General features: G+C 37.4%; 41 protein-coding genes, 1 tRNA gene and 1 pseudogene (1 of these 43 running past the window's edge). 14 read left to right on the plus strand and 29 right to left on the minus strand.

The features are described 5' to 3' along the window. The first annotated feature begins 94 nt into the window (after positions 1 to 94). A complete protein-coding gene (locus F6K40_RS01745; RefSeq protein WP_293130493.1) occupies positions 95 to 340 on the plus strand; it encodes a hypothetical protein in 246 nt (81 codons plus the stop codon). 367 nt (positions 341 to 707) lie between these two features. Here F6K40_RS01745 and F6K40_RS01750 read toward each other — a convergent pair whose 3' ends face one another. The 7 genes from F6K40_RS01750 to F6K40_RS01780 form a co-directional block, all read right to left on the minus strand. After that, positions 708 to 1310, minus strand: coding sequence for an RNA polymerase sigma factor (locus F6K40_RS01750; RefSeq protein ID WP_293130496.1), 603 nt, complete (start codon positions 1308 to 1310; stop codon positions 708 to 710). Positions 1311 to 2360: 1050 nt separating this feature from the next. Beyond that, positions 2361 to 2945: a hypothetical protein gene (locus F6K40_RS01755; protein WP_293130499.1), complete on the minus strand. Its 585-nt coding sequence runs from the start codon at positions 2943 to 2945 to the stop codon at positions 2361 to 2363. Between the two features lie 12 nt (positions 2946 to 2957). Further along, complete coding sequence (locus F6K40_RS01760) at positions 2958 to 3362, minus strand: hypothetical protein (protein ID WP_293130502.1); 405 nt, start codon at positions 3360 to 3362, stop codon at positions 2958 to 2960. A gap of 650 nt (positions 3363 to 4012) precedes the next feature. Continuing rightward, positions 4013 to 5620: a mechanosensitive ion channel family protein gene (locus F6K40_RS01765; RefSeq protein WP_293130505.1), complete on the minus strand. Its 1608-nt coding sequence runs from the start codon at positions 5618 to 5620 to the stop codon at positions 4013 to 4015. 316 nt (positions 5621 to 5936) lie between these two features. Then, the gene (locus F6K40_RS01770) at positions 5937 to 6578 is read right to left on the minus strand and encodes a YiiX/YebB-like N1pC/P60 family cysteine hydrolase (RefSeq protein WP_293130508.1); all 642 of its coding nucleotides are present in this window, start codon (positions 6576 to 6578) and stop codon (positions 5937 to 5939) included. Positions 6579 to 6851: 273 nt separating this feature from the next. Continuing rightward, positions 6852 to 7988 carry a patatin-like phospholipase family protein gene (locus tag F6K40_RS01775; protein WP_293130511.1) on the minus strand — a complete coding sequence of 379 codons (1137 nt, stop codon included), beginning with the start codon at positions 7986 to 7988 and terminating at the stop codon, positions 6852 to 6854. A 582-nt stretch (positions 7989 to 8570) separates the two neighbouring features. Further along, on the minus strand, positions 8571 to 8861 hold the full coding sequence (locus F6K40_RS01780) for a hypothetical protein (protein ID WP_293130514.1): 291 nt from the start codon (positions 8859 to 8861) through the stop codon (positions 8571 to 8573). Positions 8862 to 9311: 450 nt separating this feature from the next. Between F6K40_RS01780 and F6K40_RS01785 the strand changes: the two genes are divergently transcribed. From F6K40_RS01785 to F6K40_RS01795, 3 genes are all read left to right on the plus strand, one after another. Continuing rightward, the gene (locus tag F6K40_RS01785) at positions 9312 to 9434 is read left to right on the plus strand and encodes a hypothetical protein (protein WP_293130517.1); all 123 of its coding nucleotides are present in this window, start codon (positions 9312 to 9314) and stop codon (positions 9432 to 9434) included. A gap of 514 nt (positions 9435 to 9948) precedes the next feature. Beyond that, the gene (locus F6K40_RS01790) at positions 9949 to 10902 is read left to right on the plus strand and encodes a hypothetical protein (protein WP_293130520.1); all 954 of its coding nucleotides are present in this window, start codon (positions 9949 to 9951) and stop codon (positions 10900 to 10902) included. Between the two features lie 496 nt (positions 10903 to 11398). Beyond that, entirely contained in the window at positions 11399 to 11869 is a 471-nt protein-coding gene (locus tag F6K40_RS01795) for a matrixin family metalloprotease (protein ID WP_293130523.1), read from the plus strand. 388 nt (positions 11870 to 12257) lie between these two features. On the opposite strand, the pseudogene F6K40_RS01800 reads toward F6K40_RS01795, so the two are convergent. The 5 genes and pseudogenes from F6K40_RS01800 to scpB all read right to left on the minus strand — a co-directional run. Then, positions 12258 to 12457: pseudogene (locus tag F6K40_RS01800) on the minus strand (transposase); the annotation flags it as partial. A gap of 134 nt (positions 12458 to 12591) precedes the next feature. Further along, positions 12592 to 13467, minus strand: a complete 876-nt coding sequence (locus tag F6K40_RS01805; RefSeq protein ID WP_293130526.1) for a fructosamine kinase family protein — start codon at positions 13465 to 13467, stop codon at positions 12592 to 12594. A 208-nt stretch (positions 13468 to 13675) separates the two neighbouring features. Further along, positions 13676 to 14215 carry a DUF2808 domain-containing protein gene (locus F6K40_RS01810; protein WP_293130529.1) on the minus strand — a complete coding sequence of 180 codons (540 nt, stop codon included), beginning with the start codon at positions 14213 to 14215 and terminating at the stop codon, positions 13676 to 13678. A 314-nt stretch (positions 14216 to 14529) separates the two neighbouring features. Next, positions 14530 to 15096: a 5-formyltetrahydrofolate cyclo-ligase gene (locus F6K40_RS01815; protein WP_293130532.1), complete on the minus strand. Its 567-nt coding sequence runs from the start codon at positions 15094 to 15096 to the stop codon at positions 14530 to 14532. Positions 15097 to 15350: 254 nt separating this feature from the next. Then, on the minus strand, positions 15351 to 15959 hold the full coding sequence (gene scpB, locus F6K40_RS01820) for an SMC-Scp complex subunit ScpB (RefSeq protein WP_293130535.1): 609 nt from the start codon (positions 15957 to 15959) through the stop codon (positions 15351 to 15353). Between the two features lie 637 nt (positions 15960 to 16596). Here scpB and F6K40_RS01825 point away from each other — a divergent pair. The 5 genes from F6K40_RS01825 to F6K40_RS01845 all read left to right on the plus strand — a co-directional run bounded on the left by F6K40_RS01825 (position 16597) and on the right by F6K40_RS01845 (position 20615). Further along, entirely contained in the window at positions 16597 to 17817 is a 1221-nt protein-coding gene (locus tag F6K40_RS01825) for an RNA-guided endonuclease InsQ/TnpB family protein (RefSeq protein WP_293130537.1), read from the plus strand. A gap of 215 nt (positions 17818 to 18032) precedes the next feature. After that, on the plus strand, positions 18033 to 18230 hold the full coding sequence (gene rpmI / locus F6K40_RS01830; protein ID WP_293130539.1) for a 50S ribosomal protein L35: 198 nt from the start codon (positions 18033 to 18035) through the stop codon (positions 18228 to 18230). A 24-nt stretch (positions 18231 to 18254) separates the two neighbouring features. Beyond that, positions 18255 to 18611 (plus strand): 50S ribosomal protein L20, encoded by a 357-nt coding sequence (gene rplT / locus F6K40_RS01835; RefSeq protein ID WP_293130541.1) that lies wholly within the window; start codon positions 18255 to 18257, stop codon positions 18609 to 18611. A 425-nt stretch (positions 18612 to 19036) separates the two neighbouring features. Further along, complete coding sequence (locus F6K40_RS01840) at positions 19037 to 19564, plus strand: tetratricopeptide repeat protein (RefSeq protein WP_293130543.1); 528 nt, start codon at positions 19037 to 19039, stop codon at positions 19562 to 19564. Between the two features lie 448 nt (positions 19565 to 20012). Continuing rightward, positions 20013 to 20615, plus strand: a complete 603-nt coding sequence (locus F6K40_RS01845) for a DUF1517 domain-containing protein (RefSeq protein WP_293130668.1) — start codon at positions 20013 to 20015, stop codon at positions 20613 to 20615. 691 nt (positions 20616 to 21306) lie between these two features. Here F6K40_RS01845 and F6K40_RS01850 read toward each other — a convergent pair. Then, positions 21307 to 21379: transfer RNA gene (locus tag F6K40_RS01850), tRNA-His, on the minus strand. Between the two features lie 96 nt (positions 21380 to 21475). Between F6K40_RS01850 and F6K40_RS01855 the strand changes: the two genes are divergently transcribed. Continuing rightward, positions 21476 to 22999, plus strand: a complete 1524-nt coding sequence (locus F6K40_RS01855; RefSeq protein ID WP_293130546.1) for a serine/threonine-protein kinase — start codon at positions 21476 to 21478, stop codon at positions 22997 to 22999. A 1244-nt stretch (positions 23000 to 24243) separates the two neighbouring features. Here the strand turns inward: F6K40_RS01855 and F6K40_RS01860 are convergent. Beyond that, entirely contained in the window at positions 24244 to 24453 is a 210-nt protein-coding gene (locus F6K40_RS01860) for a hypothetical protein (RefSeq protein WP_293130549.1), read from the minus strand. 79 nt (positions 24454 to 24532) lie between these two features. Here F6K40_RS01860 and gcvP point away from each other — a divergent pair, with 79 nt between their 5' ends. After that, complete coding sequence (gene gcvP / locus F6K40_RS01865) at positions 24533 to 27589, plus strand: aminomethyl-transferring glycine dehydrogenase (protein WP_483143760.1); 3057 nt, start codon at positions 24533 to 24535, stop codon at positions 27587 to 27589. Positions 27590 to 28021: 432 nt separating this feature from the next. Here gcvP and F6K40_RS01870 read toward each other — a convergent pair whose 3' ends face one another. The 5 genes from F6K40_RS01870 to F6K40_RS01890 all read right to left on the minus strand — a co-directional run bounded on the left by F6K40_RS01870 (position 28022) and on the right by F6K40_RS01890 (position 31995). After that, positions 28022 to 28447, minus strand: coding sequence for a putative toxin-antitoxin system toxin component, PIN family (locus tag F6K40_RS01870; RefSeq protein ID WP_293130552.1), 426 nt, complete (start codon positions 28445 to 28447; stop codon positions 28022 to 28024). Next, positions 28444 to 28680: a hypothetical protein gene (locus F6K40_RS01875; RefSeq protein ID WP_293130555.1), complete on the minus strand. Its 237-nt coding sequence runs from the start codon at positions 28678 to 28680 to the stop codon at positions 28444 to 28446. Before F6K40_RS01875 ends, F6K40_RS01870 begins: the two co-directional genes overlap by 4 nt. Positions 28681 to 29156: 476 nt before the next feature. Further along, positions 29157 to 29519 (minus strand): hypothetical protein, encoded by a 363-nt coding sequence (locus F6K40_RS01880; RefSeq protein WP_293130558.1) that lies wholly within the window; start codon positions 29517 to 29519, stop codon positions 29157 to 29159. Positions 29520 to 30282: 763 nt separating this feature from the next. Then, complete coding sequence (hrcA, locus tag F6K40_RS01885) at positions 30283 to 31401, minus strand: heat-inducible transcriptional repressor HrcA (RefSeq protein WP_293130562.1); 1119 nt, start codon at positions 31399 to 31401, stop codon at positions 30283 to 30285. Between the two features lie 231 nt (positions 31402 to 31632). Then, positions 31633 to 31995, minus strand: coding sequence for a rhodanese-like domain-containing protein (locus F6K40_RS01890; RefSeq protein WP_293130565.1), 363 nt, complete (start codon positions 31993 to 31995; stop codon positions 31633 to 31635). 145 nt (positions 31996 to 32140) lie between these two features. On the opposite strand from F6K40_RS01890, the gene F6K40_RS01895 reads away from it, so the two are divergent. After that, positions 32141 to 32848, plus strand: a complete 708-nt coding sequence (locus F6K40_RS01895) for a hypothetical protein (RefSeq protein ID WP_293130568.1) — start codon at positions 32141 to 32143, stop codon at positions 32846 to 32848. Positions 32849 to 33043: 195 nt separating this feature from the next. Here the strand turns inward: F6K40_RS01895 and F6K40_RS01900 are convergent, their stop codons facing one another. Then, positions 33044 to 36244, minus strand: coding sequence for a hybrid sensor histidine kinase/response regulator (locus tag F6K40_RS01900; RefSeq protein WP_293130571.1), 3201 nt, complete (start codon positions 36242 to 36244; stop codon positions 33044 to 33046). A 417-nt stretch (positions 36245 to 36661) separates the two neighbouring features. Between F6K40_RS01900 and F6K40_RS01905 the strand changes: the two genes are divergently transcribed. Continuing rightward, on the plus strand, positions 36662 to 36844 hold the full coding sequence (locus tag F6K40_RS01905) for a hypothetical protein (RefSeq protein WP_293130574.1): 183 nt from the start codon (positions 36662 to 36664) through the stop codon (positions 36842 to 36844). Between the two features lie 634 nt (positions 36845 to 37478). Here the strand turns inward: F6K40_RS01905 and F6K40_RS01910 are convergent. The 6 genes from F6K40_RS01910 to F6K40_RS01935 form a co-directional block, all read right to left on the minus strand. After that, entirely contained in the window at positions 37479 to 40934 is a 3456-nt protein-coding gene (locus tag F6K40_RS01910) for a DUF4347 domain-containing protein (RefSeq protein ID WP_293130577.1), read from the minus strand. A gap of 812 nt (positions 40935 to 41746) precedes the next feature. Continuing rightward, positions 41747 to 45685 (minus strand): GAF domain-containing protein, encoded by a 3939-nt coding sequence (locus F6K40_RS01915; RefSeq protein WP_293130580.1) that lies wholly within the window; start codon positions 45683 to 45685, stop codon positions 41747 to 41749. Positions 45686 to 45825: 140 nt separating this feature from the next. Continuing rightward, complete coding sequence (locus tag F6K40_RS01920) at positions 45826 to 46305, minus strand: chemotaxis protein CheW (protein ID WP_293130583.1); 480 nt, start codon at positions 46303 to 46305, stop codon at positions 45826 to 45828. A gap of 232 nt (positions 46306 to 46537) precedes the next feature. Continuing rightward, positions 46538 to 46906 (minus strand): response regulator transcription factor, encoded by a 369-nt coding sequence (locus tag F6K40_RS01925; protein ID WP_293130586.1) that lies wholly within the window; start codon positions 46904 to 46906, stop codon positions 46538 to 46540. 1044 nt (positions 46907 to 47950) lie between these two features. Beyond that, on the minus strand, positions 47951 to 49171 hold the full coding sequence (locus F6K40_RS01930) for a response regulator (RefSeq protein WP_293130589.1): 1221 nt from the start codon (positions 49169 to 49171) through the stop codon (positions 47951 to 47953). A gap of 858 nt (positions 49172 to 50029) precedes the next feature. Next, on the minus strand, positions 50030 to 50212 hold the full coding sequence (locus F6K40_RS01935) for a hypothetical protein (protein ID WP_293130592.1): 183 nt from the start codon (positions 50210 to 50212) through the stop codon (positions 50030 to 50032). 707 nt (positions 50213 to 50919) lie between these two features. Between F6K40_RS01935 and F6K40_RS01940 the strand changes: the two genes are divergently transcribed. After that, entirely contained in the window at positions 50920 to 51732 is an 813-nt protein-coding gene (locus tag F6K40_RS01940; RefSeq protein WP_293130595.1) for a PHP domain-containing protein, read from the plus strand. 477 nt (positions 51733 to 52209) lie between these two features. On the opposite strand, the gene F6K40_RS01945 is transcribed toward F6K40_RS01940, so the two are convergent. The 3 genes from F6K40_RS01945 to F6K40_RS01955 all read right to left on the minus strand — a co-directional run. After that, the gene (locus F6K40_RS01945; RefSeq protein ID WP_293130598.1) at positions 52210 to 53745 is read right to left on the minus strand and encodes a CPBP family intramembrane glutamic endopeptidase; all 1536 of its coding nucleotides are present in this window, start codon (positions 53743 to 53745) and stop codon (positions 52210 to 52212) included. Positions 53746 to 53974: 229 nt separating this feature from the next. Continuing rightward, positions 53975 to 54124 (minus strand): hypothetical protein, encoded by a 150-nt coding sequence (locus F6K40_RS01950; protein ID WP_293130601.1) that lies wholly within the window; start codon positions 54122 to 54124, stop codon positions 53975 to 53977. Positions 54125 to 55187: 1063 nt separating this feature from the next. After that, positions 55188 to 57671, minus strand: the 3' portion of a protein-coding gene (locus F6K40_RS01955) for a response regulator (protein WP_293130604.1). The gene runs 1644 nt beyond the window's last position; the window shows 2484 of its 4128 coding nt (coding positions 1645-4128); its start codon lies off the right edge, out of view; the stop codon is at positions 55188 to 55190.

Consider the following 57671-nt stretch of genomic DNA (forward strand, 5'->3'; position numbering starts at 1 on the left):
GGGATTCTTCAGCCAGGGAAGCCCTGACCGCTGTTTTGACAGAGGTGATGTCCTCCCCCTGTGTTGACTTTTACAATAACAAAATGCTCCTAGCTTGTCAAGGGCATATCAACGTTTAGCTTATGAAGGTATCCGAATCCTGGCCCTGGCTTTCATCCCGACGCTCCCCTGCGGGAGAGCGCGGGACTTCCCGCCAGGAAAATTAAATTCAGAAGAACAAATAGAGTTTATAATTGATAAGGCAGAGAAATTAGAGTTATTTCCCAAGGAAGCTACTCGCGAACAAAACCGACGTTTTATTGATGTTATAATTGGCACTTTAAACGCAAATTATACGTAAGCGTTCAGCATTCAGCTATTAGCTACAGCGCTTGCAATTGTTATAAGGTAGACTGATCGCGGGCAAGATGCCCGCATTACAATAATTTTACCATTCAAATTTGTACATTATTTGTCCCAAATATGCTGTATTAGATCATTTAACTGATAACTGATAACTGATAACTGAAAAAAACCATGCCTTACAGTAAATTTACCTTAGACGAACTCAAACAAAAATTTAACTTTCCTGGCGGGAAGTCCCGCGCTCTCCATCCCCCCTAACTCCTAACTCCTAACTCCTAACTCCTAACTCATTACTCATTACTCATTACTCATTACTCCTCCATTTTTATTTATAACTATTCAACCGGACATGATATTATTGGTTACTCCCCCTCAATAAAATATTCCCTCAGCTCGTTTCGTAATATATTTCGTGCCTGAGAAATGCGCTTGCAGACATTATCGTAGGAAATATTTTGTTGTTTAGCAATCTCTTGATGAGATAGTTGCTGATAAAAATGCAGGATAAATGTCTGATGCAATCTCGTTGGCAAATTATGAATAGCACGACGAATCATAATCCTTTTCTCTTGTATTTCTATAGCATAATCTGGCCTCTCCTCCAATGAAACCAGCTCTTGCTCCTCAGTAAATGTGTAATCTTCGATATTATCAACTCTATTCGCAGCACGAATGCGTTCTCGATGAATATCTACACAGAGGTTATAAGTCAGTTTTGTCAGCCATGCCTTAGAATTAGAAATTTTTGCTGGATTCTTTTGCTCCTTCTCCCAAGCTTTGAGCATAGCCCGACTAAGTGCGTCCTCAGCGTCAGTTCGGTTTCCGCCCATCCACTTGACACAGCAATAATAAAGATAATCTTGATATTTTAGCCATTGCTGCCAGAACTCTTGATCTGTGTTTCCAGTATAATTCGGCAGTTTCAATGTAGTAGCTGAAACTACTTTGAGAGAATTTGATAGCATAATAGTCAACCCTTAAAGAAATCTATTAGTTGGAGGAGAACTATAATTTCAAGCGAATGGGCAGGATTCTGGGGAATTGTGTATTAAAATTTATAGCAGGCAACAGGGAACAGTGGGAAAAGTGTTTCCTAGTCTAAGATTCATCATTAGTCTATATCCTAATCGCCCTGGCTGTTGCTATAACTGGATTATCTAATGATCTCTGAAAGGCTGATTTATTCCTAGATATTGCTAGCAGAAGTTAACGCAATGTGAAATATCTAGAAAAATCTAATTTCTTTAATTTATCAGGACTTACGCAGGTGAACCCAGAAACCCGGTTTCTTTGCGTAAGTCCTATTTATTTCCAGTACAAATCGTAATCTTAGCTTACATTTTTGTTTTATTACTACCAATCACCCTGAAAACAAGTATTGCGATCGCTGAATAAGTTTATTTCTATTCTACTATCTCCTGAGTAATATCAAATCCAGATGATTAGTTATTGTAAGTCCGCAGCGACTTACACTCGTCGAAGGCAGCAATCTCTAAAACCTCTGAGATTGCTGCCTATCGTCGCAATGACTAATTTTGAGCCGGATTCTATATAATATCCCAATAAATATTTTTAACGATCTTTATAGTCAGGTTGATTTAGCAGATTAGCGATCGAAGTAGACGATCGCTAATCCGCTTAATATTACTAATCTGAATCAGCTTTCATTCAATAAAGCTGCAAAGGTGAAACTATTCACTGGAAAAATCAACTAGAATTCCACGTTCTAGTTTTCCGGCTTACCATTTTGTATCATGGAATTGAGTATCGCACGCTCTATGAATAAATCTGCTACTTAATTCACGAGATATGCGATACTCACTTATTTTGACCAAAAAGTAAAGTCTCAAGCTTCCTCTTTTAAGGGGATGAAAAAAATCAACTTCAGTATTTCAAGCCTCCTAGTGAAATAGGAGGTACTGATAACTGATAACTGAAATGACTGTATTCACCCAAGTAATTGAGTACCTTTTGAGGTTCCCGTTACTTAAGCAGCATCAACAAAGCCAAAATATTTAAACATTAACTCTAGACCATCGACATTTTCTGCCAAAAGCATTGATAATCCTGTACTCATTCAACGTAGTATATTTTTCCTTTTCTCCATCGGGAAGAAACCTATAACCTTTAACTTCATATTGAGGAAGGTAAAGGTCATTATCTAAGAAATCAAGCATTTTATTCAATTCACCAGGTTGCCATAAATCCTTAGCTTGCTGACCAACAATCTTATTCATTGGTTGGTTACTGTTAGCAACAATGGCGGCTTGATTCATCCAAATAACCTCGTTAGTATTCACATCAGTGATAAACTGCGGGTTAACCTCACCATAAATATCAATTAGACTTTTACCTAGTTCTTTAATCATTACTTTTTTCCCTATGATTCTAATTCCTCGTTTTGCTCCATTCCAGATGAGGCGAACCTCACCCCACTTAGTAGCTAATAAATCAAACCAACCTTGATGTTGATTGTAGATAATAATCACGTCTTCTTTTCTATAGTAAATAGGAGCAATGAAGACGATACCCTGTTTAAATACGGCTTCAGTCCATTCATCAAGAAATAGGTGTTGATTGCCTTGGTTTTTCTTCTTCATCTGTATTCTATTCTAGGATGTTGTCTGCATAGACTTATCGGGTAGAAACTCCTGATCGTAATCAAGGTACTCGCATATGAGGCTGATATCTACATTATTTAAGGCTTGACCTGAAATTGATTTAATGATTGCCTCTCTGACAAGATTGTCCAAAGGGGGATGAGAGTTATCAATTTTGGCTTCAAGAGCTTTTATTCTTTCTTGTTGTTCTACTAAAGCCTTTTTATAGTCAAAACCTAATTGATGCAGAATATCATATTCTCTACTTCTAGCTAATCCACTCTCTATGTAAAACAGGGCTAGACTAACCAAAGTTCGTTCTTCTTGTAAAGCTCTTTCCTCTAGCTGTCTATAGGTTCCTGCGGACATAGTAACAGATATTTTTTCAGACCTTGTTTTTCTATTAATGTCTATCATTAGATGCTATTTAATCCCTATTTAGAACTAAAAAACATTATAAGTTCTAATTAGATGCTGACAGGAGTATTTTTATAAAACTTAATATTTTATTGATAATTTAATAGTTGGGACTAACATGAACTTATACCAATTACCAAAAGTAATGCTATACTTAAGCTATACTTCAACACCTCAATAGTTACTAAAATTAAAAGTATGTTTTTGACAATTAAAGGTAATTTAGTATAAATTTTTCATACATTTCCTCTTTCCACACCTCCTCGACTTTCCACATTTCCTCACCTAATTTTATGTAGCATTTGTTTTGAGAAGTGGTATTATAGAGGCCGAAAATCTTAGTATAGGGTTATGAGCAATTAGTAAGGGCAAAAGGCCGTTTCCCTGTGCTATATGAAACGCCCCTACAGGCGGTGTCTAATATCATGTTCGGTTGAATAGTTATAAATAAAAATGGAGGAGTCAGGAGCCAGGAGTCAGGAGTCAGGAGTTAGGAGTTAGGAGGGAAGAAAAGGGAATTTTAAGCTATAAAGAAGAGAAAGTTTTTTGATCACTAATTATCCGGACATAATATAATACCCTTAAATAAAGCCTGACAAAGCAAATTTCTGAATTCTGAATTCAGAATTCAGAATTCTAAATTCTAAATTCTAAATTCTGAAACTATCTGTGATATTTTTATAGTGAATTGGTATTACACTAGAAGACTCTGTTTTGTTTGATACAGCGAGTGCGAGTACCTTTGCTCCTGTGAGATAGAGAATTTTGTTAATTTTGAGCAGTACTTCCTCTTCAATTAAGATAGATTCAGCTAAATCTGTAGTTAGGATATATGCGAAAATATCAAGATTAATTATCTGATGACTCAAACTACCAATACTAATACTTTCTTCAGAAAGTTTTGGATGTTGAGCAAGCATATTTCGCAGATTTTCCATAATTTGCTCTAACTCTTCATGAACACTGTCATAGCTCAATGAAAGTGTGCGGTCAAAAAAATATTTGTCACGCTTACTATGATTAACAATTTGCGATGTGGAGACCACTGTATTAGGGACATAAATCAGCTTGCGTTCTAGCGTGCGAATCAATGTTGAGCGCAAACTAATATCTTCTACTGTACCGATGACACCACCTAATTCACAAAAATCACCAATCTTGATTGGGCGGTTCAAAAATAAGGTTAAACCACCTACTAAATTTTCTATATATGGTTTAACTCCTAACCCAATAGCAATACTGCTAATTCCAAAGCTAGCTATTATTGGTCCAAGGGCGATGCCAATTTCTTGGCTGGTGGTGTAAAAAACTATGAATCCTGCTAAAACCCCTAGCAAGCGAACTCCATTGCGAACCAGTACTGCTTCAAAGGATCTACTTTCTTGACACATATTGAACATAATAGTCGAACCAATAGCATTGAATAGCATAAAAGCGAACCAAGCAAAAACACTACCTTCCAGAATAGTTGATAATTGCAGTATATTTTGCAGGAGTGTGCCCGTGATATTAATGCCTTCATCTATAATAACTTCCCAAAAAGTAATCATCCACAGTGTGAAAGCTGGTATCAATAATTCCAACCATACTTTTTTGTAGGGGTTAGCGATATTAACATATCGTTTGAGTAAAAATCTGATCCCAAAAACGATAGCGAATGCTATGAGGGTTGTTATAGCGAGACCCAACCATTGCCAGAGAGTTTGGCCATAAAGCAATATAGTATTTTTCTCCCTTGGTAACCATCTATTCCACTTAGGAGGTAGGAGATGGCCTGGTGTAGTAATATAGAATCTGTAGAACCCAGGAGATGTTTTCCAGGGATTGAATTCGTAGTAGGGATATTCTTCGATCAATTCGTAAAATTGTTTGATCCGCTCAACTGTTTCAGGAGTGAATAGAAATTCATTGACATCAAAACCTTCCTTAACTAACTGAATTGCAATTTCACTCCCTGGAACTTCCCAGCGCGTTAGGGATTGAGATCCAACATCGTCTGTATTAGGAATCATATTAACTGGAGGTAATTGAAGGCGATCTAATATCTCCTTAAGCATTAGTGCAGACTCTGTACCAAAATCTTGACGATTAATTGGGGGAATATCTACAAGATTTAAGGCATCTATCGCCCGATCTAGAGCTAATTCTGCTTCATAGCCTTTCCTCTGCACTGTCCGAGAATGCCATAATCCCCTCTCTCTTTTTGACTCCTCTTGAGCCTCCATAATGAGTCTATATGCTTGATTCATATTGTTCATAAATCCTGAGAGGGTGGTGCGGGGACTGTTAGTGGCAGGTGGCCTTAGTGGGTTATCGGTTAGGCTAATGCTAGTAACAGCATACTGAGTTAGGAGAATTATTATTAATATAGTGAGAACTTTTAAAAGGAGTTTTTTTATTAGTCTCATCTTGATATTTATAGCAATCGGATGGGTTTCTGAATTTTTCTAATTAGCAGTGTTTTTTTCTAGGTTTTATGGATGCGACTGAATAAAGAAATATGATCAAAGGGAGCGATCGCTCCCTTTTGTTCTGGAGATGTTGGGGGTGGGCTAATTTTTACATCGTTATCCCTTAAAGCTGAAATAGACCAACAAAGTTGAAACTTGGAGATTCCCTTAAATCCTGGATCAACTGTGCAGGATTTTTATTTATATCATTAAAAAAATTTTGATTTATTGGGGATACTCCATTTTCTCGAAACGTCTCGTGTACGAAAAGCAGACAAGACATAACGAATTGTGAACAGTACATAGGAGCTGGTTGACCGTCTATAATATTGTCTAATAAATTGTTAGCAACCTGGTGATTTCCTTGAATTCTTTTGAATAGCGATGAAATAGCCCCTTTAATAGAATACGAGACATTTTGATTCTGTCCTTGTAAATCACTTACTAATTTGGCTGCTGTAGCAATACCATTCCTAACGTCTTCATTATTAGCTCTGAAAACAAAATATTTTGTTGTATCTTGCAGTAATCTGTTTTTTGCTAAACCTCCAGACTGAGCTTCAACAACATAAAATTCTTCAAAACCTTGTTGATCTTGATCTCTGATTAGCAAGCCAGCATGGACTATATTAGCATCCTCAGTGGATAGCCTGGTCAATGCCTGTGCAACATTAATAATCTTATTAATTGTTGACTTACCCTTTACTTTCAGCATGATATCACCAGCTTGAAGATCTTCAATGTTAAGTAAATGTTGTGCTTGCATAATTTTACCTCTGTACTTTGATGATTGTTCTACGTTATCTACTAATAAGACGCTCATGCTTCCCAATTTCTGAATTTTTTGAGTTAAATTTTTTTCTAAAAATTTTTTTCAAATAAAATTCATAGGCTGACAGGGAAGCTAAAAAATAGATTAGGAATAAGAATTTTATGATCTACAGAAGTTAAATTGCCTAATTTCCATAGCGTCTGAATTCTGAAAAAAATTTCTGGACTTTATTTAATTCTCATTCCTTAGAAAAAACTGTCTAAATGCTTAATGATATCCGATAAACTTTTGAAGAGCCTCTCGCACTGGAACCCTTGGCTGCTCATAATAAACTTCCCCACAGTCAAGATAACATTCAGCAGCATCGATCAGGTCTTGACAATTATCAGGATTGTCGATATCTTCATTTATTTCTTTGTAGTGGTTTCTTTTATCCCTAATATATCTGTTATGAGGCTTTTCTAGTAGCTTTCTGAGTCTACCAGGCCGTTTTTCCCTTTCTAGGCGATCGTTGAGTTCAAAATCCAAACGCAGGATATCGCCCCCTACACTATCTAGAATTTGGTTACAGATATCCTCGGAATTTTTCGCAGCAGGATTCAGAAAAATATCCGGTATGTGCTGCACCCAACCCAGTAATCCCCATTCTTTGATTTCTTCATAACTGTAAGGACAAGTTGTATTGCCAGTGCCGATAGAAAGGACCGCAATATCGCTCAATTTTAATCCATTATTTTTTTCAATCCATAAGGCATGAGCGATCGCCACCAAAACGGGATTATTTGCCGATATTCCTCCATCAATATGAGGCAGATTTTCCTCCTCATTATAAGGGAGTTTATAAGGGGGAAAAAACGTAGGAGCAGAAACTGAGGCAGTGCAGATTTTCCATAATTCGATATTGTCATACCATACTTCTGTATTGGGGGGATTATTAGTAAACCAGGTTGTATTTCGGGAATAAACGTCATAAGCAGGAATCAGAATATGAGGTTTCCCGATCTCGCTAATTTTGGCCGAACCCAACTCCTGGTGAATCAATTTTTTCTGCAAGACTTTAGCCAAACCCTGCTCTCCCTGTTCGTGGGGATATAGGGCATAATTCCCGATCATTTTTCGCAGTATAGTAGAAGACAGGAAAGAGTTTCGCTGCTGACGTACTGACTCTAAAAAGATATTTTTTCCCTCTTCTAGATAGAGATCAATCATGTCTTTAGCTTTCATCTGACAGACAACCCCCGCAGCCAGAATAGAGCCAGTAGATGTACCGGAAATTAGGTCGAAATATTCGTGTAATTCTTGTCCTTTTTTTTCTTTGACAGTTGTTTCTACCTCTTGGAGAAGTTTGGCTGATAAAACTCCCCGGATACCTCCACCATCCAGACAAAGAATCTTAAAACTCATAATTTTTTTTCTCCATATAGCTAATAGGAGAGTTGTCTAGATTTGTGCCTTCTCTAGTATGAATCAATTCTCCCAAGCTTATTAATATTTTGTCAATGCAAGGAAAAAAGACGATTTATTTTTGAATTTCAAAATAATCGCCTTTATATATCAGGACTTAGACATTTTAAATAAAAGGGGGCGATACCCCGTCAGTTTCGGACGTTAGACACCCAAAGTTTCTACCCTGTACTTGGTCGGTCCATCAACACGAGTTACTTCTAATTGGCATCGCCTTTGACCATTTATAGTAAAATAGATAATTCCCAGGCCAGTAGTTTGCTGTAGGAAGAATTCTGTCTAGTGTTATGAATCCCTGAATACCTTCATTACATTGATTATTCTGGAATCCACCTGGATTTATATTTAAGATATCTACCGGTGATACGCATCAGTACAGACATTCCCATTGCTTTGATGCCTGCTCATTTCTAGTGACATACATATACATATACTATATAACCGGATTCTATATCACCCATTAATAGAATCAATGTTAAGCACAGCAACGTTACTAACATTACTACCATTACTAGGGTTTGTTTATTTCTTTTTATTGCTCTTTTCTTTAGCATTTGTGTCTGCGTCTGTTCTTTGGTAAGCCTGAGCAATGTAGTTGTTCATACCTGCCCGAACATTAACGTTACTAAGGTTGCTAGCGTTTGTTTCTTCCTTTTTATTGCTGTTTTCTTTAGCGTTTGTGTCTGCGTCTGTTCTTGGGTAAGCCTGAGCAATGTAGTTGTTCATACCTGCCCGAGCATTATCGGTGCAAAAACCAGACCAGCTAACAATAACCAGTAGCAAAACAAGAGCCATGGGAATTACTGATTTCATTTTTGGACTTCTTCTAAATAAAGTTTGTCAATCAGAATTTTTTTGTTCTACTTATAAGACGATCTTGCTTGTCAATTTCTGAATTTTTTGAGCGAGATTTTAAGAAAAAAAATTTTATTTGATAAAATTTATAGGCTGACATGGAAGCTGAAAAATAGATATAGAAAGATTTTGAGGATAAATTGAATAAAAACTTTAATCAAAATAGTCGATTGAAAATTCAGAAATTACTGCTGGGAAACGTCATATAAGTGGAAGGTAAAAAAGACAGGAAATTTTTCTATCCAAGTCCCTTTCTTTTCAAGAAAAAAATCTAACTCAAAAAATTCAGAAAGTGAAGAGCAAAATCGTCTTATTAGTAGAAGACAGGAAAAAGAAAAATTCAACCTTGTCTCTAGTCCAAGACCAACATAAAACTTGCGGCAACTGACAAAATTATGAGGTTCAAGCATGGCAGCTACACAAACAAACATTACTGATATTTCAGGATTACCGGGACTCAAAAAACTGTGGTCTGAGACCAAAGGCGACTCCCAAATCTGTGTAGCCATTCTTGATAGTCCAGTAGACTAATCTCATCCCTGCTTTGACAGTGCTAAATGTTGGTAGGAAAAAGAGCTGCCTGTTGTCCTCGCTAATATGCTTGGAAGAGCGTTGAATTTTGACCGCTGCTGGAAGAAAGCCAGCGCTTACATCGGGAAGTATTGCCAAAATCGCTGATGGGATTTTACCAAGCAGTTACATTGGCGAGATGAAGGATTAATCAGAGCTGGTGGGTTAATTATTTAACTTCTAAAGCTGTAATCTCTGATTTAGTCTTAGAGCTTGGCTTCTATCTAATTGATGGAAGCTAAACAACCAGAAAGAAATAAAACTTTCAGTAGTTTTGGAATTGTAGTAATTTCATTTGATTTTTCACCTACTTTTATATCAGTTGTGAAGGTACTGTGTCAAAAAATGAGTTTGATAGAGTTCATCCGGTAACAAGGAGGTATGAAAGAGTGGTTAATAAATTCCGTGAAAAATTGAAGAAATTATGAATCTAAATAGCTTTGTTGAAATAATTGATGTTTAGGAGTTGCTAGTTATGGACAGTAGAGGACCACAACAAAAGAATAATCAAACAAACAAATATTCCTTTGGGAGGAACGATAGGATACATGGGTGGAACAAGGAATATCAATATACTAATCATAATCAGAAATATCAGTGTAATGATCAAGAGTATGATAGCAGTTATGCCAACCAATATATGTGTTTTGAATTTAAGCAGAATCAACTAGAAGCATTTCATAATCAACCAGTGCTAACGCCAGAAAAGGATCCTAATAACAATCAAGTGCCAGTAAAGGATTCTAATGGCCACACTCTGACAGATCATCAGGGACATATTGTGCCTCAGAGTGCTCTGAAAGAGGTACTGAATGACATTGCGAATGAAATTCTGAATGACAAACTGAAGAATCTAGATTATAATAACCTTAATAATCTAGAAAATTACGATCACAACAAACAGCAAAAAGTATACCAGGCTTTTAATGAGTTTAAAAAGCTTTTTAAAGACCAAGTTCCCATGACGTATAATATTGACAATTATATTATAAATAAACTATGTGGTTCTAGAATTGAAAAATTAATTCAACAAAAGGATGGTGCGAAGATTACTCTTGAAGACGCCATAAATGATTATCTTAGTATTATTGTCTGGAACCCTGTCAATATATGTCGTGCTCCTGAAGATAAACACCGGAATGGTTATCCCGGAGAGAAAATTGATAATGAGGTTAGGGAACGTGTAATTCAAATATACCCCAAGAATGCAAGAATCAGAGGGGCATTTGAAAAAGTTAAGTCAACACTTGATAAAGAAAAACAGGAGAAAACAAGGCAAATCAAGGAGTTTATAGGTTCGTGTAACGAGGCTCTAGGACAACAATCTCACGGTTACTATAAGTTTGATTGGCAATATCTTCTCACTAAATCGAAGGAGTTACAGTTACAACCAGTGCTTAAGATTCAAAGCAATGCGCCTAAAAGTTGAGACTAACTATCATTTCAGCCTAGTTTAGTCATTTACTTAATCTAGGCTGGTTCGCTACACCAGTGGTAACTGAAAATGTAACTATCACTTAAGTTTATCTACCACATCCTAAAATGAGTAAGGTAGAAAAAGATCAGCCGATCCTTATAAGGAGTAAATTTCCTTTGAAGACGAAAGTTTACTACAGTTTGTTATATCTCACGAAGTTTTACACGCTATAAGCTCACGGGGTGACAAACACTTCAAAACTATAGTTAGATACGGGTTTAATATCATCTCGTAATTGATATTAGCGATCGAATAAAATAATCATAATTTACGCAAACTTTTAAACAATACGCTATCCGTAGAGGGCGAATGCCATTCGCCCCTATACATAGCGGTGCGACCCCGCGTCGGCGTCAGACGCAAGGGAACGCGCACCAAGAGAAGGTGGTTCTGCGTAAGTCCTGATAATGAACAAGTACATTTACTGTAGTTGCAATCTGGAGAAAACATGGAAAACTTTGAATATGATATACTCACAAACACAAATTGGCAGACAACTAATATTTCTTATGGATTTGATGCCAACGTACCACTCAATGTCAGAAATTTATTCCAAACCGCAGCTAGCGACATTAGTCAAAACTCAAAATTATCTTTGAGTGAAATACCAGAAAATTTTCAACCAGATATTCACATTAGTTTTGCCGACACTCAAGGATTCCTAGCTTTAGCTTACTTTCCTGGAGAACATTCCATCAGTGGTGACATTCTGTTGTCCCAAGAATTTCTTAATCAACCAGAACAATATCAAAATTTCATTGTCTGGCACGAATTCGGGCACGCTCTAGGACTAGGACATGAAGATGAGAGAAAGGATTCGGTGATGAATGACAATTTAGAAAGTGGAGTTGATTCACTGCCTCAGAGATTTACTCCTTATGATTTTTGGGCATTAGATACCACTTATTATTTATTATAATGTGGAGTAACTTTCGAGTACCCTATAGAACCCCTAAGCGTATCTTTTGCAAGGTTATACTAAATAGCGATCGCCCTTAATTCTTTGGTAGTGCATCAGCCAAGTGTGGGATAAGTAATTAGATCATTCTAGTACGAAGGGGCGATACTGCTGACGCAACGCGAGCGACATAAAACGCGGAGCGTTAACGTTTGCGGAGCATTCCGTCAGGAAAGTTGTGCGGAACGCTAAACGCTAACCCAGCTCTTTGTGCCGCAGTATTTTTCCTTCGACTGTGAATCCAAATCCAATTCCTCTTACAGTGCTTTTCAGTTGAGTAGACTACAGTAGGGACCTTCCATGGAACGTCCCTACTGGGTTTTGGTTGTGACGATGTGGTTCATCAATTTGAAAAGCGCTGTAAACTACTGCCCTCGACATTAGCTTGTAACCCACATTCCGCATTTGTTCAGGTTGAATTTGTCTACGATAGTATAGAGTCTCGAAAGTGTCACTGAAAGTTTGCAAGCATTCGGGACAATAATATCGCTGACTTCCTTTGCTAGTTTTTCGATGCTTATGAGTCTTGTGATAGCCACATAGAGGACATTACATCAGAATTCAAAGTATTAACGGGACAATAGTTATATTACCATTCCCACACTTTCTTGATGCACAACCGAACATCCCTAGAGGGTTTTGGTTGTTACTAAAAAATACTGATAACTGATAACTGATAACTGTTAACTGATAACTGATAAAAGTTGCTGTATCATCCTTTCTGCTTGAGAAGCATAACCACTACCAAATAGATTAAAATGATTCAAGATATGATACAAATTATAAAGAATTTTCCGCTGCTTGTAGCCATCATCTAAAGGCCAAGCTTCATTGTAACCATGATAAAAACCAGCAGGAAAACCACCAAATAATTCTGTCATTGCTATATCGACTTCGCGATCGCCCCAATAAGTCGCCGGATCAAAAATCACTGGTTCCCCATCCGCAGTAACTGAAGCATTTCCCCCCCATAAGTCTCCGTGAACTAAAGAAGGTTGGGGTTGATGACCTGCTAATAATTCTGGAATAACTTTCAGTAGGCGATCGCCCTGACTAAAACTACCACCGCGACGCTTTGCTAATTTTAACTGATAACCAATACGGTGTTCTACCCAAAATTCTGCCCAGTCTGCTACCCAAGTATTAATCTGAGGTGTCGAACCGATAGTATTATTAATATCCCAACCAAATTCACTTTTTCCTTGATAGCGATGTAAAGCAGCTAAGTTACGCCCCATCTCTTCCCAAGATTTATCGTTACCGCGACCGCCTAAGTCTAACCATTCCAAGACTATATAACAATTATTTCCTTCTGTTCTATAACATAAAGGTTTAGGAACCCGAATAGTCTGAGTTTCGCACATTTGCTTTAACCCTAATGCTTCTGCTCGAAACATTTCCACCAGAGAAGCTTGATTAATTTTGACGAAATAGCTACGAGTGCCATCAGTCAGTTGATAACCATTGTTGATGCAACCTCCTCCAACTGAACGATGTTCACTGACTTCAAATTTTTCGGCGGTTACTTGGGTGATATGTTCGGCGATTTTTTTCCACATAATATATAGGTGTTGATTTTAATAAAAAACTGATTGATTTTAAGCTGATGTCGGCGTTGGTGAAACACGGTATGATTTCTTGTCCGGATAGCAAGCGCAAACAAAAAACTTTCTCCGTCTACTATTCTTTCTTCTTCTTTCTTTCCTCCTGACTCCTGACTCCTGACTCCTGACTCCTACCCCTACCAAAAGAATTTTTCAGCAAACCCTAATTATAACTATCAGAACCATCATAAAAATGAAGTCTACCATAGCCAAGAAAATAACCATAAGGTTTTTCTCCTACAGGAAAAGCAGTCACTCCAAATAAATATACTCCCCCATATCTGGGAGTCCGCACTGGACGCAAACCAATTGTAAAAGTTTTGCCTGGAGGTACTGGAGGATTGAAAATTACTGAGATGGTATTAGTTTTTTTGTCGATCGCTACTTCCTCAACTGTTAATTGTTCACCTTTATTCCGATGGGTTCCTTCAAAAGCGATAATTTTCTCTGGGTTATATCGAATATTATCAGGACCAGTAGTTTTACTAATTGTCACCTGTTTTAGTGGTACTCCAGCATCAGGCAATAAGTTGAGAGTAAAATAATAGGTAGCGCTCCAGACATAAGTCTCGCTTCGGGTAGTTACTGCTTTAACTAGACGAGGTGGTTGAGCAAAATAAACCGTACCATCTTTTGTCTGAATTCCTAAAGTAGGAGTGACAAATAATAAAAAAGGCAAAAGCAAGAAAGAAAATTTTTTCATAATAAGAAAATGAGATTAAAGATTTCCTCTAAAGTCTTTTTATCACCCTTACTATTCGTAACATTCTTTTTTCAAACTGGTATTATACCCCAGTAAAAATGGGATTTGGAAACCAAACCCCTACATTTTCAGGACTTAGGCAAAATATAGAGTTATACACCATCTGTAGGGGCGAATGGCATTCGCCCTTACTAGATATGACGGTTCTGCGTAAGTCCTGATTTTGTTTCACAAATCATTTCATATTCCTAGATCAATTGTTCTTCCTCATTTAAAAGTAACAAAGCTGATAGCTGACTGCTGACTGCTGACTGCTATTTTATACCATTTTCTGTACAAACAAAATCAAGAGGTTTATCCCAGGAATCTATAGGTAAATCTTGTAAATAAGCAAACTCAAACACAATGCCAATAGTAGGTTTTGATGCCCATTCTTGACTACTTAGCATCCGGTCATAAAAACCGCCACCATAACCTAAACGATAACCATTTACATTACAAGCAACAGCAGGAACTAAAATTAAATCTACTTCTGATGACTGTAATAATGGTGCATTTAAGTCTGGTTCTAGAATACCATAAGCACCTTTTTGTAAAGAATTTCCTGGTTGCCAAATATGCCAAATTAGAGACTTTTCTACACATCTTGGAAAACCCCAAGTTTCAGGAGAAAATGTTTTTTTTTCTCCAATATTTGTAAATAATAAACTCAGGTCTGGTTCCTGACGAAAACTAAAATAAGCTAAAACAGTTTTAGCTGTTTGGAATAGAGAGAAATTTTGTAAGTTACGGCACAGGCGATCGCTCTTTTCTCTCCATTCTTTCTCAGGCATAGATCGACGTTTTTTTAATAATGAGCTTCTTAATTCTTTTTTAAGCATTAACCTGTTAAAATAACAATTTAGAAAAGTAAATTGGGTAAATTCTGACTTATCCAGAATCATACTCAAATTTTTCTTATTTAACCATGAAATAAAGTATTGAACTTCTCCTTTGAAGGGTATGAAAAAGAAAAATTCTTATTTTCAAGCCTCCTTATTCCAGGAGGTATTGATAACTGAAATTGCCGTCCCAAAAATGGATTATTAAACTTCTCCAAAAATCGAAAATAAAATCAATTATTATTCATAAATTATCAATTACTCCCCTCCTGGGAGGGGTAGGGGTGGGTTTCCCCTCTTCCCTCTTCCCTGTTCCCTGTTTCCTCTTTTTCAGAGATATCTATATCTTCTTCATTTTCATCACTATTAGATAGAGACAGTAAATCCAAAGATAATTGTTGAGGCAGTTTATCGAGTTGGAAATATTGATGAAATTTATCAGTGACTTGCAACCAATAAGAACGAGATTCCTTTTGACGACGTTTACGGATAAAACCTAAACTTACAAGTTCAGGAACGTGCTGATAAATTCCCGAACCACGAATATCTACTAATTCTGATTGGGTAATACCTCCTTTCAGGGCGATCGCTGCTAAAGTCCTCAGAGCGCCGACTCCTAACTCTGGTTGAATTAAGCTTTCTATCAACTCACTAAAAGTTGGTTTGAGTTGAAGACTATAACCTTTTTCAGTTTCGACAACTTCTAAAGCAGTATGTCGATGAGCATATTCTGACATTAATTCGATTAAAGCATCTTTGACTTGGCCACGCTCACACTTGGCAATTTCAGCAATTTCAGAAATGGAAAGGGGTTGTCCCTTGAGATATAAAATTGCCTCAATTTTACTAGAAAGACTATACATTTAGTATCATTACCCTTACGGTAATTTTATTGTATTTTGGTCAGAAAATTTGCCTAATGCCTAATTTAAGAAAGGGTAAAATTTTCTCACCTAATTTTTTCTATCATATATTAATGTTTGTTTTTTCTATAAAGTTTATCGATTTAATTGAGCGATCGAATTTTCCATTTTTATTCTGAATTCTGAATTCTAAATTCATTAGAATGTGTAATTAATTTGGCTTATGAACTTATATAGAATCCGGCTGTATAATATATTTTTCTATTCTAGAATTACTTCAATATTCAATTTCCCCCACTTCCCCACTCGCCACCCCTAACTATACAAATAAGGCATTGGTGAAATAAGGTATGAAATTCCGATCAGAGTAAGATTAATTTAATAGTAAAGAAAAAAAGCTGTTTTAACTCCTGACTCCTGACTACTAAATACTAACTTCTGACTTCTAAGGGCAAGTATTGTAAAGTTTTATTGATTTTATAGAAAAACATAAAAAAACAACTAAAAATATCTTAGACTGGGATTAGTTAAATTCCCTTATGTAGTTGATGAATGAAATTATCTGCAACACGCCGGCCGGGCATGAAGATGAACTTGGAAAACCCCAACAGCTAGTTAAATGTTGACAGGAGGGATAATGCAGTTAGTAGAACGCACTATTATTAAAAAAAATCATCCCAATTATAAATCACTTGATGCTCTAGCTTTCTTGTCGAAAAATCTCTACAACATGGCTAACTACATAGTTAGACAAGAGTTTATTAATAAAGGAAGTTATCTAGACTATAACAAGGTTCAAAAGTTACTACAGTCGGGAGCAGATTATAAAGCAATACCTGCGAAAGTTTCTCAGCAGGTTTTGATTCTTTTAGATCAAAATTGGCAAAGTTTTTTTCAAGCTATAAGAGCTTATAATCAATGTCCAAGTAAGTTTAAAAGTCGTCCTAAACTACCAAAATATAAACATAAACAAAAAGGGAGGAATATTCTAGTCTATACAAAACAAGCGATTAGTAAACCTCAATTAGTCAAAAATCAGAAGATATTACTATCAAAAAGTGAGCTATTTTTTGATAGTAAAATAAATTATGATTCTCTGCAACAAGTGAGAATTATACCTAAGCTTAATTACTATGTGGTAGAAGTGGTTTACGAATCCATTGAAGTCAAATTAGATTTGTATAAACATCATGTAGCTTCTGTAGATTTGGGAGTAAATAATTTGGCGGCTGTAACATCAAATAAAAAAGGTTTTCAACCCTTGATTATTAACGGCAGACCAGTCAAATCAATTAATCAATTCTATAATAAGAAAAAAGGCAAACTACAGTCAGAATTAAAGAAGACTAAAAGTAGTAATCGAATCAAAAGATTATCGACAAAAAGAAATTTTAAGATTGACGATTATTTGCATAAGACTAGCAGATATATTATTAATCGTCTGATCGAAAATCAGATCGGAGTTTTAGTAATAGGAAATAATCCTAACTGGAAACAAGGCATAAATCTTGGCAAAAAAAACAATCAAAATTTTGTTCAAATTCCTTTTTTTAAGTTAATAGAACAACTAAAATACAAAGGCAAGTTAGTAGGAATCCAAGTAATAATTAATGAAGAAAGTTATACCTCAAAAGCTAGTTTTTTAGACTGGGACGACTTACCAGTTTACCAAAAAGGTGTCAAACACAAATTTAGTGGTCAACGAGTGAAAAGAGGACTTTATAAAGCTTCAAACGGTCTCAAATACAATGCTGATGTCAATGGAAGTTTAAACATATTACGAAAAGCAGTCCCAAACGCTTTTAGCAATGGGATAGAGGGTGTTGTAGTTCACCCCGTTAAGGTAACACTTAATTAAAACTAGGTCAAAGAATATTTTTCTATAGATTTAGTAACTATTTAGACATAGGCGTGAAAATTAAAAATAGAATCAATTCTGATCCAGAAATTATCAATTATTTCTCCCTGTTCCCTGTTCCCTGTTCCCTGTTCCCTCTTTTCCGGAGAAGTGTATTGAATTTTAACAAAATTTATGATATTATAAAAGCTTGTGTGTAAAAATAGTGGAAGTCCATGCCAAAACTAAAAACTCGCAAAGCAGCAGCTAGACGCTTTAAAGCCACAGGCAGTGGCAAAATTAAACGTCGTAAAGCCTTCAAGAGTCACCTTTTGGAGCATAAAAGCTCTAGTCGCAAGAGCGATCTATCGAAAATGACTCTTGTACATGAGACTAATGAAGAAAATGTACGTCTAATGCTTCCATATTTATAAAAAGAAAATTTTAGGAGAAAAATTATGCCGAGAGTCAAAAGAGGTAATGTTGCCCGTAAACGCCGTAACAAAATTCTTAAACTAGCTAAAGGATTTAGAGGGGCACAATCTAGACTGTTTAAAGTGGCTAACCAACGAGTAATGCAGGCATTACGGAATGCCTATCGCGATCGCCGGAAACGGAAACGGGACTTTCGTCGTTTGTGGATTACCCGGATCAACGCAGCAGCTCGTCAAGAAGGTATGAGCTATAGTCAATTAATTGGCAATATGAAAAAAGCCAATATAGCAATTAACCGTAAAATGTTAGCACAATTAGCAGTTTTAGATCCTGAAACTTTTACAAAAGTTGTGGAATTGGCAAGTCAAGCCAAAGGATGATAGAAACTAGAAGGTATAGGAAATAATGGATAATGGATAATGGATAATGGATAATGGATAATTGATAATCACCTCTCCCTTTTAGGGAGAGGATTGACTAAAAGGAAAAGATTTATTTCTCTTGGTTGATTGGATATGGCGCCGGTAACCCATCCATCCCATCATAAGGGAATGCTCCGCTTGCCAACCGCTTTTTCCCCTTGAAAGAGGAGGCTTTAAACCTAAATTATCTAATTATTTAATTGTTTAATTATTAATTATTTCGGTAAATATTCTCCCTCTTTTCAGAAGACTGATGGTAAATATTCAGCTATTAGCGGTCAACTCTCAGCTTTCTTTAAAAAAATAGTATTAAGACAGAGTGATATAGAAAGGAAAGCTGTTATTATTTTGAATAAAATTAAAATTAATCCTGGGTAAAGATTATGGATAAAACTCTACCAGTTTTATACTTATTAATACTTCTAATATTATTATCTATAACGTCTATATTTGTTATCCGTCAGATTACAAAGACGAGGAAAACAGAAGATCAGCTTTCTAAGTTGAAAAATAAACTGACAAAAGAACAAGGAACAGTAGATGAATATTATCAGCTTGCCAGTATATATTTAGAAAAAAAATTATATGTTAATGCAATTGAATTATTGAAAAAAGCTCTGAAATTAAAAGACGAAGAGAATTTAGAGGATTTTCCGAAAATTTATAATGCTCTTGGTTTTGCCTACTTTATTCAAGAGCAATATGATATTGCGATTAGGCAATATAAAGAAGCATTAAAAATAGATGCTGAGTATGTGACAGCTTATAATAATTTGGGTCATGTTTATGAGAAGAAAAAATTAACTGCCCAAGCTTTAGAAGCTTATGAGTCAGCACTGAAATATGACTCAAACAATGATACTGCTAAAAGACGTGCAGAATCTATGAAGAAACGTTTGACAACTTCTTAAATTGAGAATTGAGAATTCAGAACTCAGAAATCAGGATTCAGAAGTAAAAATTAGTAGCTTGTAGTTGCGCTTTAGTGCTGCTCAGTATATTCAGAGGGGCTAAATTTTTGGGTAGTAGTGCATTGTAATAATCGTGCATTTTCCTTATCTTTGTTAGAAAGGACGGCAGTGGGAGCATCTTGCTCCCGTGCCTGGTATTCCTTTCTCCTGTATACCATTACTATGCAGGACTACCAATTTTCGATGTGTTAGTCCACTACAAACAAAATTACCGGGGTTGCACATTAAAGAATGATAATAGATTTTCAACTGTACATATATTGAGGAAATAGTTATCCAAAAATATATACTTTCGGATTTCATCATTCCTAATTGTGCAACGCCAAATTACCATATAGAAATAATCAATTTTTCTTACTTTTTATTTAATTGATTGGCAGGTGAAATCATGGGTTCTTGGCGAGATAACTTAAATAAATTTACAGGTAAAACGAGATTTGTTGTCTCTCGTTTATTCATTCACTTAACGGGTTCAGAGGTGACACCCTTATTGGGTGTTTTGAATCGAGCTGTTAGGGAAGCGGTTGCATCAGAAGGTGACTTGGAAGTAGTGGGGGAAAGACTCGTTGAAGTCTGTGAAAGTCTCCTACAATATGACACTTATTGGCAGTCGGCAGCTAACGAAGGTGATGTTATTTGGAATGAAGGAGAAGCAGGAGACTTTTTTGATGAACTGTTCACAGACTCCTCTCAACGCTACCTAAGTTCTGGGGAAAGTGAAGACTATGGGGAAGATAACGAACCTTTAACTTTGCCTCCTACTGGTAATTTAGTGGTGATGATAACAGTTGCGTTTGAGGGAGAAGTGCCAGATATTGAAACTGATCTGGCGAGTATAGGAGCGATGACTCAAGCGTTAAAAGCTTTGATTAATTTGCATTATCAACAAAAATTACGGGGTATTCAAATACATTTTTCACCAGCACGTTTGGGGGATGAGTTAGACAACGAACAATTATTAGTGAATTTTTCTGAACTTATTCCTTTGTAAAAAGTCGGTAGGGAGTGAGGCAGCGATCGCTACTCATTCCCGATCTAAGGAGCCATGTAAAAATAACTTGAACAGTTTTTTGATGGAAGCTAAATTTCAGATCAAATCCGGTAGCATCGGTATAAATAAAGCAGAGAAACCGGGTTGATCTGAATGCCCATTATATTGACATCTATCTCGCATAAACCCGGTTTTTTATAACACTTCCATTGCAAGCGGATTTTATATCACTCAATACAATAATGGAAGCATAGCAATGCTATGCTCCTACAAAATTCAAAATTAATGAACTTTTTGTTTTGCCGAGCTCAACTACTTACTAAAAAGGTTGATCAAGAATTTCATATATAGAGCTTGTCCTTTTAGCAGCAGTATCTAAGTTGACATACTCCCGACGTTGCCCTTCTATTCCCCCCTTTCAAAGGGGGGTTAGGGGGGATGGACAACGCGGGATTCTGAGCGTCTGGGAAACCCTGACCGCTGCGCATGACAGAGGTGATGTCCTCCCCCTGTTTTGACTTTTACAATAACAAAATGCTCTTAGCTTGTGTCTTGGGCATATGAACGTTTAGCTTATTAAGGTATCCGAATCCTGGCCCAGGCTTTCATCCCGACGCTCCCCCTCCCCCCTTGGAAAGGGGGGTTAGGGGGGATGGAGATCGCGGGACTTCCCGCCAGGAAAGTTAAAAAGGGCGAACGATGGGACTCGAACCCACGAATGGTGGAACCACAAACCACTGCCTTAACCACTTGGCCACGCTCGCCATATATTTTTTTCTTACAGTTTATTAATATAGCACTACCAAATTATATTTGTAAACCCTCTTGACAAAAATATAAAATCTAAAACTTCTCCCTCAATGAGTTATTGCATTAATCCTCAATGCCCCAAACCAGAAAACCCAGACACAGCAAACTATTGCCAGAGTTGCGACTCTCCTCTAATTCTCGAGGGACGCTATCGTATTCTGAAAAAAGTTGGTCAAGGAGGCTTTGGTAAGACATTTTTGGCCGTAGACGAACAACATCTTCTGAAGCTCCCATGTATTCTGAAGCAAATATCATTTCCCACTCTCGACCCGGAAAGCTATGAGACAACAGCTAGATTATTTCGGCGGGAGGTAATGCGGTTGGGACAGTTGGGGCAACATCCACAAATTCCTCTACTTTTAGCTCACTTTCAATACAATCAAAATTTGTATTTGGTGCAAGAATATATTCAAGGTCTGACATTAAAGCAAGAATTACAACAAGGTCTCTTCAACGAAGAACAAATATGGCAACTTTTGCGGGAGTTACTGCCAGTATTACAGTTTATTCATCAACATCAAATTATTCACCGAGATATTAAACCAGAAAATATTATTCGTCGTACTTCTCCACCTATTAATTATCAAAAACCACCCCATCTACCGGGAGAAAATCAACTGGAAAAATTAGGAAAAGTGGGAGAAATTGTCTTAATTGATTTTGGCGTGGCGAAGTTGCTGACTGGTACTGCTTTGATTCGCACTGGTACTGTTATTGGCAGTCCGGAATATATGGCACCGGAGCAAACTAGGGGGAAAGCACTGCCAGCAAGTGACTTGTTTAGTTTGGGTGTAACTTGCATTCATTTACTAACGGATGTTGCGCCGTGGGATATGTTCGATGTTATTAATGACTGTTGGAGATGGCGAGATTTTTTGCCTAGTGGGGGTAGTGTGAGTCAACATCTCGGCAATATATTAGATAAGTTGTTGCAAAATTCTGTGAGTCAACGTTACCAGACTGCGGAACAAGTTTTGGAGGCGTTGGAGTCTCGCTCTAATATTGTTAGGCAACCTGTGAAAAATCTTGAGTCTTTAGCGTTGGGAAATCAAAAGTTGTCTCTGTTGCCATCGCTGCCGAGTTTGGTTGGGAGGTTGATTCCGCAAGTTATGACGCTGGATAAAAATGAATTAATTTCGGCAGTGGGGGTAGAGTATGGAAAATTGCAGTATTTGTTGGCAGTGCAAAAGTGGCAGGAAGCAGATATGGAAACCTGGGTAGTTTTGTGTGACGCTTTGGGGAAGAGGAGAAAAAGTTATTTGTTTCAGAACGATATTGATAATTTGCCTTGTGAAGATTTGCTGACTATTGATCGCCTCTGGGTGAAATATAGTAGGGGAAAATTTGGGTTTAGTGTGCAAAAACAGATTTATGAAAGTGTGGATAAAGATTATGGAAAATTTTGTAGTCAGGTAGGTTGGTTAACTTATAATTTGCATTTTCGCGATCGCGGGTTTAAGTTTAGAAATTGGTCACCAGTTGGTCATTTACCTTCAAGAATTTGGGTAGGTGGTAAGAAGTGGTGGATTCATGCTGAGGCAATGGCGAAAAAGTTAGATAAGTGTTTTTTTTAGGGAGTAGGGAATTTTCAATAATTGACAATTAATAATGGCTTTGTTACATAAAACCAACATTCCGCACTTCCTCCGCTTTGGAAATAAAAAGGCTGAAATTTTTATCTGTAAAAGCTTTGAGGTTTAATCAGCCACCCTTAACTATTGGACAATAGTGACAGCCAACATCAATTTGGGAAATAAAAGGCTGAAACTTTTACAGGTAAAAGCTTTGAGGTTTAATCAGCCACCCTTAACTATTGGACAATAGTGAGAGCCAACATCAATTTGGGAAATAAAAGGCTGAAACTTTTACCTGTCAAAGCTTTGAGGTTTAATCAGCCATCCTTACAGCGCTTTTCAGATTGATGAACCACATCGTCATAATCAAAACTCTGTAGTGGCGATTCGCGAATCGCCCTTACTGTGGTCTACTGAAATGAAAACTGCTGTAACTATTGGACAATAGTGAGAGCCAACATCAATTTGGGAAATAAAAGGCTGAAACTTTTACAGGTAAAAGCTTTGAGGTTTAATCAGCCACCCTTAACTATTGGACAATAGTGAGAGCCAACATCAATTTAGGAAATAAAAGGCTGAAACTTTTACCTGTCAAAGCTTTGAGGTTTAATCAGCTACCCTTAACTATTGGACAATAAATAAATTGATACGGAATGCGAGCAAACATATCGCGCTCGCTATAAGTTTCATGTCGCGAGCGAAAAAGCTGAACGGATGTTCTATTGCTACTTTCATGCAACAAAGCCATTAATAATTAATAATTACAGCAGTTTCGGAGTTAGTGAGGTACAGAGTTTTATCACTTTAGACTTCTTGCAGAAGTCAGGGAATAGGGAATAGGGAATAGGGAATAGGGAATGAAATTGTTGATTTAATATCTTGAATTGATTTCATTTTTTATTTTTGGAGATGTCTTTTAGTAAATATGAAAGAGAGATTAGTTTTCAACTGTACCTCACCATCCTAAAAAGTGCTGTAATAACAGAATTTACGCAGGTGAACCCAGAAACCGGGTTTCTCCTAGATGTCTCGTTTGAAAAACAAGGGTTTATCCAAGAAACCCGATTTCTTTACCTTACGCAGGTGAACCCAGAAACCGGGTTTCTCCTAGATGTCTCGTTTGAAAAACAAGGGTTTATCCAAGAAACCCGGTTTCTTTACCTTACGCAGGTGAACCCAGAAACCGGGTTTCTCCTAGATGTCTCGTTTGAAAAACAAGGGTTTATCGAAGAAACCCGGTTTCTTTACCTTGGGATGAATCTTTGTATAAAAGGGAAATCCCATCTTTTATAGTTCATAAACTCTAAAACTATAATTCCAATGTACACTCTCCACACCTCCCACACCTCCCACACTTCCCACACCTCCCACACTCCCCACACCTCCCACACTCCCCACACCTCCCACACCTCCCACACTCCCCACACCTCCCACACTCCCCACACCTCCCACACTCCCCACTCTATTCACTTGCATTAACTTATGAATTTTTGTTACAATTGTAATCAGAAACTGATTCTAAGGAACATCAAAGTGGTAGCAATATATCAATCTAATACAAAGTTAAGCAATCAACGACAACTAGCTAACCAAGGCCAAAAGTCAACGGACTTTTCTCAACGACATATTGGCCCTATTTCTGAGAAAATACAACAAATGCTGGCCGTATTAGGTATTTCGTCCCTAGATGACCTAATTGACAAAACAGTTCCGCAAAAAATTCGATACCAGCAACCCCTCAATTTGCCCAAGTCTCTGAGTGAAAGTGCTGCTCTTGCCCAAATCAAAGAAATAATCTCTAAAAATCAGGTATTTCGTTCCTTCATTGGTATGGGTTATTACGACTGTATTACTCCACCAGTCATCCTCCGCAATATCCTCGAAAATCCTGGTTGGTATACCGCTTATACTCCCTATCAAGCGGAAATAGCTCAAGGACGGATGGAAGCTTTGCTGAATTTCCAAACTATGGTTACGGACTTAACTGGTTTGGAAATAGCTAATGCTTCTCTACTTGATGAAGCGACAGCAGCAGCGGAAGCAATGAGTATGAGTTACAATTTGTGCAAAACTAAGGCAAAAGCTTTCTTTGTTGACTCTAACTGCCATCCTCAAAATATTGAAGTTGTCAAAACAAGGGCGCAACCATTAGGAATAGAAGTAATAGTCGGCGACTTCCGGACTTTCACTTTTGATGAACCAATTTTTGGCGCTCTCCTCCAATATCCTGCTACTGACGGAGCAATTTATGACTACCGCGAATTTGTGGAAAAGGTTCACGAGGTAAAAGGTTTAGTAACTGTTGCTGCTGACTTACTCAGTTTAACTTTACTGACGCCTCCTGGAGAGTTTGGTGTTGATATTGTTGTGGGTAATACTCAACGTTTTGGCGTATCTCTGGGATATGGCGGTCCCCATGCAGCTTACTTCGCGACTAAGGAAGCTTATAAACGACAAACTCCAGGACGTATCGTTGGGGTGTCTCAAGATGCTAATGGCAACCCAGCGTTACGGTTGGCACTGCAAACGCGGGAACAGCATATTCGCCGTGAGAAGGCAACGAGCAATATTTGTACTGCTCAAGTTCTGCTAGCGGTAATGGCAGGTATGTATGCGGTATATCACGGTCCCGATGGTTTAAAAGAAATTGCGGAAAATATCCATAATTTGACTTTTAAATTGGCAGAAGGTTTAAAACAGCTCGGTTATCAGATTGGTGCAGAACCGTTTTTTGATACTATTCGGATAACAGTGGGTGCTGACTCTCCTCTAAAAAGTGCAAAAGAAATTATTGATGCTGCTGAAAATCTAGGTATTAATCTGCGAACTTTTGACGAGCAAACAGTTGGTATTTCTCTAGATGAAACTACCACTGAGACAGATGTACAAAATCTGTGGCAAATTTTTGCTGGAGGGAAAACATTGCCAGATATCGAAAACGGAAACACTTTCCCCCTTTCAAAGGAAACCGAAAACATTCCCCCCCTTTCAAAAGAAACCGAAAACATTCCCCCCCTTTCAAAGGAAACCGAAAACATTCCCCCCCTTTCAAAAGAAACCGAAAACATTCCCCCCCTTTCAAAGGGGGGTAAGGGGGGATTCTCCCGTACTAGCAGTTATCTAACTCACCCAGTATTTAACAGTTATCATTCTGAAACAGAACTTTTGCGTTATATCCATCGTTTGCAAGCAAAAGATTTATCTTTGATAACATCAATGATACCCCTGGGTTCCTGTACGATGAAACTTAATGCTACCGCAGAAATGATACCTGTAACCTGGCCAGAATTTGCCAAAATTCATCCTTTTGCTCCCACTTCTCAAACTCAGGGTTATCAAATAATGTTTGAGCAACTAGAGGAATGGTTGGCAGAAATCACAGGTTTTGCAGCAATTTCTCTCCAACCAAATGCAGGTTCCCAAGGAGAATATACCGGTTTATTAGTAATTCGCGAATATCATGCTAACCGTGGGGAAGCACATCGCAATGTTTGTTTAATTCCTGAATCTGCTCACGGTACAAACCCTGCTTCAGCGGTGATGAGTGGGTTAAAAGTTGTGGTTGTGAAATGCGATAGCGAAGGAAATATAGATATTGCAGATTTGCAGACAAAGGCAGAAAAGCACAAAGATAATTTAGCTGCCATAATGATTACTTACCCTTCTACTCACGGTGTATTTGAGGAAGACATTGTTGATATCTGTGAAATTATCCACGGTTTCGGTGGGCAAGTTTATATGGATGGAGCGAATCTAAATGCTCAAGTGGGATTATGTCGTCCGGCAGAAATTGGTGCTGATGTTTGTCATTTGAATTTGCACAAGACTTTTTGTATTCCTCACGGTGGCGGTGGTCCAGGAATGGGTCCGATCGGCGTTAAGTCTCACTTAGCACCGTTTTTACCAGGGCATTCTGTGATTAATATTGGTGGCGAAAATTCTAGTGGAGCGGTATCTGCTGCACCTTGGGGAAGCGCCAGTATTCTGCCCATTTCTTGGATGTATATTGCCATGATGGGTGCAGATGGTTTGACTGATGCAACTAAGATCGCGATTTTGAATGCTAATTATATTGCTCAACGATTGGAAAGTTATTATCCAGTTTTGTACAAGGGTAAGTATGGGTTTATTGCTCACGAGTGCATTTTGGATTTACGTCCGGTGAAAAAGTTGGCTAATATTGAAGTGAATGATATTGCCAAGCGTTTGATGGATTATGGTTTTCACGCGCCGACAGTTTCTTGGCCGGTAGCAGGTACAATCATGGTGGAACCAACCGAGAGTGAATCGAAGGAGGAGTTAGATCGTTTTTGTGATGCGATGATTTCCATTCGTCAAGAAATAGATGAGATTGCAACTGGTAAAGCAGATAAAGAGGATAATTTATTGAAAAATGCGCCTCATACTGCCGAGAGTTTGATGGTTGATGAGTGGAACCATGGTTATTCTCGACAACGTGCTGCTTATCCTGCACCTTGGACGCGAGAGCATAAATTTTGGCCGAGTGTAGGGCGGGTTGATAATGCTTTTGGCGATCGTAACTTTGTCTGTTCTTGTTTGCCAATAGAAGCATACAGTGATAATGGATAATTGATAATTGATAATTGATAATGGATCAGGACTTACGCAAAACAGGAAATAAAACACCATTTGTAGGGGCGAATGGCATTCGCCCTCTACTGCATAAAGTGGTTCTGCGTAAGTCCTGTGGATAATGGATAATTGATAATGAGAAGTAACGCATCGCTTCTTCCATAATGTTCTGAAACTTAGCCAAAATTGTAGGGTGCGTTAGACGGCTGAAATTCATAATTTGAAGGAAGTTCAGAAATTCGTCGTAACGCACCGCCTCTTCTATGATGTTCGGTGCGTTATATCAAAGCCGGTAGCATTGGTGTTATTCAGTATTAAAGGTAAGAGTCTATATTGTAGGGGCGAATGGCCATTCGCCCCTACCTATTGTATGATGATCGATGGAATTATATTACTCGGAAGCCAATCTACTGGATTAATTATCTATTATCAATTATCCATTGGTGCGGACTGTTCAAATAACTGTTGAACTGACAAAATAGGCAAACTTGCACCAGCAAAATCATCAGCATTACGAGTAACAATAGCATCCACATTGCAAGCATAAGCACAAGCTAATTGCACTGCATCCTCAAAATCTCTCAAATTAGAAGCAAAAGCAGTTTCTAAAATATTGCGATTAACGTCGCAAATTTTCATTAATGCTAATGTCATAGAAACAGCTTCCCTTGCTCTTTCAAGACTTTTAGTTTGTTTTCTGACAATGTAGAAAATGTTAGTTAAAGTTGTTGCTGTGACATATCCTTCTATTTCCTGAAGTCTTAGAGCTTCAAATAAAGCATTAGCATCATTCAAAAAAGGCTCTCTCTCTAAGACAAAATCCAGGACGATATTAGTATCTATTAATACCCTCATTTTAGATATTTCTCCACTAAACGTTCTTCGAGGATAGCTTCAACTTCAGCATCAGTTGGAGGTGGACTATCTGTTTTTCCTATACCTCGTAACTTGTCTAAGAACTCTGGGGGTAACTGTGGACGAGGGCGGAGGTCTTCGTTCAAAGAATCTGCAATTGCCTTAAGTAATAACAGGCGATCGCTTACTGATAAATTCAGAGCTTTTTTTCTTAATTCTTGTAGTTCTGACATAATTTTTATTCCTTGAAATTGACTTGATATAAATATTAGAGAATGAATGTAGGGGTTTGGTTTCCCAACCCATACAGTTATTTTGCTATCTCCTTTTCATTTAATCAGGACTTACGCAGAACCACCATATCTAGTAGGGGCTTTCCGGCCGGAAAGCCCCTACAACTGGTGTATAATTTGCTATTTTGCGTAAGTCCTGTTAATATAAACCCGGTTTCTGCTTAAGTCCTAATTAATTCTGATTAACACCTATTTCCAGTGGTTTTTCTAATCTTCCACTTAACCACTATTCTGTAGGGTATGCGATCGCCAAAATATAGGAGCTGTCATTTCAGTTATCAGTTATCAGTTATCAGTTATCAGTTATCAGTTATCAGTAGCTCTGCTTGAAGTCAGAGGCTTAAAATATTGAACCTGTTTTTTTCATCCCCTTTATTGGGAAAGAGTAAACACAATTTTTTTTCACACTTGACAATCTAATTAACCTCAAAGTGTAACTTATAAAGTCTTAAACTTGGATGCTCAGTTAAATACCAATGACAGCCAGTATTAGAAGGTGAAGGTCTATTATTCAGTCGATACAAAAACATTGGTTCTTCTCTCAAAATCGCTTTCAACATCAAATCTTCCCAATCCTCATTGCCATGATCAAAAACCAAATAAGACTTACCAATATATCCTGTTTTGATCAAAACCTTTAGTAACCATCCCACAATCTCCTCAGTCTTTTCTGGTGAAAACTGACTATCCGTTAAACCATAAGTTTCAACCTCTAGTTTTTCTGATTTGGGTTGTAGTATTGCCAACAAACCTGATATAATATTTTTTAGTTTTCTCATATTTACATATTTAACTGCTTCATAAAACTGATATAAACAGGACTTACGCGGAACCTCCATATCTAGTAAGGGCGAATGCCATTCGCCCCTACATAAGGTGTATGATTTGTAATTTTGCGTAAGTCCTGATAAAATGTCACAAACTGACAGTCTAATGTGTACGGACTAAACATAGTTAGTATCCTGCTTCTAGTACGGACGTTGCATCACAAAAATGCGTTTCACATCGCACAGCGTTTCATGTCGGCTCTTAGCCGAAAACGTCACTACGTCGGTAGTTACTCATCCACAAGCATTGACAATAAAGCCTACCGCATTTCTCTTTCTTTATTCTAAAATAGCAATTCCCAAGAAGCGTGAGGTACAAAAAAATTCTAGGTTTTAGGGAACAGGAAACACAGAATGAATATAGAATAGAATAGAAATAAAAATAGGTGTACCTCATTAGTCTGAGAAACGCTATATAGCATTTCCCAGGTTAGTGAGGTACCGCTGCAGATCCCCCCTAACCCCCCTTGAGAAGGGGGGAACTGGAAGTCCCCCTTTTTAAGGGGGATTTAGGGGGATCGTTGATATACCTCACGCCTACTGAAAACGCTATATCAATTAGACTTCTCCAAAAATGACAAATAAAATCAATTCTTATCCATAAATTATCAATTACTCCCCTCTGTTCCCTGTTCCCTGTTCCCTGTTCCCTCTTTTAATGTCAAAAATATACTACTGCTACTGGTCAGGTAAAAGGCAAAAATTTACTAAAAACTTAATAACTTCCGATCGCTTCCGAGAGAAAATCAGCCGTAGATTTAACTAGAGCGATCGCATCCTCATAAACCATCCGAGTTGGCCCCAATACTCCTACACTACCCAGAGGAATTTTACCATTTCCATAAGTTGCAGAAACCAGGGCACAAGCTTGAATAGGTTCCAAAGGATTTTCTGAGCCAATTCTAACTCTCACCTGCGGATCTGTTTTTTTGGCAGTACCTCCAAATATTAAAGGCCACAGTTCCTCTTGTTTTTCTTCTAGTAGTTGAATAATAGTTTGGACTTGTTCAAGTTGGGAGAATTCTGGTAAACGCAGTGCTTCTGCTATACCACTAATCAAAATTTTAGTATAATCTGGTGTTTGACAGCGGAGAGTTAAATTTTCCAAAAGATTTTTGATTAATTCAGCGTATTTCTCGAACTCCCGATCTAGCTCACTCCAGTCCAATAAAGATAATTCCCCTATTCCTCGCCCTTTTAGTTGGCTGTTCAAAAAATTTGATAATATCTGTAACTCTCTATCAATATCTTCTAAGTTAGGGACTGCCGAATTATCCTGTAAATTTTGGCGATCGCTTGTCTGATTTATCGCCCTCAAGTCCATCAGCAGCGATTGAGTTTCATAAGTATTTGTCACTACAATCAGCATAATTTTTTCTCTTTCCACTTGTACCAATTGTAGATGTCGTAGTTTGGCCGTGGAAGTTTGAGGCATTGTCACCAAAGTAATATAACCACTCAGACTAGCTAAAATTTGAGCTGCTCCCTGGAGTACGGCCTCTAGGCGACCTTCTGGCCAATTCAGTTGTTTTTGTAAAAGTTCTTCAACTTCAAAAGCCAGATTTTCTGAAGGTGTCATTAATTGGTCTACATATATTCGGTAGCCTGAGTCCGAGGGAACTCTTCCTGCCGAAGTATGAGGTTGATATAACAGTCCACTTTTTTCTAAAAAGCTCATCCCATTGCGAATAGTTGCTGGACTAACACTGAGATTATACTCTTCTGCTGCTACAAGGGATTTTGAGCCAACCGGCTCTGCTGTCGCAATATAGTGGCGAACTGTTGCCCAGAGAATATGTTGATGGCGATTATTAAGCTTAACTTGCACTGACATGGATGTAGGTAAGTATATCGGTAAGCTACCAGACAATAAAAAAAAATTATCTTAAGATTATCTTAATTTAATCATCAAATTAAAGTGATTTTTCTTAATATAACTTAGTGCTTTATTGTGATAAAGTTACACCTATATGTAAATAAATATGTAGCCAAACGAACTTTCCTATATAGTAATTTAAAATCGCCGCTCCGTTAAATTTTCTATATCTAAATTAAATAGCTATAGTTAATAGCGAGGTATACTTCTATCTACTACCAATGAGTATGCGTCTATACCACCAATAATATTTTTAACATTTGTAAAACCCTGACTCTTCAACCATTGGCACATTTGAGCTGAACGCATTCCATGGTGGCACAAGACTAAGGTTTCGCGATCGGAGTCTAAATGGACATGAATTTGATCTGACCATTCCGGAAACTGACTTAAGGGTAAAACTTTAAAACCTTTGATGAAGGCTATTTCTACTTCTTGTGGCTCTCGAACATCTACTAATTGTAAATTTTCAGGAATACCATCTATTAGGCGACTTCCTAGCTCTTGGACAGTAATTTCAAGTATAGGTTCCGGGGAAAATTGTTGTGACATTTTTAGATACAAGAATTGATTAATTTACTAATAGAATAGTGTAAAAGTAAGCATTCAGCTATTATAACCTTCTGAATGTGGGCTTCACTAGATATACTAAATTATACAAACCAGTTAAGGTTGCGTGAGATTTGAGGAGGTTTCAGTGAGAAAAAAATATGATTACTATGGAGATTTGAAAAATAAATCTGAGTTGACAAAAATGTGTAGAGATGTTTTGACTAGCACCCCACCAGGAAAAATTCTTAAAGAAAATTCACCTGAATATTTACTAGGAAAATGGATTTTGTTGCGACGGCGATCGCACATTTCAATGTCCGATTATCCCCAGATAAAAATAGCTCTTGATTCTTGCGGAAAATATAGTGCATTTAATTATAAAAATAAGGATGGAGAATGGGAGCCTTACTCATATAGAAAAGCTTTAAATGAACCAGAAAAAAATAATAAGAAAGATGTGTTGGCAGCCTTTAGGTATGAAGTTAGGGAACAGATTAAAATATTTAGAAATCAAGCTTTAAAAGAAAAACCAGAATTACTTGATTTAGCGAAAAAAGATGCCTTTAATGTTCATACAGATCATATCATTCCAATGCATGTTTTGATGTCAGATTTGTTAAAATATGAAGAATCCAATATTAATGAGATAACAGTCTATACAAAAATTGATGATTTGGGGACTGAATGGCAAGTTTTATCTGATATAAATTTAGCTATAAAATGGGAAAAATACCATCAAAAAAACGCTAAATCAAGACTGGTAACAAAAGAAGAAAACCTATATTTAGCAGGTGCAAAAGATGTTCCTTTGTACAATTATAGAAGAAGAAGAGGTGAAACTTATGACACTTGAGATAAATACCATCAATACACAGGTCTTTTAAAAGCTGGTATCCAAACAAATTTGGATACCAGAAAGAGCCAAAATTGACAGCTCAAATGCTTATTTATTTTTCCTTTCCGAAAACAATAGATAATAACAAAAAAACCTTAATGGAACAGAATGGAACTGCTGATCTGCAAAATTAAACAATGTTGAATACTTACATTAATTACTCAAATATTTTTGTAAACTATTAATTAAATCTTGGTCTAAATAAGGTTTAGTTAAATAGTCATTTGCACCCAACTGTTTAGCTAACTGACGATACGGCTGACTCGCACGAGATGTTAACATTAATACAGGCATTTCCTCCTGAGAATATTGTTTACGACAACGACTAAGGAACTCAAAACCATTCATTTCTGGCATTTCCACATCACAAATAATAGCCTGAATTTGAGCATTTCGTTGTAGCTTTACTAATCCTTCTTTAGCATCTTTAGCTTGCACCACATTATATCCTGATTTCTGTAAAGTTTGAGAAATAGTTTGACGAGTAGTTAAAGAATCATCTATTACTAAAATAGTTGTTAATTTAGACAAAGCAGACTGTTGAGATTTCTTCTGAATACCAGGCAATTTATGAGTATTTGATTCTCCCTGTTGTAATGTTTTTTCTAATAATTTAATTCCGTCAATAACTGGTACTAAACTGCCATCTCCTAAGATTGTGCAACCATAAAAATATGATGGTGCTGTTAAAACTTTGCTAAAAGGTTTAATCGTCAAATTTTGTTCCATTAATATTTGTTCAATCTTGATGGCAATTGTATCTGTATCTTCAGAAATTAATAACAACATTACTTTGCCTTGAGAGCTTTTACCATAAGGATTTTTGCCAAATTCAAGAGCTTTTTGCTGGATATTTTCTAACACTATTGGATAATTATAATCTGATACAATTGATGGTGCTATTGATACTTTTTTGCCTTGCCAAGTATAAGTTTCTTCCCCTTTTTTATTTGATTTAATCTCACTTGGCTCTGCATAAACAATCGTTGCTAAAATATCTAGCGGAATCGCAAATAAATTGTTTTTTATACGAAAAACTAATAATTTTGTAATTGTTAAAGTCCAAGGTAATCTGAGAAGAAATCTTGTACCTTTACCGATTTCTGATTGAATAGTAATATTACCTTTTAATGCTTCGATTTGACGCAATACTGCATCTAACCCCACTCCTCTTCCTGACAAATCGCTCACTTTTTCTTTAGTTGAAAAGTCAGGATAAAATAAGAATTGATATAACTGTTTGGTTGATAATTTTGTGGCTTCACTAGCAGAAATCAGTTGCTTAACTATAGCTTTATTCCGAATTTTTTCAACATCTATACCTCCACCATCATCTTGAATTTCAATATAAGTATAATTTCCTTGATAATAAGATTTGATAGTAATTATTCCTACCTCTGATTTACCATTAACTTGTCTTATTTCTACAGGTTCAATACCATGATCGAAAGCATTTCTCAGTATATGAACTATGGGGTCATATAATTTCTCTAAAACTGCTTTGTCTAACATAGTATTCATCCCAACTAATTCTAGTTTTACCTGTTTTTGCTTTTCCACTGATAAATCTCTAATCATTCTGGGGAATCTATTAAATAATGATTCCACAGGTAACATTCGAGTTTTATTAAGATGACTTTGTATTTGTTGTAAGGTTTGTTGCCTTTTTTTGACAACTTGTTGAGTTTGCTGATGTAATAGTTTAATATCGTCTACTGCTTCTCCTATTTGAGAAATTTCTTCTGTAAGATTTGGAATTATATTTAGTAGAGATGCTAGTTTTTGATTTTGAGGATTTGATGATTTTTTGAGTTTCTCAGAAAAGGCGGTAATATCTTGGAGATTCATAATTAATTGCTGAAATCTTTGCCATCCTTTGTCTAAAGTTTCTATTGAAGCTTGAGTTTGTTGATTTTGGAGAATAAAACTATTATCTTGAGTGGCTAATTCTCCTACTAAATTATTCAACATTTCTAGCCGTTTAAGGTCTATCCTAATACCTAAAGTAGACTGGGATTGAGAACTGTTAGATTTTTGCTCAATTTGCTTTGGATTGTGAGTGATTTCTGTTACAGATTCTTCTTGCTCAGAATTAGAAGTTGGAGTTTTAGTTGTATTTGTTATCTGTGCTTTTTGACCTTGATTTTGATTGGCAACGTTAGATTTTTTAGTGACTTGATTTACTTTTTCTGCCTGGGAATTTTGAGTGACTTCTGGTGCAGAATCTTTTTGCTCAGAGACATTTACTGATGTTGTTGCAGTCTGAGAATTTTGAGTTTTAGTTATGTTATTTGCTGCTGTTTTTTGACCTTTTTTTTGATTAGCAACGTTGGATTTTTCAGTAGATTTATTTACTTTTTCTACCTGGGAATTTTGAGTAACTTCTGGTGCAGAATCTTTTTGCTCAGAGATATTTACTGATGTTGTCGCAGTCTTAGACTTTTGAGTTTTAGTTGTGTTATTTGCTTCTGCTTTTTTACCTTGATTTTGATTAGCAACATCGGATTTTTCAGTAGCTTGATCGACTTGTTTCTGCTTAGTAGTTGCGACAGCTTTTTTAGGTTTGAGCGGGCGCGTCAATTTGACTAATGTCGGATTTGGTTTTCCACCTTGAGCGCGATCGCCTTCTAATACTGCTTTTTGTCCTGCCCAAAAATCTGCTAAAGCTAGTTGACCTATTTTTGCCGTATATTTCGGATTTACCTCTAGCGCTTTAATTGTAGTTTTAGCAATAGAAGTAAACCCAGGCAAATTCAGCATTGTGCCCAAAGTCGCAAAAACTTCTGCTTGTCTGTGCAACTCATCTTGAAGGGATAAACCAGTCTCGGAAATATTCTTTCCAGATAACAAATTTTCCCAACGGTGCAAACCAGAAGGTATTTCCTCTGTAAACAGAAATTTAGCCATATCACCCTGTTCCATTGGTACTTCTGGAAACTCTGCTGCTTCCTCTAGGGAATGCCCAAGTTTATTTTCCAACTGCTCAAAAACTTGCTTCGCCTTAGTAAGAGCTGTATTTTCATCATAGTTACCTGTTTCAATTTGTTTTGTAGTAGGCGATTGCAAACAGTCAAAAGCTTGTAGCAGTAGATTCTCTAACTCCAAGTCAAAAACAGTATTTTCCTGATAAAGAGCTCTAATACCATTTTCTAAGTCATGGGCAATTGTTTTAATTCCCATGAAACCAAGACAAGCGGCACCACCTTTAATTGAATGAGCTGCCCGCATTAATTTATGAAGTGTTTGCAGTTCATGCTCTTGAGAAATATTAATTAATCCTTCCTCAAGAGTTTGCAGTAATTCAGTAGTTTCTTCTACAAAAAATTCGTAAGCTTGATTATCAATTTCAATCATAGGGAATAGGGAATAGGGAATAGAGAGTAAATTTTCTCGCTTTTATATTATACAGGACTTACTCAGAACCGACATATTTAGTAGGGATGAATGGCGTTCTCCCCTAGGGATAGCATATTGTCTAAGAATTTGTGTAAGTCTTGATTATATCTTCAGGACTTACGCAAAACACGAAATTATACACCATCTGTAGGGGCGAATGGCATTCGCCCTATATATAGTGGTTCTGCGTAAGTCCTGATATTATAGCACTACGCAAATAGTTTAGGAGATAATATTATAGCTAACCAAGCGGATTTGAGATCAGGAGTCAGGAGTAGGGGCGAATGGCCATTCGCCCTTATATCAAGTAACATTAATCAACCAAAAAGTAGGGACGTTGTATGCAACGTCCCTACAAGGTTATCGTTTTTTTTTATGTGGTTCATTGATCTGAAAACTGCTGTAATATCATGTCCGGTAGCATCGGTATTGTATAGAGAAGGTAAGGAAGAAGTAGGGGCGAATGGCCGTTCGCCCCTACAAGAGAAGGAAAAACCTTACATGACGGTAAATATTTCCCCAATTTTTATACAAACGATACCAACGGACATGATATAAATCATTGCGACTGGAACGGAATAGAAAGAAGCAATCTCCTAAATTCCTGAGATTGCTTTCACTTCGTCGCTGCGGACGACTGTGCTTTATATCATGTCCGGTTGAATAGTTATAAATAAGGAAGGAGGAGTCAGGAGTCGTAGGGGCTTTCCGGCCGTTTGCTTCGCATAACTATCGTTAACGCCCGTACAGGAGAAATGAGGGAAGAGAAGAGAGTTTGAATGTATAAGGAGGAAAAAGTTTTTTGGTCGCGTAAGCGGAAGGTCGTTCTATCACGCTCTGATCCGGACATGATATTATACTTTCAGGACTTACGCAAATTTTTAGACAACACGCTATTCCTAGGAGGGCGAATGCCATTCGCCCCTACATCTGGTGTATATTTTCATATTTTGCGTAAGTCCTGACTTTATTACAGCGCTTTTGAGTTGAGTAGAACACAGTAGGGATGTTCCATGGAACGTCTCTACAGGGTTTTGGTTGTGACGATGTGGTTCATCAAGAAAGAAAAGCGCTGTAGCACTTACGCAAAGAAACCCGGTTTCTACGATAAATCATTGTTTTGAGCAATAGATGTTTACGAGACCGGGTTTCTGGATTCACCTGCGTAAGTCCTGTTTATATCAAAACGATGCTAAATAAAATCAATCGTATCGATGGAGTTATGATCGACTCCGTCCAAAATAGCCAACTTTTCCCCACTAGCGGTGTCCTTAATCAAAGTAGAACCCCCTGAATTCTGAATAGTCAGACCCCCAAAAGTCAGACCTCCTTCTAACTTAATCAAATCAGATCCATCCTCAAAATCGAAGATAGTATCTTTACCCATTCCCGGTGCTAACACAAAGGTATCGTTGCCTGCATTGCCGTAAAGACTATCCTTGCCAACACCCCCATCCAGGAGGTCGTCTCCAACACCCCCTTCCAGAATATCGTTGCCTTTTCCTCCATTAAGAGTATCGTTACCTTCACCACCTATCAGACTATCCTTGCGATCGCCACCGTCCAGGAGGTCATCTCCAATACCGCCGTCTAGAGTATCCTTACCATTTTCTCCATTAAGAGTATCCTTACCTTCACCACCTGTCAGACTATCCCTGCTATTACCGCCGTTGAGGAGGTCGTCTCCAACACCGCCGTCAAGAACATCGTTGCCGTTTCCTCCCAGGAGAGTATCGTTACCTCTGTCTCCATTAAGGGTGTCGTTATTGTCACCGCCGTCGAGACTGTCGTTTCCTAAACCACCTGTCAGAATATCGTTACCCTTTCCTCCATTAAGGGTGTCCTTACCGTCGCTACCTACGAGACTATCCTCGCGATCGCCACCGCTGAGGAGGTCGTCTCCAACACCGCCGTCTAGAGTATCCTTACCATTTTCTCCATTAAGAGTATCGTTACCTTCACCACCTGTCAGACTATCCCTGCTATTACCGCCGTTGAGGAGATCGTTTCCAACACCGCCGTCAAGAATATCGTTGCCTTTTCCTCCCAGGAGAGTATCGTTACCTCTGTTTCCTTTAAGGGTGTCGTTATTGTCACCGCCATCGAGACTGTCGTTTCCTGAACCACCTGTCAGAATATCGTTGCCTTTTCCTCCCAGGAGAGTATCCTTACCTTTGTTTCCTTCTAGGGTATCACTTTTGTTACCGCCGTCCAGGAGGTCGTTTCCAACACCGCCGTCTAGAATATCCTTACCATTTTCTCCTTTGAGAGTATCGTTACCCCTGTCTCCTTTAAGGGTATCGTTGCTTGTACCCCCTTCTAAGAGGTCGTTACCCCGATTTCCTGTCAGAATATCGTTACCCCTGTCTCCTTTGAGAGTATCACTACCCCTGTCTCCTTTTAGAGTGTCGTTCCCCCTGTCTCCTTCCAGGAGGTCGTTTCCAACACCGCCGTCTAGAATATCTCTACCATTTTCTCCTTTGAGAGTATCGTTGCCACCATCGCCGTTAAGGGTGTCGCTGCCGTTGCCTCCGTTAAGAGTATCGTTGCCCGAACCTCCTTCGAGGAAGTCGTTTCCAGGACCTGCTATCAGAATGTCGTTGTCTGCTTCTCCCAGGAGAGTATCGTTGCCACCATCGCCGTTAAGGGTGTCGCTGCCGTTGCCTCCAGATAAGTTGTCGTCGCCTCTGCCACCGCTGGCTTCATCATTGCCGTCGTTGCCGAATATAGTGTCGTTACCGCCGAAACTGGAGATGGTGTCATCGCAGTCGGAACCGTCTATTGTTTCTGAGCTGGCAGTGCCCTGTAAGGCTTGGCATTCAGAGAATTTAACTACATAGCCATCCCTCCTACCATTATTAGTCAGGTCATTCGTGTTATTTTGATCAATGTTAATGTTATTGTCTGAGAAAGAGCCTGTTACCAAAACGTTGTCCTTACTATCAGTAGCTATCCCCCAGCCATGGTCAAGACCGCTGCTACCTATTTCCTCAGCCCAGACTAAATTACTGTTACTGCTGAATTTAACTACATAGCCATCCCTCCTACCATTATTAGTCAGGTCATTCGTGCTATTTTGATCAATGTTAATGTCACTGTTTGAGAAATAGCCTGTTACCAAGACATTGCCAAGACTATCAGTCGCTATATCATAGCCACCATCACGATCAATGCTGCCGATTTGTTCTTTCCATTCTAAATCGCCGTCGTCGTTGAGCTTGACTACATAGCTATCCTGAGCACCATTACTGGTAAGGTCAATGGTGTTATCTTTGTAGATATCCATGTCACCGATCAAACGACCCGTAACTAGGACGTTATCATCAATGTCGGTAGTTATCCCAATGCCTAAGTCACCCCTACCACCACCAATATTTTTAGCCCATTCTACATCACCATCGCTGTCGAGCTTGGCTACATAGGTGTTAAAGCCATATTGAACAGCGCTGGGAATAGCACCAATGTTAATGTCCTTTTCAAAATAGCCAGTAATCAAAACATTATCGTTGCTGTCAGTAGCTATGCCCCGGCCCTCGTCACTATCGAGACCACCTATCTCTCTAGCCCACTCTAATGTGCCATCGTTGAGAAATTTAGCTACATAGGCATCTTTGTTGCCATGACTATTGATTCCGATATTCATTTCGTCTTCAAAAGAGCCAGTTACCAATACGTTGTCGCTGCTATCTATAGCTATATCATGGCCAGTATCATAACCACTACCACCGATTTCTTTAGCCCAGTCTAATGTTCCGTCGCTGAAAAATTTGACTAGATAGGCATCTATACCACCATTACTGCTCAGGCCAGTTCCACCTCCGCTGATTCCGCCGATCTGGACACTGTTTTCAAAATTGCCAATGGCAAAGATATTACCATTACTGTCTGTAGCTATTTTCTGACCCCATTCATAACCGCTGCCACCAATTTCTGTAGTCCAGTCTAATGTACCATCGCTGAGGAATTTTGCTACATAGCTATCAGAACCGCCATTACTTTGTATGGTATTTCCGTTGATGTTGATGCTATTTTGAAAGCTCCCCGTAACCAAGACGTTATCATTGCTATCGGTGGCTATCCCCCAGCCTTCATCAAATCCGCTACCGCCTATTTCTTCAGCCCATTCTAATTTTGGCTTTGGATTTAAAACATAAGCATATCCCTTCCTGACTTCCGGCAACAACGCCAAAACCGACTGCATCTTACCCGTAGTAACCTCTAACTCCCAATTTCCACCTTTAGTTGCATTTCCCGTTAAAGTTTGAGAAGCTGCAATTTCTGCCCCTGTCAAACCTCGCAACTTACTCACAAACTCAGCACCCGCATCCCCGGCAGCAACATTACAACCATAAAGTAGCAGATTATCAATTTGCCACTCCTCTAATTGAGCCTGGTAACGTCCGAAAGTATCTAAACTAAGTTGACTGTTACCCAAATACAAACAACCAGGACTTCCGTGGGAAATAATGTGAACAATTTTTAGCTCTGGATGCTGCTGTAAAATTTGGTGGATTTGCAGAAAGCCATCAGTAGCCTCGTCGAGTCGGAATGCTTGGACTTCTGGGAGAATGCCCTCAATTAGTTGCTGGTAGTTTTCTAGCCCAGCATCAATAAATGCGGCAGTGTGGAATTTTGCACTGATTTTCATAGTTAGACCTTTTTGAATAATTATCTATGAATTAATCAGGTAGTCTCAGAAATTTTATGAAAAATTTCTCTCCGGGTTTACATAGAACAATTCAAAATTCAAAATTCAAAATTCAAAAATAATCCCTGACTGAACACCCGCGTGTTTAGCCATCAGCGTTTTTTGCTGCTTATTTGGGTGCAGTTCAGCCCATGAATCCTCGTAGCATAAAACAGATAATCCCAGATTTTTATAGATCATACCAGATTTTAGCCAACAGTTACAAACCCTAGGGATGCTGGTGCGTTGCCACCCACCCTACTGAACTAACAACTTAATCCGTACATCCGTGGCATAATCCGTGTGAGCGTTATGGTTGTTGGGTTGATCCTAACGGATCAGCTCCGCTAACGTTCCTCAACCCAACCTACGCCTTACTACGTCTTGCTGAACTAACAACTTAATCCGTATATCCGTGGCATAATCCGTGTGAGCCTTATGGTTGTTGGGCTTCGGTATTCCTCAACCCAACCTACGCCCTACTGAACTAACAACTTAATCCGTATATCCGTGGCATAATCCGTGTGAGCCTTATGGTTGTTGGGCTTCGGTATTCCTCAACCCAACCTACGCCCTACTGAACTAACAACTTAATCCGTATATCCGTGGCATAATCCGTGTGAGCCTTATGGTTGTTGGGCTTCGGTATTCCTCAACCCAACCTACGCCCTACTGAACTAACAGCTTAATCCGTATATCCGTGGCATAATCCGTGTGAGCCTTATGGTTGTTGGGTTTCGGTATTCCTCAACCCAACCTACGCCCTACAAATTCTAATTCACCTTAAACTCAGCAACATTCTTTTCTAACTCTCCAGCAACTGCTAGTAACTTATCAAAAGAATTCACCACAGTCATAGATTGCTCAGAAGTTTGATTAGCGATCGCTGCCACTTCCTGAATTGTCTTTGACAGTGCGCTAGAAGTATCAGCTTGAGTAGTAGCAGAAACAGTAATCTCCCCTACCAACTCACTAATTTGTCCGCTCACATCCAACACATCTGTCAAAGTTTGTCGCGCTCCTTTAACTAACTGAGTACCAAGCATGACTCGCTTTCGTCCGACTACCATAGCTTTAATAACTTCAGTAGTGCCAGATTGAAGTTCCTCAACAATTTGTTCTATTTCCTGAGTAGCAGTAGCTGACTGTTCCGCTAGAGAACGTACTTCACTAGCAACCGTAGCAAACCCTTGATCATCTTGCCCCGCTCTGGTTGCCTCTACCGAAGCATTCAAAGCCAAAACATTTGTTTGATTTGCCAAATCATTAATCAAACTCAGTACCCGGGAAATCTTCTTAGAAGTTTCTCCTAAACTCTTCACCTTCCGAGCAGTTGCTTCCACTGTTTTCTGAATTCCCACAATCCCATCCACAGTCTTGTTCATGGCAGCATCACTCGTTTGGAGAATCTGATTTGCCTGCTGCACCTTAGTTTCTGCTTGTTGAGCATTAGCTACCACTGCCTTCACAGAATTAGTCATCACCTGAATTTGTTGGAGAGCATTAGCTATTGCTTCAGCTTGACGTTGAGCTTCACCAGACAACTTTTTAATTTCTGTTTCATTCCCTTCCGTTGTCGAACTCACAACATTTGTTGCCGACTGCACCTGCAATACCAACTGCTGCAAGTTTTCAATCGTGGCATTAAAGAAATCAGCCACAGTTCCCATTACCCCAGTTGTTACACCAGCTCGCACTGTCAAATCCCCATCAAAAGAATTTTCGATTTCTGCCAAAAACTTTTCGATCTGATTTTCTAATAATTCTTTTTGCTGTTGCTGTTCAATAGATATACTTTCAGCTTTTTGACGAGCTTGTTCAATTTCTTGTAATAAAATCGCCTGATCGAGAGCATACCCGATCTGTAAAGCCACCTGCTTAAACACCTCAACATCTGACTCTAACCAGTTGCGAGTTTCAGAACATTGATGCACACCCAATAAACCATATAAAGTTTGGTTCACCAAAATCGGAGCCACCATATTCGCCTTAACCTGCCATTTTCCTAATTGTTCTTCATGGCAAGCTGTCAAACCTGCCTTACTCACATCTGGTGTAACCTGTACCCTTCCTTGACGATAGGGTTCCACATAATCTGCTGGAAAACAAGTTACCTCAGTTTCCATCTCTGCAATATTGATATACCCCTGTCTTACCGCTTCACTAATAATCTTGCCATCCCAGTCTTCATCAAAGCGATAAACTACCACCCGGTCAGCTTCTATTAATTTTAGTCCTTCTTCTACTCCGGTACGGAAAATGCGTTCGATATCAAGAGATTCCCGAATCCTTAAGCTGATTTGATTCAGTTTTTTTGACTGTTCAACACTCGTCCTTTGTTGTTGTATCAGATTTTCCTGTTCGACTGCAAAACCAATTTGAGTTGCTAATTGCTTAATGAAATCAACTTCCGAGTCTTTCCAGTTCCGGGGAGCAGAACATTGATTAGTCACAAAGAAACCATACAGCTTTTTCTCAACAATAATTGGAGCTGTCAAAGTCGCTTTAATTTCTAGAGGTTCAGCATCTTTTAAATAACATTCGGTATTCTTAGCATCATCAATCATAGTTTGGGAGGGATCGTGCAGATTATTAAATACCTTAATTCGTCCTCGCAGATAAGCTTTAATATGATGTTCCTTAAAACATTTACTGTCTAGCTTACTATCCAGAGCAGCAGGCCACATACTATCTACTGATTCAGCTACAACAGTACCATTGTAGTCATCATCTAACTTATAAATCATCACTCGATCTGCTGCTAACACTTGACGAGTCTCCACCACTACAGTGTTAAAAATATCCTGTTCGTTCAAAGATTCCCGAATCATCGAACTAATTTCATTCAAACGTCGTGCTTGTTCAGTCGCGACTTTTTGCTGTTCTAAAAGTCTTTTTTGTTCTAAGGCAGTGCTGAGTTGGGTAGATAACTGTTTAACAAAGTTGATTTCTGATTCTTGCCAACTTCGAGGTCGAGAACATTGATGAATAATCAATAAACCATACAGTTGTGCTTCTACTAGAATTGGAGCAACAATATTGGCTTTAACTTCAAAGGGTTCTAATAGTTTAAAGTGACACTCAGCTATCCCAGATGCTTTAATATTTTCAATTGTGCTAATTTGCCCCCGCAGATAAGGTTTAAAATTTTTGGCAAAGCAAGGATCGGCTATTTTCTGACCTAGAGTTGCTGTCCAACCCTGACCAACTGATTCTGCTACCACTGTACCCACCATATCTGCATCAAACCGATAGATAATCGTGCGTTCTGCTCCCAGAGCATTACGAGCTTCTTCAATAACAGTATCAAAAACTTCTTCAGTATTCGTGGTACTCCGCAGACTGTTGGAAATTTCATTTAATAATCGAGCTTGTTTCGCTACAGCTTGTTGGCTTTCTAATAGGTATGCTTGGTCTAGAGCATACCCAACTTGAACACCAACTTTCCCCATCAAATCTATTTCTAATTCTGTCCAAGCTCTGGGACCAGAACATTGATGAGCAATTAACAGACCTTGCAGTTTTTTCTCTACTACAATGGGAGCAACTAAATTAGCTTTGACCTCAAAAGGTTCCAGTTGACGGATATGACAATCAGTTAATCCCGCTTCATAAACATTTTCTGTAGCTTTAACTCGTCCTTGTTGATAGGGTTGTACATAGCGATCGGCAAAACAGGGGTCAGCAATTTTTGCTCCCAAAGCTTTTGGCCAGTTACTATCAACTGATTCAGCAATAACTGTGCCTTTCCAATCGCTATCAAATTCGTAGACTACTACTCGGTCTGAATTTAAAGCACTGCGGGTTTGTTCGACTGCAGCAACTAATATGTCTTTCAGATTCAGAGATTTACGAATTTCGGCATTAATTTGATTTAATTTTTGAGCTTGTTGAGTAGCTACCCGTTGTTTTTCTAAAAGTAACGCTTGGTCTACAGCATAACCCAGTTGAATTGCCAATTGCTGGAAAAATTCTATTTCTGATTCTATCCATTGTCGGGGTTCAGCACAATGATGCGCTATTAATAAACCCATTAATTCTCCATTGGCAAGAATGGGAGCGACTAAGTTGGCTCTAACGGCAAAGGGTTCAAGTTGACCAATGTGACATTCTGTTAATCCCGCTTCGTAAATATCAGCGATCGCCCTGACTCGCCCTTTTTTATAAAATTCTACGTAGCGATCGGCAAAACAAGGGTCAGTTATTTCAGCTCCCAGAGATTCTGGCCATTTCACATCTACTGATTCGGCAATAACTGTACCTTGCCAATTTTTATCAAATTCATATACTACAATCCTGTCTGTTTGTAAAGCAGCTCTGGCATCTTCCACAACAGTTTTAAAGATATCTTCAACGTTAAGAGATTCCCGAATATTAGAAGTTATTTGGTTTAATAATTCGGCTCTTTCTGCTGCTGCTCCTTCTGTTTCTATTAATGATTGAAGTTGATTAATTCTGACATCAATATTAGAGCGTAATACTGCTAAATCTTCTGCTAAAGCATTAGTTTTTGCTTTTAAACCTAGAGAGCTTTGTGAAGAAGATGTTTGGTTAGTATTTGGCTGCCACACTTCTACTGGCACAATTTTCACTTCTTCATTATTTGATTCAGATTCTGCAGTTTCTTGATGAGATTTTTGATTGTAATCTTTAGCTTGATTTGGCACTCTATTATCTTGTTGGTTTGTTTTTCTAAAACGTGTCTGTGTCATAATTTTATTACTTATGGTTAATGAGGAATTAATTCATGGATGTAACTAATTTTTTGATTCTGAATTCTAAATTTGTTAACTCCATTGCAAAAACAAATTCTGACTCCTGACTCCTTTCTCCTGTCTCCTGAATTCTCAATTCATTTTTCTATGTATTCGATAATTGCTTCAATATCTAAAATCATCTTTTCTTCTCCTGCTGAATTCGTGCAAGTTCCCTGAATAAATTTTTCAACAAGAGAATTTGTTTTATGATTTTTTGTTGCACTAATTTCTTGGCTTTCAACATCGATTAAGTTACCTACTTTTTGCACTAAAATACCCAGATAACTATCTCGAAATTTTACTTTCACTACCCGAAGTTTTTGCTGATAGTATCCAGTAGAAAGCAAAGGTTCAAAACCCATCAAATAAGCAAGATCGATCGACCAGAGAATTTCTCCTTGCCATTGAAATACTCCTGCAACTACACTTGGCATCCCCGGGATTTGTAAGATTGTTCTGTAATCTAAAGTAATCACTTCATCCAGCTCACGGGTAGACAGTATAACCTCTAAAGTCTTAGTAACTTTTAGAGATATAAATTGTTGATTACTATTTAATAATGGTTGTTTTGCCATTGGCTTTTTTTAACATTTTAGTCATTAAATATAGCTAAGAAAGAATTGGTTAGAACATAAACTGATGATGAATCTCAGACTAGGAAATGTTTTTCCAACTGTTCCCAGTTAAGTGCTATACCTAGTGCAGGATGGCAGAAATAACTGACCAGTTACATGCATCTTAAAAGCCTTACTAACTAATACATTTGAATTTTGAATTTTGAATTTTGAATTCCGCGTAGCGTATTTTTCAAACAACCAATTTTTCTAATGTTGCCACAAGTTCATCTCGATCAACTGGTTTAGTAACATAAGCAGATGCACCCTGCTTCATACCCCACTTTTGATCTATTTTCTCTGATTTACTAGAACAAATAATAATTGGAATATTTGCTGTATTTTCTTGATTTTTTAGTTCTCTACACAAACTATAACCACTTTGACCAGGTAATACAACATCCATTAATATTGCATCAAAATTTTGTTGCACCAAGATAGCTTTAGCTGCTTCTGCTGTAGTTACATTCAAGACATCATATCCTGATTTTTTCAAACAGTCAGTCAGAATAGTAGCTTCTGTTGGACTATCTTCTACGATTAAAACACTTCCCTTTGCCATTGCTTATCTTTCCACTGTCAAAACTAATTTAATAATAATTCCTAATGCTTGCTACTCTTTAATATTTTTCTAAAAGTTTATTTTTCTTCACAAAACCATAGTAATTACTCGGTTATATTTCAGTGAACAACTTTTCTTGCTTCTCTGATTTAATTTTGCTTTTAAGGTTGGTTGATTTAGTAAACTAAAACTAAGTAGCAATATTCTCAGCAAAAGTCAAGTAGGTGATTCAATACTATTTTCTTGAAAGGAGCAAATAGTAGTAGTTTTCTCAATCAAAATTATTTTGATTGTACAATCCCGTCTTTTAATTAGTTATTACACATCTCCATAAAATCGGGAATAAGGAATAGGGAATTAAGAGTAAATAATTAATAATTTCTGTAAGATAATTGATTTTATTTTTGATGATTGAAGATGTTTATAGAAAAGAGGGAATAGAGAATAGTAAATAGGGCATAGAGAATAGTAAATAGGGCATAGGGTATAAGAAGCAAATAATTGATAATTTCTGTACCAATCCGACGACTCCCCCCTATCTAACTTCTCACTTCTCACTTCTGACTTCTGACTTAGTTTACCGAATAATTAAGGTTTAAAGCCTCTCAATTTAAAGGAGAAACAAGAAAAAATTTTCATCATTCGTCAATCTTATTCTTTTCAAGGAGAGGTAATTATTAATTATTAATTATTAATTGTTGAACCTGCCTCTACCATAAATTAAGATTTTCAGAGAACTACCCAAAAATCTAGATAGGTAGTTAAATTTATTAACATATTTTAGTGACCATTTTTTGAATTCAAAATTCACGCATTCAAAGTTCAAAAATTTTGGTTCTAAGTGAATTTCAATAATTGTTTAATTAAGGATTCTTTTTCTCGTTCTTGAGAACGAAAAAATCAAAAATATTTTCCTTATTTCAAGCCTCTGACTTTAGGCAGAGATTATAATGAGCGAATTAATAATTTTGAATTTTGAATTGATTTGACATGAGCAATAGCAATAGCAATATTGACTTATTCTTGAGCAGTTAAAATTTTGGACTACATAGATAAATGTTTTTTAAGAATTTTTAAAATTTCTTCTGGTTTAGCAGGTTTATTCAAAAATTCAGCAGCGCCAATTAATTTAGCCCGACTACGATCTATCAAATTATTCCGACTGGTAAAAATAATTATAGGTATTTTTTCAAATACTGGAGCTTGCCGTAAAAATTGATAAACAGTATAACCATTAACATCAGGCATTTCTAAATCAAGAAAAATTAAATCTGGTTTATTTTTGGCAATTTCCACAAATCCTTTGATTGGATTTTGTATACCAATCAGCTCATATCCAGCAGATATAACAACCTGCTTTAATGTTTCAATAATTACTGCACTATCATCAATACAAGCAATTAATTGCTTTTTTTTAGGTATAGTCTTGTCTGTCTCTTTTGGAGAATTAGCTTTTACTAAAGATGATTGGAAATTCGGTTCTGGTAAATCTGGAATTGTTCGTAATTGTACTAACCCTTTGTTGATTAAGGGAAGTAAAGTATTACTGACAGCTAATACTGATTTTTGTAGCTTGCAGGCAATATCCCACAGAGTTAGATTGCCCTGTAAATATTTACCCCAACCTGATAAAGCTTCTGGAGCAATAGGTTTTTTAGGAACAGGCGCCAGGTTTAGGTTGAAACTTTCAACACCTGCTTTTTGAGATAGATATTGCATATGAGCAATTTTTGTTAAAATTGCTTCTATTTCCCGATAACATAGAGATAAACCCAGGGATAATTCTGATTTACTATTAGGGTTTCCTTCCCACTCATGTGTTAGCTCTGGGTAGGGACTCATGGAAAATAATATTTCTAGGGTGACAGTCCGAATGACTGCTTTTGCTTGAGAAATAGTGATTTGATTTTTGGTAATTCCTTCATACAGGAGTAAATATTCCCAAGGTTTGTCTGGATCTGATAGTAGTTGTGAGGTTATAGGATGCCACTCAGGGCAGTACAATCTAACCCGTCGTTCCCAACGCCTTACTCTGTGGATAGGGCTAGTAGCATAGAGTAATCTACCGTAGAATAGGTTGATTTGTCCTTCTTTGGCCGGACTATTTAATAATACTTTGCCAGTAGCACTTCGTTGGCTCAGTCCATCTAAATATTCGGCTAATTTGATTAATTGTTTGTTACCAGACATTGATTTTAAAGTTCTAACACTAGAACTTGAATAATCCTCAAGTTTTGTATATGTGCTAACATTATTAATGGCCATATATTGTTTGCTGAAAATCAAATTTCCCTACTATACATATTGTTACATTAAAGTTAAGTTTTGTATACAGAAAAAATGTGATTTATATCACATAAATATAGATATAATTTTACTAATAGAAGCAGTGGAGGAAAGTAAGTTACTTAGAGTACAAAAAATGAAACTAAGTTATTAAAAACATACACAATCCTCTATTTACTTATCTTGAAAATATATAACAATATTTTTATACTTCTCAACTTTAAGTTTCCCTGCATTGTAGCAAATATTTCCCTGCATTGTAGGAAATATTTCCCTGCATTGTAGCAAATAAATGTGATAATCAGCCTCAATAAATATAAAAAAAAGTTAATGAATGTGATAACTCTTCTCAAGAGATATAGGCAAATTTTGATAAATATTTACAATAAATAAATAGTTTTACAACAAATAAAGAGTGATTTCAGTCATCAGTTAACCGTACTTTCTACTAAAGTAAAAGGTTTGAAATACTGAATCCTTTTTTTTACCCCCCTTATAGTATTTCTCATGCATGAATGCTATATCTAATTGGGTGGGGAAGTGTGGGGAGTGTGGGGATAAGTAAAAGTAGTTTCAATTCTGATCGTAGCATTACTTTTACTAATTAGTAGTATATTAAATCCCGTGGGCAAAGAGAGATTCTGAAGCGAAGCTAAGGCAATTATGCTGAAGGGTTAGAAGGGTTTGGACAAACTAACTTTTTATAACCAAATTTAGTATTATACTAATTTCCAAGCATTAAGACTATGCTTGGGTAATACTTCAGTTATTAAGTAATTCATACAAACTTTTTTGCCTGCTTTGAGTCACCCTTGTTAATTATTCTGATTTACTTCTCTATAGAACCCCTAAGCATATCTCTAGAAAAAAGGGAGTAGGGGAGCGCTTGTGTAGGCATTGTTCATTCATTGTCTGAGCTAGAATATTTACAACCCTACATTTTTTGAGTCCTGTACGGACTACACTCTCCACACCTCCCACACCTCTCACACCTCCCACACGAACCAACTTCCCAATCATAGATCCCTTCAGGGGTTCTATACTCCTGTTGCATGCAACCTCCCTATCTCTGACTCTCTGAATCTGCTCAAGAAAATGCAGAAAAGTTTTTGAGAAGTTGTAGGTTTCGCGGGAACGGTAATTTAGGTAAAGTGCCTTCTCAGCAGATTTGCTAAAACTATAGCAATCCTATCTTATCTGTATATAAAAATTTTACCGCTTTTAGGGAACACTTACAGCAGTTTCACGCCCGCGCGTGAGGTACAAAGGTTTTTTTGTTAAAAGCTGGAAACCTGTTAGTAATGAGTGGAAGTTCAACCTTCCAGGTTGTGGAGGTCTTGAAGGCTATGTTACACTGTACCTCACGCTCCTCATGCATTGCTGTAACTGGGAATAGATGGGAATTTTGGCTTTTTTATCTACTTTTTGATTACCCGCAACATAAGCGCGGATTGCTATACCTTTTTGAAATTTGGTACGATGTTGATATTATAAATATTTAACTAGCTATTAGCTATTAGCTATCAGCTATCACCCTAAAAATTTGTGCTTACAGCGCTTTTCAGTTGAGTAGACCACTAAATTCATTGTTAGGAGTCAGGAGTCAGGAGTCAGGAGTCAGGAGTCAAGAGTTAGGAGTCAAGAGTAAGTATCATTGTGGTTTATTCATATGAAAACCGCTGTAAATTATTAAAACTGTTAACTTAATTAATGTTAAAAAAAAACTTATGTTAGAACTCCACTGTCACACTACTTACTCCGACGGGACTTTAACTCCTACAGAATTGGTTAGAAAAGCAGCAAGTTGCGGGGTGCAAGCATTAGCAATAACAGATCACGATACATTATCTGGTTGTGATGAAGCAATTAATATTGCTTCTGACTACAACATAGAAATAGTACCTGGTGTAGAATTAAGCACAGTTCATAATAATTGTTCGCTTCATATTCTGGGGTTTTATCCAGATGCTAATAAGTTAGTCACGCCGTTGAGCGATCGCATTGCAGGTAGATATCGACGCGCCCAGTTGATAGTAGAAAACTTAGCTAAGTTGGGGTATCCGATTGAGTTGCCGAAAATTGAGGGGGGAATAGCACCAGGAAGACCACATATTGCTATGGCACTGGTTAAAGCGGGTTATGTGCAATCCCCTCAAGAAGCTTTTGATCGTTGGTTGGGGGATGATAAACCTGCTTATGTTGATTATGAGAAGTTTTCTATAGTTGAAGGAATTAATTTACTGCGTAGTTGTGGGGCGGTTCCTGTTTGGGCACATTCTTATCTATTCCGTGGGGGAAAAGTGGAAGAAGTATTGCTGGAAATGGTAGAAGCAGGTTTGATGGGATTAGAGGTTTTTCATCCCTGTCACTCTCCGACTCAAGTGCAAAATTTAAAAGAGTTGTGCAAAAATTATGGGTTATTGATGACTGGTGGTAGTGACTATCATGGGCCAAATAGTCAGGGAAAAGAGAAAACTACTCTAAATATGCTGAATTTACCCATGGAGTTGCTTGCACCGATCAAGCAAGCTGCTTTGTGAACTCAGAACTTAGAAGTTAGAACTCAGAAGTTACATTTGCAGCTTTCTGGACTCAGAACTCAGAAGTCATATCAAATCCGGTAGTGTCGGTATAAAAAAGTAAAGAAACCGGGGAAAGTATCAAATACGCTAAAATACTCAACCACATTCCGCACCACAAAATGTAATATATAAGCAGGAGTCAGGAGACAGAATTCAGGAGACAGAATTCAGGAGAAAATCATAGCTGCCATGATTGAGTAATCAATAGTCGTAGGGGCTTTCCGGCCGGAAAGCCCCTACTTAATTTTTGACTCGTAATTTGATCAACGAAAAAAGTAATTGAGATCATTTGCATAGTATAAATACCATTGAGAGCTACGGATTTTATACTAATTTTTATGTTACAAATTGAAGTGCGGAATGTGGGTTGGAGTTACTGATAACTGATAACTGATAACTGAAATGACATTCTGTCTGTGAAACAAGCACTAAATATTAGGAATTTCCACTCCCCAAAAGATACAAACTTAGTAATGTTCCACTATTCCATAAACTATGTAACAAAATAGAAGATAAAAGATTACGAGACCTGGTGTAAACTACTCCTAAAATTATTCCTAAAACTGCTAAAGGTAGCACTTCAGAAATATTCAAATGAGCCAGAGCAAACAAAAAACCACTTGCGATAATTGCTACCCACACAGGCATATATTTTGTCAAAGAAGGTAACAAAAATCCGCGAAACATAATTTCTTCAAAAACTGGTGCAGCGATAGAAGCGGTGATAAAAAATAGAGCTAAAGCTAATCCATCTTGTCCGTTTAAAGCAATAGGTAAAATTGGATTACTGCCACCTTGACCTTGCCATAATTGTTGATTAATTAGAGATATTAAAATTACCATTGGCAAAGCTACAAAATAACCACCTAAACCCCAGAAAAACCAACCACCTCGTAAATCAAATTTAAACCAACCTTCGGGTAAAGGAAAAAATGATTTTAACGATAAGTACAATACTAAGAAACCACCTAGAGAAAACAAAATATAAGTACCAAGAATATACCCCGCTTGTACTCGCACTCCCATCATTGTAGGTTGCCAATTTGTGAAACTTTTAAAAATCTCTAATCCCAAAGGAATCATAATTTGTCCGACTAAGAAAAAACCTACGACAAATACTTGTATAATTGTTTCACTATCCCAACTTACTTCCCAAGGTAAATCGGCATTTTTTAATAAAAAAGATTCCTTTCCATAAATTAACCATTGTACTCCTAGAAATATCAGTAACCCTACTCCGAATATTAATCCCATTCCAGGTACACCAGCAATAATAGCTAACTTTAATACTGCTTGTTCTGCTATTTCTTGTTCCTGGTTTTGTAGTTCCATTAAAGCTTTTTGTCTTTCCTGTAATTTGTATAATTCTTTTAAAGCTCGATAGCGAAACCATCCATCTAAATTTTGTTGAATTAAAGCTTCTGCATTAGGTAAAATTTTGGCTGGTTTACCCCAAATTTCTGCTAAAACTTTTGCTGTTTCTCCTAAAGATTGATTTGCTGTTTCTGACTCGGTTAAATTTTGCCAACTTTGCCTAGCTTCATTTATTTGATTTGTTTCCGCTTGCAAGATACCAATATTAATATCGAATTCATCAATTAGGCTTTTTAACTGATTAATATTATCGTTTAACTGTTGTATTTCAGCCGATATTGGCTTTTCTAAAAGCAAATTTTTTAATTTATTTTCTTGTTTTTCCAGTTGTTTTTGAGCCGATTCACGAGCATTTTTGTATTGTACTAATCCAGCTTGATCAGAGTCATTACCAATTAAAGCTTTACTAGCTATATTAAAATTTTGGCTGTCTAAGTTTTCAGGTTCCCATTCCCCAGCGTGCAACAATAAATTTGTTTGATATAACTCCAGACGACTTTGAATTTGTGGCTGAGTTACACTACTAATTAAAGAAAAACTAATAAAAGCGATCGCTACAATAGTCAGAATACTTAAAATTAACTTTTTAATTCTCATTTATATCTCCCTAAATAAATATCATTTCACTTGAAAATATGTCACAAATATTTTTTTCCAGAAAAATAAGCTATTAGATGAACTTCTTAAACCTAGAACTTACCAGATTAAACCTATAAATTTTTTCCAGACGCCATAGGTAAAATTTCAGATTTTTCACCCAGAGCAATAAACTGTTATTTCAGAAGTTTTAACTGTTATAGTAAGCTACTGTACTTCCCACCTGTGCTCATCCCCTCCCCCTCCTCCCCATCCTCCCCCTCCTCCCCATCCTCCCCATCCCCCCCCTCCTCCCCATCCTCCCCCTCCTCCCCATCCTCCCCCTCCTCCCCATCCTCCCCCTCCTCCCCATCCTCCCCATCCTCCCCATCCTCCCCATCCTCCCCATCCTCCCTAGTAGGGACATTCCATGGAACGTCCCTACTGTGGTTTACTGAAATGAAAACCGCTGTAAGCGAATCGCCCCTACTGAATATTGATTACTAGTGGACTGTTTCAGCTAAAACTGTGCATTAGATTTTAGGTTGTGGGAAGACAAGGAAGACAAGGAGGACAAGGAAGACAAGGTGGTAAGGGAGAAAAAAGCCTATTGCATCATTTAAGATGAAACAGTCCACTAGAAACAGAATCGAATTATTTCATAGTCAAAAATGATCATAACAGCTTTTTCTACTGACTACTGAACTACTAGAAACAGTTCTAGATATTTGTAGCAAACATTGGCTTTGTTGCATGAAAGTAGCGTTCTCTTTTCATTCATTCCGCAGCTATATCGCTCTTTTTCGCGATTACAGCGGTTTAATGATGAATAAACCACAATCATACTGACTCCGTACGGACGTTGCTTGAGCATTAATGCTAACGTCCCTACATCATTACTCCTTACTCATTACTCATTACTCCTTACTCATTACTCCTATAACAGTTTTGTGGTCTACTCAACTGAAAAGCACTGTATTGATGTTCCATTTATTTATTGTCCAATAGTTATTGCTCTGCTGAGAAAGCGAAAGAGTGCGATCGCGATTATTGATATTTATTTATTGTCCAATAGTTAGGGCAGGCAGCTCGAATCTCAAAACTTTTGCCTGTAAAGGTTTCAGCTTTTTGATTTCAAAGATTGATGTTTGATTTATTTATTGTCCAATAGTTACAGCAGTTTCCGCTCGTTGATGAAGTCAATATGCTTGGATCTTGTGCGGCAGCTATATACTTTCATGCAACAAGGCCGCAAACATTGATAAAATTGGTATTAGGTATTATATCAAATCCGTTTAATTGGACATAAAAAAATCTTCTATCTTCATAACTATGCTCATCTTTATGATTCTTTCTCCTCCTGACTCCTGACTCCTGACTCCTAGCTCCTCCTGAGTATTGATTTTATTTTTAATTTTCACACCTATTTCTATTAATTAAAAAGTACGGTTAAGGAATAACTTTTAACTTTTTACTTTTGGCTTTTGACTTTCGTGAAATGATATTAATTTACTGTATTGGGCGTCAAGTAAAGCTTTGAATTCTGGTGGTTTAGAAGTAAATAAAATATAAAAGTATCCAGACTCTGCAGGTTTATCCAAAACCTTAGCATAAATATCTTCTCCTACTACTTCTGAGTTAGTAGAGGAAAATAAATTAATTTTAATATTAGTAAATACAGAAGGTATAGAGTCTGTTTCTTGTGAATCAGATTTTACTAATGCTCCTTTAGCAGAAAGTTGAACTAAACTACCACCAAATAGGTTTTCTCCAACGTGCTTCCCTTCCAAAATTGTATATTGGGCAGGCATTTGTTCAGTCAAGTCTAAAAATATTTCTTCTTCCTTTTGTAAAAAGATATTATATTCTCCACTAATCCCACCAATATTATAAATATTAACAGGTTGTTTAACTCCTTTTGGTTGTACTAATTTTTGCCCATCAATTCTTAACAGTGACTCTCCTACCTCTTGAAGTGTTGTTTCAGAAATGAGTATTTCACCACCAGTAGAATAAGATTCAATCCGATAAGTTAAGTTAACTTGGTTTCCAACCACGCCATATTTTGTTCGTTTCTCAGAACCAATATTTCCTACTACAACTTCTCCTGTATTAATACCAATTCCCATCTCTAAAGGAACTAAACCCCAAGCTTCCATTTGTTTATTTACAAAGTTCATTGCTTGCTGCATAGCTACAGCACAAGCAATAGCTCTTTTGGCATCATCTTTTCTAGGATTTGGTGCCCCAAATAAAACTAAAATTCCATCACCCATAAATTCATCTATAGTTCCTTGAAAAGACATAATAACATCTGCCATAGAGGAAAGATAAAAATTAAGAATAGTCACAACTTCTTCTGGTGCTAATCTTTCGGAAGTGCTGGTAAAACCTCGGAGATCGGAAGTAAGAATGGTAATTTTTTTCCGTTCGCCACCTAGTTTTAAACCTTCTGGCGTTTCTAGGAGATTAGAAACAACTTCGTCCGTAACATAACGACCAAAAGCTTGACGAATATGTGCTTTTTCTGTGCGGAGTTGTTTAATATTAAGATGTGTCTTAATTCGAGCTAATAATTCTTCTTTCTGAAATGGTTTAGATAAATAATCATTAGCACCTACTTCTAATCCTATGACTAAATCTGAAACTCTATTTTTAGCGGTTAACATCATAATTGGTAGTTGATGAAGCGCCCAGACTTGGCGTACTCTTTTCGTGACTTCATAACCAGTCATACCAGGCATCATTACATCTAATAAAATTAAATCTGGTAGAAAACGCTCGAGAATATCTAAAGCTTCCTGCCCATTATTAGCTTGAACAACTTGATAATTATGCAAAGAAAGTTGATTAGATAATACCATTAAATTTACTGGTTCATCATCAACAATCATAATTTTAAATTCTTCTTCTTGGTTACTTACTTGGTTGCTTAATGGAGTAATAGGATCAGGAGGAAATTGTTGAGGTTGATTTATTTTATTTGAATTAGTTTCATCTAAAATTGATTTGGCTAAATCATCAGTATTCGACAAAGAAATTTGTCTTTTCAGAGAATATTCCGCTGAATTAGTTTCATCTAAAATTGATTTGGCTAAATCATCAGTATTCGACAAAGAAATTTGTCTTTTCAGAGAATATTCCGCTGAATTAGTTTCATCTAAAATTGATTTGGCTAAATCATCAGTATTCGACAAAGAAATTTGTCTTTTCATAGAATATTCCGCTGAATTAGTTTCATCTAAAATTGATTTGGCTAAATCATCAGTATTCGACAAAGAAATTTGTCTTTTCACAGAAGATTCCGCTGAATTAGTTTCATCTAAAGTTGATTTGGCTAAATCATCAGTATTCGACAAAGAGATTTGTCTTTTCATAGAATATTCCGCTGAATTAGTTTCATCTAAAATTGATTTGGCTAAATCATCAGTATTCGACAAAGAAATTTGTCTTTTCAGAGAATATTCCGCTGAATTAGTTTCATCTAAAATTGATTTGGCTAAATCATCAGTATTCGACAAAGAAATTTGTCTTTTCATAGAATATTCCGCACGGGTAGTTTGTGCGGGTTTCTCTGAAATATTTAGAGTAAAAGTAAACTGTGAACCAATACCAGGAATCGATTTAACCCAAATATTGCCACCGTGTAATTCAACTAATTTTTTTGTGATTGGTAAACCTAAACCTGTACCACCATATTGACGCTCTGTAGATCCATCTCCTTGTTCAAAAGATGCAAAAATTGCCTCATGTTTATCTTCAGGGATGCCAATACCAGTGTCGGAGACGGTAATTGCCATTTGTTGGTTGTTATTAACATCAATTAATTCTGCTGAGACTTTGACTAGACCAAAGTCTGTAAATTTGATAGCATTTCCCACCAAATTATGGAGAATTTGTTGAACACGATTTTCATCTGCTGCTGCAGGAGGGAAGTCTGAGGGAAT

The organism is Okeania sp. SIO3I5 (assembly GCF_010672085.1).
Taxonomy (GTDB): Bacteria; Cyanobacteriota; Cyanobacteriia; order Cyanobacteriales; family Microcoleaceae; genus Trichodesmium.

What these genes read in the sequence shown, in the direction of transcription:
- hrcA (WP_293130562.1), bottom strand. Translation starts at nt 31,401, where the DNA reads ATGTCAGTGCAAGTTAAGCTTAATAATCGCCATCAACATATTCTCTGG.
- F6K40_RS01930 (WP_293130589.1), bottom strand. Translation starts at nt 49,171, where the DNA reads ATGGCCATTAATAATGTTAGCACATATACAAAACTTGAGGATTATTCA.
- F6K40_RS01790 (WP_293130520.1), top strand. Translation starts at nt 9,949, where the DNA reads ATGGACAGTAGAGGACCACAACAAAAGAATAATCAAACAAACAAATAT.
- F6K40_RS01940 (WP_293130595.1), top strand. Translation starts at nt 50,920, where the DNA reads ATGTTAGAACTCCACTGTCACACTACTTACTCCGACGGGACTTTAACT.
- F6K40_RS01755 (WP_293130499.1), bottom strand. Translation starts at nt 2,945, where the DNA reads ATGAAGAAGAAAAACCAAGGCAATCAACACCTATTTCTTGATGAATGG.
- F6K40_RS01870 (WP_293130552.1), bottom strand. Translation starts at nt 28,447, where the DNA reads ATGAGGGTATTAATAGATACTAATATCGTCCTGGATTTTGTCTTAGAG.
- rpmI (WP_293130539.1), top strand. Translation starts at nt 18,033, where the DNA reads ATGCCAAAACTAAAAACTCGCAAAGCAGCAGCTAGACGCTTTAAAGCC.
- F6K40_RS01890 (WP_293130565.1), bottom strand. Translation starts at nt 31,995, where the DNA reads ATGTCACAACAATTTTCCCCGGAACCTATACTTGAAATTACTGTCCAA.
- F6K40_RS01935 (WP_293130592.1), bottom strand. Translation starts at nt 50,212, where the DNA reads ATGATTGGGAAGTTGGTTCGTGTGGGAGGTGTGAGAGGTGTGGGAGGT.
- F6K40_RS01760 (WP_293130502.1), bottom strand. Translation starts at nt 3,362, where the DNA reads ATGATAGACATTAATAGAAAAACAAGGTCTGAAAAAATATCTGTTACT.
- F6K40_RS01795 (WP_293130523.1), top strand. Translation starts at nt 11,399, where the DNA reads ATGGAAAACTTTGAATATGATATACTCACAAACACAAATTGGCAGACA.
- F6K40_RS01805 (WP_293130526.1), bottom strand. Translation starts at nt 13,467, where the DNA reads ATGTGGAAAAAAATCGCCGAACATATCACCCAAGTAACCGCCGAAAAA.
- scpB (WP_293130535.1), bottom strand. Translation starts at nt 15,959, where the DNA reads ATGTATAGTCTTTCTAGTAAAATTGAGGCAATTTTATATCTCAAGGGA.
- F6K40_RS01770 (WP_293130508.1), bottom strand. Translation starts at nt 6,578, where the DNA reads ATGCAAGCACAACATTTACTTAACATTGAAGATCTTCAAGCTGGTGAT.
- F6K40_RS01815 (WP_293130532.1), bottom strand. Translation starts at nt 15,096, where the DNA reads ATGCTTAAAAAAGAATTAAGAAGCTCATTATTAAAAAAACGTCGATCT.
- F6K40_RS01905 (WP_293130574.1), top strand. Translation starts at nt 36,662, where the DNA reads ATGTGGTTCATTGATCTGAAAACTGCTGTAATATCATGTCCGGTAGCA.
- F6K40_RS01950 (WP_293130601.1), bottom strand. Translation starts at nt 54,124, where the DNA reads ATGGGGAGGATGGGGAGGATGGGGAGGATGGGGAGGAGGGGGAGGATG.
- F6K40_RS01875 (WP_293130555.1), bottom strand. Translation starts at nt 28,680, where the DNA reads ATGTCAGAACTACAAGAATTAAGAAAAAAAGCTCTGAATTTATCAGTA.
- rplT (WP_293130541.1), top strand. Translation starts at nt 18,255, where the DNA reads ATGCCGAGAGTCAAAAGAGGTAATGTTGCCCGTAAACGCCGTAACAAA.
- F6K40_RS01785 (WP_293130517.1), top strand. Translation starts at nt 9,312, where the DNA reads ATGGCAGCTACACAAACAAACATTACTGATATTTCAGGATTACCGGGA.
- F6K40_RS01775 (WP_293130511.1), bottom strand. Translation starts at nt 7,988, where the DNA reads ATGAGTTTTAAGATTCTTTGTCTGGATGGTGGAGGTATCCGGGGAGTT.
- F6K40_RS01925 (WP_293130586.1), bottom strand. Translation starts at nt 46,906, where the DNA reads ATGGCAAAGGGAAGTGTTTTAATCGTAGAAGATAGTCCAACAGAAGCT.
- F6K40_RS01910 (WP_293130577.1), bottom strand. Translation starts at nt 40,934, where the DNA reads ATGAAAATCAGTGCAAAATTCCACACTGCCGCATTTATTGATGCTGGG.
- F6K40_RS01825 (WP_293130537.1), top strand. Translation starts at nt 16,597, where the DNA reads ATGCAGTTAGTAGAACGCACTATTATTAAAAAAAATCATCCCAATTAT.
- F6K40_RS01845 (WP_293130668.1), top strand. Translation starts at nt 20,013, where the DNA reads ATGGGTTCTTGGCGAGATAACTTAAATAAATTTACAGGTAAAACGAGA.
- F6K40_RS01920 (WP_293130583.1), bottom strand. Translation starts at nt 46,305, where the DNA reads ATGGCAAAACAACCATTATTAAATAGTAATCAACAATTTATATCTCTA.
- F6K40_RS01880 (WP_293130558.1), bottom strand. Translation starts at nt 29,519, where the DNA reads ATGAGAAAACTAAAAAATATTATATCAGGTTTGTTGGCAATACTACAA.
- F6K40_RS01780 (WP_293130514.1), bottom strand. Translation starts at nt 8,861, where the DNA reads ATGAAATCAGTAATTCCCATGGCTCTTGTTTTGCTACTGGTTATTGTT.
- F6K40_RS01765 (WP_293130505.1), bottom strand. Translation starts at nt 5,620, where the DNA reads ATGAACAATATGAATCAAGCATATAGACTCATTATGGAGGCTCAAGAG.
- F6K40_RS01810 (WP_293130529.1), bottom strand. Translation starts at nt 14,215, where the DNA reads ATGAAAAAATTTTCTTTCTTGCTTTTGCCTTTTTTATTATTTGTCACT.
- F6K40_RS01900 (WP_293130571.1), bottom strand. Translation starts at nt 36,244, where the DNA reads ATGATTGAAATTGATAATCAAGCTTACGAATTTTTTGTAGAAGAAACT.
- F6K40_RS01945 (WP_293130598.1), bottom strand. Translation starts at nt 53,745, where the DNA reads ATGAGAATTAAAAAGTTAATTTTAAGTATTCTGACTATTGTAGCGATC.
- F6K40_RS01915 (WP_293130580.1), bottom strand. Translation starts at nt 45,685, where the DNA reads ATGACACAGACACGTTTTAGAAAAACAAACCAACAAGATAATAGAGTG.
- F6K40_RS01840 (WP_293130543.1), top strand. Translation starts at nt 19,037, where the DNA reads ATGGATAAAACTCTACCAGTTTTATACTTATTAATACTTCTAATATTA.
- F6K40_RS01855 (WP_293130546.1), top strand. Translation starts at nt 21,476, where the DNA reads ATGAGTTATTGCATTAATCCTCAATGCCCCAAACCAGAAAACCCAGAC.
- F6K40_RS01750 (WP_293130496.1), bottom strand. Translation starts at nt 1,310, where the DNA reads ATGCTATCAAATTCTCTCAAAGTAGTTTCAGCTACTACATTGAAACTG.